The following is a 57,671-nucleotide window of genomic DNA, read 5'->3' on the forward strand; positions in this document are numbered from 1 at the left end:
CTCGTCTCGGAGCTCCGGGGGTACGCGCTCCGCGACCCGGAGTTCATGCCCGAGTTCGTCCGGCAGCGGCGCGGGCGCACGACCGCGTCGACCAGGCTCGCGATGACGTCGCCGGGGTTCACCCCGGGCAGGGCGGGACCGTCGAACACGATCCCGGTGTTCGCGCCGATGAGCAGCGTGGCGAAGTCCTCGAGCGGCATGCCCGGCTCGACCTCGGGGTGCGCCCCGAACCACGACCGGACCAGGTCGAGCACGCCGTCCTGCAGCTCGCGCCGCTGCCGGACGAACTCGGGCATGAACTCCGGGTCGCGGAGCGCGTACCCCCGGAGCTCCGAGACGAGGGCGAACTGCCGACCCTGGTCGTACCGCCCGAACGCCGCCCGGACGACCTCGGCGATGCTCGCGGCGGCGACGTCCTCGTGGACGACCTCCTGGAGCGCGGCGAGGATCCGGTTCGTCGAGCGCTGCATGACCTGGGCGACGAGGTCCTGCTTCGACGTGAAGTTCGAGTAGACGGCGCCCTTGCTGAAGCCGGCGCGAGCGGCCACGTCGTCGAGCCGGGCGCCGTGCACGCCGGACTCGGCGAAGACGTCGGCTCCGGCGACGAGCAGTCGTTCGCGCACCTCGGCGCGGGGTGTCCGGGGGTTGGGGGAGGAAGCGTCGTCGCGCATGGGTCCTGGTCCGTGATCGTCGTCGTGGACGGTGGTGCGCCGTCCTGTCGATCCCCGCGCGTCGGTGGCGCACGGGCCGTGCCGCACCCGGTCCGGTGCGACCCTCGGAGACCTGCCGCGCCGCGCGTCGTGATCACGCGCGGCACCAGCGAAGCCCCCGGCCCCGTCGCTCGGTGGACCGCCACGTTCGGGTCGTGTCGGTGCGTCGAGGACGGTGGTCACCGGGTCGGTACCCGGCGGGAGCGATCGTACCGCGGCAGGCCGCTGCAGCGACGGGGTCGTGCGTCGTCCGGACGGTGGGCCACCGCCGTGCCCGGGTACCGACCGGAGCCCGGGCAGAGGCGCTGACCGAGGCGCCGACCGAGGCACCGGCCGGGGCGCTGACGGAACGCCGACCGCGGCTCGTCAGACGCCGTCGGGTGTGTCCCGGTCGCTGCGGACGGCCCCGTCGCCGGTTCGGCGTCCGGGTCGACGGAGCAGCCGGATCGCGTCGGGGCGCAGCCGTCGCCCGCGCTGCAGCAGTGCGCCGAGCGTCGACTTCGGCTGCCACTCGCGACCGTTCGGCAGCCCCCAGCCGCGCTTGACGGCCCCGTACCGGAGCCCGAGCGACAGCACGATCGCCGCGATGATGCCGATCGACGGCGATCCGAGGTACGAGGCGACCACCATCACCGCGGACGCGGCGACGGCCACGGTGGCGTAGAGCGCGTTCCCGCCGAACACCGCGGGCACGCGACGGAGCAGCAGGTCGCGCATCGCCCCGCCGCCGACCGCGGTGATGGTGCCCATGATGATCGCGGCGGGCCAGCCGAGACCGGCGTCGAAGGTCCGCTGGACCCCGACCACGGACCAGAAGCCGATGACGGCGGCGTCCAGCACGGTGAACAGTCGGTCCCAGGTGAGCTCCGAGAACGACACGAAGAACGCGACCAGTGCGCCGGCGATCGCCACGGGCAGGTAGAGCGGGTCGACGAGCGCGACGGGCGGCCCGTTCTGCAGCAGGGTGTCGCGGAGCATGCCGCCGCCGAGGCCGGAGACGAAGCCGACGACGAGGAAGCCGAACAGGTCGAAGTCCATCGTGCGTGCGAGCGAGCCGCCCAGCAGTGCCGAGGCGAACACGCCGGCGAGGTCGAGCACGTTGGTGACCGACGCCAGGGCCTCCGGGGTCAGCACGTTCATGAGAACAATCAAACCCCACGTCGCCGGAGTGGCGGGCCGAACGCTGGTTAGGTTAGCCTCACCTTCGCCATGATCGCCACCCTCGTCATCGGCCTCCGCGAAGGCCTCGAAGCGACGCTCATCGTCGGCATCATCGCCGCGTTCCTCCGTCGCAACCGCGCGCCCCTCGCCCCGATGTGGGCCGGCGTCGGGCTCGCCGTCGCGCTGAGCATCGCCGTCGGCTTCGGTCTGCAGCTCGTCGAGCAGGCACTGCCCCAGGCCCAGCAGGAGGGCATGGAGACGGTCATCGGAGCCGTCGCCGTGGTCTTCGTCACCGGGATGATCGTCTGGATGCGCACGAACGCGCGCACGCTGTCGCGGGACCTGCAGGCCAGTGCGTCGGCGGCGCTCGGACGGGGGACCGCCTGGGCGCTGGCGGGCATGGCGTTCCTCGCGGTCCTCAAGGAAGGGTTCGAGACCTCGGTCTTCCTCCTCGCGACCTTCCAGGCGTCGTCGGACACCGGCACGGCAGCCGTCGGTGCCGTGATCGGCATCGCGGTCGCGGTGGCGGTCGGGTACGGCATCTACACCGGCGGGGTCCGCCTCGACCTCGGCCGGTTCTTCACCGGTACCGGCGTCTTCCTCGTCTTCGTCGCCGGCGGCCTCGTGCTCACCGCACTGCGGCACGCGCACGAGGCCGGGTGGCTCGTCATCGGCCAGCAGCGCACGGTCGACCTCGGGTGGCTCGCCCCCAACGGGTCGCTCCGCGGCGCCCTCGTCACCGGCGTCCTCGGGATCCCCGCCGATCCGCGCGTCATCGAGGTGCTCGGCTGGTTCCTCTACGTCGTGCCCGTCCTCGCCGTCGCGGTCTGGCCGCGCCGCTGGCGTCCGTCGCCGGCCCGCGTCCCGGTGGTCCGCGCGGCGGTCGCCGCCGGGCTCGCGGCCACGGCCGTCGTCCTCGCCCTGGTCGTCCCGAGCACGGACGTCGACCTGCCGCGCACGACGGCGGTCACCGGTGACGCACGGTCCGTCACGGCGGACGTCGACGGTCCGGCAGCAGTCCTGCGCGTCTCCGGCACCGGCCGGGAGGCACGACGCACCCTCCCCGCGTCGGCCCACCGCCGCGTGACCCGCTCCGGCGTCGCCGCCGACCGCTGGCAGGTCACCGAGGACGTCCCGGTCGCCGGCCGCCCCACCTCGCTGACGGTCGACGACCTCGTCGGCCTCTTCGGCCGGGTCCCCGTCGGCATCTCGCCGAGCACGGACCCCGGGCCGTTCACGGCCCGCTGGTCCGTCCGCGAGACCGTCACCCTGACCACCGTCGGTGGGGGTGTCCTGGACGCGACCCGCTCGGAACGCGACGTGCTCACACTGCGCGGTGGGGGCCTCCCGGCCGCCCGGACCACCACGCTGGAACGCACGGTGTGGGCGGTGGCGACCGACCGCGTCGACCGCGCGGCCGCGGACCTGGCCGCGGCGCACACCCGCGCTGCCGAGCTGCGGCTCTGGAGCACCTGGCTGCCGATCGCGCTCGCCGTCGCCGCCGCCGCACAGGCGTTGCTCGCCCTCCGCGACCGTCGGCGCGCCGTCGCCCCACCGACCACCACCCCCGGAACCGACCCGTCGCGCGGACCGCCCGCCGACGTCCCTGCAAGGAGCCTCGACCATGCCGTTCGGTAGGACCGCCCGCCCTCGCGCCGCCCACCCCCTGGCCGCCCGCCCCCTGGCCGCCCGCCCCCTGATCGTCCTCGGTGCGCTCGGCACCGTCACCGCCCTCGCCCTGTCCGGCTGCTCGACGGGGTCGCCCGCCGACGACAGCTCGAGCAGCACCGGGAAGCTCTCCCGTGTCACCATCACCCTGACGAACGACGGCTCCGACGCCTGCGCCGTGTCGACCACGAAGGTCCCCGCGGGCCCCGTCACGTTCACGGTGCACAACGAGTCGTCCACCGCCATCACCGAGGTGGAGCTCCTGCAGGACCAGCGCATCCTCGGCGAGAAGGAGAACCTCGCCCCGGGGCTCGACGCCGTCCGCTTCACCGCCACGCTGAGCGGTGGGGAGTACCAGGTCTACTGCCCGGGTGCCGAGCACGAGCTCACCGACCTCACCGTCACCGGCAAGGCTGCGTCGACCGCGAACAGCAGCGCGGCCACCCTGCTCGCCGACGGCGCGAAGGGCTACGCGACCTACGTCGACGGCCAGGTCACCGACATGGTGGCGGCCGTGCAGCAGCTGCAGCACGACGTGGACGCCGGCGACCTCGACGCGGCGAAGCGCGACTACGCGGCGGCCCGTCCGTTCTACGAGCACGTCGAGAGCGACGTCGACGGCTTCGTCAAGAAGGGGTTCTCGGCCACCGACAACGCCGGCAACCTCGACTACCTGATCGACATGCGCGCGTCGAACCTCGACGACGCCGTCGGCTGGAGCGGCTTCCACGCCGTCGAGAAGGACCTGTTCCAGGCCGGCGCGATCACCGCGTCGACGAAGGAGACCGCGGCCGCACTGACCGCCGACGTCGAGCTGCTCGCGAAGCGCGTGCCGTCGATCGAGTACAAGCCCGAGGACCTGGCGAACGGCGCGGCCGGGCTGCTCGAGGAGGTCCAGTCGAACAAGATCACGGGCGAGGAGGAGGCGTACAGCCACATCGACCTCGTCGACCTCGCCGCGAACGTCGAGGGTGCCCGACAGGCCTTCGCGTACCTCAAGCCCGGCCTGACGAAGGTCGACCCGGCGCTGACGAAGCAGATCGCCACGCAGTTCGACACGACGAACACGCTGATGGACGGCTTCCGCGACGCGGACTCGCTCGGCGGCTTCGCCACGTGGGACGACGCCGCGAAGGCGAAGGACGCCAACCGCATCTCGCAGCAGGTCCAGGCGCTGCAGGACCCGCTCTCGCGTCTGGCCGAGAAGGTCGCGACGGCGTGAACGACTCCCGGTTCTCCCGCCGCGGGCTGATCGGTGCCGGGCTCGCGGCCGCCGGTGCGGGCGTGGGCGCCGTCGCGGGTGTCGCCGGGTCGGCCGCCGCCACCGGGGTCGACCCCTTCACCGCGGCCGCGAACGGCGACGAGTCCGTCGACCTGTCGCAGTCGGTCCCGTTCTACGCGACCGCCGCCCGGCAGCCGCAGGGCGGGATCCGCACGACGCCGCAGCGGCACTGTGTCTTCATGGTGTTCGACCTGACGGCGTCCACCGCGACCGAGCTCCAGGTCCTGCTCGCCCGCTGGTCGGCCGCGATCGCGCAGCTGCAGGCCGGCCGGACGATCGGCAGCGTCGAACCCGTCCACGGCGACGGTGTGGGAGCGGACACGGGCGAGGCGCTCGACCTCGGCCCGGCGTCACTGACCGTCACCGTCGGGCTCGGGCCCGGCGTCTTCGACGAGCGCTTCGGCCTCGCCGCGAAGCGTCCGGCGCACCTGGCCGCGATCCCGCCGCTGCCGAGCGACGACCTGGACGCGCAGCTGACCGGCGGCGACCTGTCGCTGCAGGCCTGCGCCGACGACCCGCAGGTGGCGTACCACGCGGTCCGCGACCTGGCCCGGATGGCCCGCGGCACCGCGACCGTGCGGTGGACCGTGATCGGGTTCGGCCGCGCCTCGGCCGGTCCGACGCAGTCGACGCCGCGCAACCTGATGGGGTTCAAGGACGGGACGCGGAACGTCACGACGGACGACGAGTACGACCGGTTCGTGTGGCTCGACCGCGGAGCCGACTGGATGGCCGGTGGCACGTACCAGGTGGTGCGGAAGATCCGGATGAACCTGGAGACCTGGGACGCCGACGTCGTCTCCGACCAGCAGCGGGTGTTCGGCCGGACGAAGGTCGAGGGCGCGCCGCTCTCCGGCGGGTCGGAGCACACGACGCCGGACTTCCACGCCCGGGCGCCGCACGGCACCGACGCGGACGGCGGGACCGCGATCGACCCGCGCTCCCACGTCGCCCTCGCGGCGCACGAGAACAACGGCGGCGTGAAGATCCTGCGCCGCGGGTACAACTACACCGACGGGCTGAACCAGTACGGGCAGCTCGACGCCGGCCTGCTCTTCGCGGCGTACGTGAACGACCCGGAGCACGTCACGCGGCTGCAGCGGAAGCTCGGTGCGTCCGACCGCCTGAACGAGTACGTGTCGCACATCGGGTCCGGGGTGTTCGCCGTGCCGCCGGCACCCCGCAAGGGCTCGTACATCGGGGAGCAGCTCTTCCACTGACCCCGGCGGGAGTCGAGGTGGGTGCCCTCCGTCGTTTCCCTGGAGACGGAGAGCACCCGCGCCGCGGAGTCCGGCGGACGGAACCACCGCCCGCCCCCTGGGGGGACGACCCGGCGCGACGCATCGCGATGCGACAGGGGGAGCGTACCTCGCGGGACTGCCCCTGAGCAGTCCCGTTCTGGGATCGGACAGCGGAACGGGCCGCCCCACCAGGTGGGACGGCCCGTCGCGTCGTCGGCCGGGAGGCGCGGTGTCAGTCCGTCAGGACCGGCCCGTCCTCGACGGCGCGCTTCCGGCGTGCGAGCACCAGCGCCACGGCGCCGGCGAGCAGCAGGACGCCGGCGGCGATGCCCGGGAACACCAGGTCGGCGCCGGTGAACGCCAGGTCGCCGCGAGCGGCGTCCGGTCGGTCGGCGTCCACGACACCGGTGCCCGCGCCGTCGGCACCGCCCGCGCTGCCGTCGCCGCTGCCCGGCTGGCCGGGACCGGGGGTACCCGGGTCGGTCGGCTCGCCGGTGCCCGGCTCCGGCTCGACGGCCGTCTCGACCGGGACCGTCACGGCGAGGGTCACGGTCTGCCCGTTCGGCAGGGTGAGGACGAGCGGCTGGTCGGTCGTCGCGGTCGGGGCGGCGGCGCGGGCAGCAGCGGTCGGAACGGCCGTCGGCTCCGTGTCCGCGGCAGGCGTGCCCGGCACGGTGAACGCGAGGGTCGCGCGACCCTGCTCGTCGGTGGTGTCGACGACCGTCGTGTCGACCTCGGCGGACGCGAGCTCCTGACCACCGGCGCTGACCGAGACGGTGCCGCCCTGGTCGGCCGCGTTGCTGAAGGTCAGGGACGACAGGTCGATGCGGACGTCGTCGCCGGGGCCGAAGCCGCCGGCAGGTGCCTCGGAGACCCGGACGCCGACGGCCCGCTGGTCCTCCTGGACCGCGACGGTCGGGTGTGCTCGGAAGTACTGGACCTGCGCCTCGAGGTCGACCGTGCCGCTGTCCTGCTTCGCGGCGGCGTCCTTGAAGGCGGCGAAGTTGTCTCCGCCGGTCGCGAGGAACGAGTTCACCGTGACCTTGTAGGTGCGGTCGGACGCGATCGGGTCACCGTCGAGGGTCATGCCCGTGATGCGCTCGCCGGCCGTGGCCAGCGGGTCGTAGGTGTAGCTGAAGCCCTCGGAGACGCCGAGCTTGAGGAAGGGGCGGCTCGCGGTCGACGGCTGCCACTGCTGCTCGAGCGCCCGCCGGATCTGGTCGCCGGTCAGGTCGAGCACGACGAGCGTGTTCGCGAAGGGCTGGACGACCGCCGCTTCCTTGTACGTCACCGCGCCGGAGGCGATGTCCGCGCGGAGACCGCCCGGGTTCATGAAGGCGATCTGCGAGCCCTGGCGCTGCGTCTGGTCACGCTGCACCTCGGCGACGAAGTTGCCGAGGGTGGACTCGCCGCCGCGGTTCTCCGACCCGTTCGACTGCACGGCGCGCTGCAGGTCGCGGTCCACCGTGCCCAGCTCGACGGCGCCGAGGCGGTCGGCTTCCTGCACGGCGGCGTCGACCGTGGTCTGCACGGCGGGGTCGGGCGTGTACGTGCCGTCGACCAGGCGCAGGTTCTCGGGCGTCGCCGCGGTCACCGTGCCGTCCGCGGCGACCGTGAGCTCGACGTGACCGAGGTTGAAGCCGTACGAGCCGGTCTGGATCACGGGGCGGGCGACGGTACCGCCGGTCGGGACGACCGAGTAGGCGTACGTCTGGTGCGTGTGGGCGGACAGGATCGCCGAGACCTTCGGCGTGACGCCGTGGACCGCGCGCGCGAAGTCGGAGTCGTCGCCGGGCGCGACCTCGGCGGGGGACTCGGCGCCGTCGTGCACGAGGAGGACGAGCACGTCGGCCTCGTCGTTCGCCGTGTCACCGTCGGTGAGCTGCGCCGCGACCTTGTTCACCTCGGTCGTGATGTCGCCCATCTCCAGTCCGGCGATGCCGTCCGGAGCGACGAGTCCCTGGCCGACGAGGTCGACCGTCGCACCGATGAACCCGACGCGCTTGCCGCTGATCTCCTGGATCGAGTACGGCTGGAACGCGGGTTCGCCCGTGGCCGAGTCGAGGATGTTCGCGGAGACGTAGTCCCACTGTGCCGCGCGGACGCCCTCGCCCTGGCCGCCGATCACGCGGTCGCGCAGGTCGTCCTGGCCCTTGTCGAGCTCGTGGTTGCCGATGGCGCTGACCGACAGGTCCATCTGGTTGAGGACGTCGATGGTGGGCTGGTCGTCCTGGATGAAGGACTCGAACGTCGAGCCGCCGATGTTGTCGCCGGAGCTGACGAAGGCGGACGTCGAGGGATCGGCACCCCGGAGCTGCTCGAGTGCACCGGCGAGGGTCGCGGCACCGGCGGCGTCGCCGTCCCGCGGTGCCGGAGCACCGGCGGAGTCCTTCGAGATCGACTGCGCGATGCGGCCGTGGAAGTCGTTGACGTTGTAGAGGTCGATCGTGGTGTCGCCCTCGGCGGCGAGGGCGGCGGACGGGACGGTCAGGGCGGTGAGGACGCCGGCGGCGACCAGGGCGGAGGCCCCGGCCAGGCGCCGGCGACGCGGGGGAGTGTGAGCGTTCATCACCGCAAGAACCTATGAACTCCCACAGCCGACGCGCCAGGGGTTGCCGCAACACGTCACGTGGTGTTCACACCACGGGGGACGTTCCTCCCGTTCGGGGGACAACCACGGCGGGATCGGCGTCAGTCCCGGCCCAGCGCGCCCTTCACCCGCTCGACGGCCTCGGCGGCCATGGCCTTCGCCGAGTCCTTGATGACGCCGATCTCCGCCGGGTCGCCCTTGAGCAGGCTCTTCGCGGTGTTCACCGCGTACTCGGCGGTGATGTGCGGCGGCAGCGGCGGCACGTTGCGGCTGACGTAGGCGTCGATGAGCGTGACCCCGGGGTTGGCGAACGCCCGCTCCACGGCTGCCTCGACCTCGTCGTCACCGTGCACCGCGATGCCCTCGAAGCCGAGCAGCCGGGCGTACCCGGCGTAGTCCATCGACTCGACGTCCTGCGACCCGGACCACATCGGGTTGCCGTCCTCGGTCCGCATCTCCCACGACACCTGGCCGAGGTCGTCGTTGTGCATGACCACGATCACGAGCTGCTGGTTCGGCCACTGGGCCATGTACTTCTTCACCGTGATGAGCTCGTTCATGCCGAGCATCTGGAAGGCCCCGTCGCCGATGGTGCACACCGCCGGGGCGTCCGGGAAGGCGAACTTCGCCGTGACGGCGTAGGGCATCGCCGCGAGCATCGTCGCGAGCCGTCCGGACATGTCGCCGTGCATGCCGCGGCGCAGCCGGATGTGGTGGCCGTACCAGTCGGCGGTGGTCCCGGCGTCGCAGGTGACCGTGACGCCCTCGGGCAGGCGCTCGTTCACGGCGCGGATGACGCGTCGTGGGTTGACGCCGTCGTCGTACGCGACCTCGGCCTGGCGGTGCATCTCCGCTTCCCACTCGCGCATCTCGCCGGCGAGCTTGTCCTGCCACGTGGTGTCCTGCTTGTCGCGCAGCAGCGGCATGACCGCCTGCAGTGTCGCACCGACGTCGCCCCACAGGTTGAGCTCGGTCGGGTACCGCAGGCCCATCTGCTCGGGCTTGATGTCGACCTGCACGCCGCGGGCCTGACCGGAGGCGGGCAGGTACTCGCCGTAGGGGTAGTTCGAGCCGAGGAGCACGATCGTGTCGCACTCCTTGACCTGGGTCAGGCTCGGGCGCGAGCCGAGGAGCCCGACCTGCTGCGTGTGGTACGGCACGTCGGAGGGGACGACGTCCTTCCCGCGCAGGGCGGTGATGATGCCGGCGCCGGTCTTCTGGGCGGCCTCGAGCACCAGGTCCGTGGCGCCGCGCGCGCCGGCACCCACCAGGAACGTCACGCGCTCCCCGGCGTTCAGGATCTCGGCGAAGCGGGCGATCTGGTCCTGCGGCGGCACGATCCGGGTCGACGGGGCGACGTCGCTCGACCGGGACACCCAGTGCTCGGCGGCCGGGGCCTCGTACGCCATCGCCTGCACGTCGTGGGGGAGCACGACGACCGCCGGCTGCTTCCGGAGCATCGCCGTCCGGAACGCCGTGTCGACCACGACGCCGACCGCGTCCGGCGTGGCGACGGTCTCCACGTAGCAGGCGACGTCGGCGAACACGCGCTCGAGGTTCGACTCCTGCTGCGTGAACGACCCGATCGACGCCAGGCCCTGCTGCCCGACGATCGCGACGACCGGCTGGTTGTCCATCTGCGCGTCGTACAGCCCGTTGAGCAGGTGGAACGCGCCGGGGCTCGAGGTCGCGACGCAGACCCCGACCTCGCCGGTGAACTTGGCGTGCGCGGTCGCCATCAGCGCGGCGATCTCCTCGTGCGTCGGGCGGACGTACTCGAGCTCGCGCTCGCTGCCGTCGGCCTTGCCGAGCGCCCCGTCGAACGCACCGATCCCGTCCCCGGGGTAGCCGAAGACGCGCGAGACGCCCCATGCCTTGATGCGGTCGATGACGAAGTCGCTCACGGTCGTGCTCATGCACCCACCGTGCTCGGCGGTTCCTGTACACGCTCAGGTCGCCCGGGGGACGTCAGGCGACGGGACGCCACGTCCCGTCGGCCGCGCTGGCGACGACGGCCTCGATGACCGACGCCGCACGAGCACCGTCGGCGAACGTGGGGAGCCCCTCGGGCCACGCCGAACGGTCGCCCTCCGCCCGGACCGCCGCGTAGGTGTCGGCGACGAACGCCGCGAAGGCGTCGAGGTACCCCTGCGGGTGCCCGGCCGGCACGACCGCCAGCCGACGCTGGTCGGGGAACCCGAGCGAGGGGTCGCGCACCACGATCTGGGCGCCGCGCTCGTTGCCGAACCACGCCGCCTCGGGCTGCTCCTGGTCGAAGGCCGCCGACCCGAGGGTGCCGTCGACCTCGAACCACAGCCGGTTCTTCCGCCCGGCCGCGACCTGCGAGACGACGACGTTGCCGATGCGCCCGGTGCCGGTGCGGAAGGTCGCGACGGCCGTGTCCTCCGTGGTGACCTCGGCCCGCTGCCCGGCGTCCGCCACCGGGTCGGGGTCCGGCGAGCCGGAGAACGACGGCCCGGAGGCAGCCGGACGGGTCGGGTAGACGATGTCGGTCGCGGCGCTCACCGCGGCGAACGGGTCGCCGGTCACGAACTCGACCAGGTCGCACCAGTGCGAGCCGATGTCCGCGAAGGCCCGGGACACCCCGCCGGCACCGGCGTCCACCCGCCAGCTCGAGGCGTCCTCGTCGAGCATCCAGTCCTGCAGGTAGTGGCCGTGCACGGCGAGCAACCGGCCGAGCTCACCGGCGGCGATGCGGGCGCGGATCTCCCGGACGACCGGGTGGTACCGGTAGACGAACGGCACGGTCGCGACGACGCCGGCCTCGTCGGCTGCGGCGACCAGCTCGGCGGCCTGCTCGGCGCTGATCGCGAGCGGCTTCTCGCACACGACGTTGATCCCGGCGCGGACGACCGCGAGCGACTGCGGGTGGTGCTGGTCGTTCGGCGTGCAGACGTGGACGACGTCGGGGGCGTCGGCGATCACCTCGTCGAGTGAGGCGTAGCCGCGGGGCACGTCGAGCTGTGCGGCGACCTGCTCCGACCGGGCCGGCGTCCGGCCGAGCACCCCGACGACCTCGGCGCCCGCGGCCCGTGCCGCACGGGCGTGCACCCCCGCGATCATCCCGGTGCCGACCACGGCGACGCGGATGCGTCGCCCTCCGTACCCACTGCTCATGGTGCTCCCTCGCGCCGGACTCGCCCCACCGTACCGACGCAACCCGGCCACGCGCCGGAACGCGTGAGTACGGTCGGGGGCATGTCGAGCCTCCAGACCAGCCTGCTCATCCTCGGAGCCAGCGGCGACCTGTCCAAGCGACTGCTGCTGCCCGGTCTCGCCACCCTCCTCGAGGTCAAGGACGACTGGGACGTCCAGCTCGTCGGGGCCGGCGTGGAGGACATCTCGGACGACGACTGGAAGGCGCAGGTGCGCACGTCCTTCGAGAACGCGCAGGCGTCGAAGAACGAGGAGGACGAGGGCGCGCACGACGGCGGCGAGAAGCTCAGCCGGCGGCTCGTCGAGGTCATCGAGGCCTCGACCTACCGCAAGGCCGACGTCACCGACGCCGACGACCTGGGGGCCCTGCTCGACGCGTGCCACCACGACCCGGCGATCTACTTCGCGCTGCCGCCGGCCGTGACCGAGAAGAGCTGCGCCGTCCTCAAGGACCTCGACCTGCCCGGTGGCACGCGGCTCGCGCTCGAGAAGCCGTTCGGCACCGACGCCGAGAGCGCCGAGCACCTCAACGACCTGCTGCACTCGTTCCTGCCCGAGGAGCGCATCCACCGCGTCGACCACTTCCTCGGCCGCTCCACGGTCCTCAACCTGCTCGGGCTGCGCTTCGCGAACCGCATCATCGAGCCGCTGCTGTCGTCGGCGCACGTCGACCGCGTCGACATCGTCTACGACGAGACCCTCGGGCTGGAGGGCCGCGCGCGCTACTACGACAAGGCCGGTGCCCTGGTCGACATGATCCAGAGCCACCTGCTGCAGGTGATGGCCGTCGTCGCGATGGAGGCGCCTGCATCCATCGACGCCGACGACCTCCGCACGCAGAAGGAGCTCGTCCTCCGCGCCGTCCGGCCGTGGGGCGAGGACGTCGTCGCCGCGGGCAAGCGTGCGCGCTACACCGCCGGCACGATCGGCGACCGTGAGCTGCCGTCCTACGTCGACGAGGACGGCGTCGACCCGTCGCTCGGCACCGAGACCCTCGCGCAGCTCACCCTCGAGGTCGCGAACTGGCGCTGGGCCGGCGTGCCCTTCACGCTGCGGTCCGGCAAGGCGCTGGAGCAGCAGCGTCGCGAGATCGTCATCACCTTCAAGGACTCGCCGCACGTGCCGAACGGGCTGAGCGGCGCCGAGCGTCCGGACAAGCTGCGGATCTGGATCGCCCCGGACGAGATGCAGCTCGAGCTCAACGTCAACGGTCCCGGCGACCCGTACACGATCGACCACACGGCGCTGTCCGTGAACTTCAACCCCGGTCGGCTCAGCGCCTACGGCGAGGTCCTGGCCGGCGTGCTCGAGGGCGACGCGACGCTGTCGGTGCGCGGTGACAGCGCGGTGCAGGGGTGGAAGGTGGTCGAGCCGTTCCTGCGTGCGTGGCGCGACGGGAAGGCGCCGCTCGACGAGTACGCGGCCGGGTCGGCCGGTCCCGACAGCTGGGACAACATCGACTGCTGACGTCGCGTCGGCGGGAGACGCGGTGCCGGACGGGAGGCGCGTGGCGGGGCCGCCACGCGCCTCCCGTCCGTCTGCCGGTCGCGCGGCGTAGCGTCCGGTGACGTGAAGACCACCGACGACGTCCTGTCCACCGTCCCCGTCCCCGCCGGCTCCGACGTCCGCGTCGAGCCCGTCCGCTACGACCACGAGGGCACCGCGCTCCTCGGTGTGCTGGCGAAGGACCACGCCGTGTCGGGGCCCCGCCCCGCCGTCCTCGTGATCCACGACTGGCACGGCGTCAACGAGCACGTCGAGGCCCGGGTGACGATGCTCGCCCGTCTCGGCTACGTCGCCTTCGGTGCGGACGTCTACGGCGAGGGCGTCCGTCCCGGCGACGACACCGCCGGCGAGGTCGCGGGCTCGTTCTACCAGGACCTGCCGCTGTTCCGCGCCCGGCTGACCGCGGGGCTCGACCGGCTGCGCGACGACCCCGACGTCGACCACTCCCGCATCGTCGTGATGGGGTACTGCTTCGGCGGCTCCGGCGCGATCGAACTCGCGCGCACCGGTGCGGACCTCGCCGGCGCAGTGTCCTTCCACGGTGGCCTGATCGTGCACGAGCCCTCGGATGCGTCCGCGATCCGGGCGAAGCTCCTCGTGCTCACCGGGGGAGCGGACCCGATGGTGCCGGACACGACGGTCGCCGAGTGGCAGGACGAGATGCGCGCGGTGCCGTCGGTCGACTGGCAGGTCACCACCTACGCCGGCGCGATGCACGCGTTCGCGGTGCCGGGCACCGATGCGCCGGACCACGGGGCGCAGTACCAGGAGCGCGCCGACCGCCGCTCGTGGCAGGCGTTGCAGGTGTTCCTCGCCGAGGTGTTCGACGAGGAGCCGACCGTGGTCTGAACGGCGCGACACGCCGAGGGCTCGGTGCGGCGCGGCTCGATTGGCGTTCCGCGCCGCACCTGTTGTAGAGTCTTCCACGGCCGCAAGGCCAGCATCGGTCGCAAGACCGGATGCGCTCGTAGCTCAATGGATAGAGCATCTGACTACGGATCAGAAGGTTGGGGGTTCGAGTCCCTTCGAGCGCACATCTGAGAAGGCCCCGTCGCACTGCGACGGGGCCTTCGTCGTTCCCGGGCCTTCGTCGTTCCCGGGGCCATGTCGTTCCCGGGCCTCCGTCGTGTTCGGGGTTCGGCGCCGGACAGCGCCAGCCGACGCTCCCAGGGACGGCGCTGTGCAGAGTGCACCGGTTCACCTGCCGGTAACGACATCGTGCACGTGTACCCGCTCCCGTCACGTCACTACGGTTGCCGCAACCCGGTCGCCCCGACCGGCTCCCCGTCCCCCAGGAGCACCCGATGGCCAGTGCAGCGTCAGCACCACCAGCCCCGTCCGTCGTCGTCGACGACCACTCCCTGTCCCGCGTCCCCGCCTCCGCCCGCTACGGCTGGTTCCAGGTCGCGGTGCAGCGGTTCGGGCAGATCTCCGCCCTGTCCCAGTTCCTGCTCGGCGCCACGCTCGGCTTCGGCATGGGCTTCTGGGAGGCGTTCTGGGCGATCACCCTCGGTGCCGTGATCCTGGAGATCGTGTCGGTCTTCGTCGGCATCATCGGCATGCGCGAGGGCCTCAACACCTCCGTGATCGCGCGGTGGACCGGGTTCGGCAAGGCCGGCTCCGCACTGGTGGGCCTGGCGATCGGCCTGAGCCTGATCGGGTGGTTCGGCATCCAGTCCGGCGTCTCCGCCGCCGGGCTCGTCGCGATCCTGCCGGTCCTGCCGGCGTGGGCGTGGTCGCTCGTGTTCGGCCTGCTCGTCACCGCGATCGTGCTCCGCGGCTTCCACTCCATGCAGTGGCTCGCCAACATCACGGTGCCGCTGTTCCTGGTCCTGGTGGGCTGGGCGGTCGTCGTCGAGCTGAGCCAGCACTCGATCGCCGAGCTCGCCGCGAAGGCCCCCGCGGGCCCGGAGCTGAGCTTCGTCGCGGGCACGACCCTCGTCGCCGGGGGCTTCATCGTCGGCGCGGTCATCACGCCGGACATGACGCGCTTCAACCGCTCGGTCGGCGACGTCGTCAAGCAGACCGCGCTCGGCGTCACGCTGGGGGAGTACGTCATCGGGCTCGCGGGCGTCCTGCTCGCCCACGCCGTCGGGTCGTCCGACATCACCCGCGTCATCACGTCGAGCGTCGGCTGGGTCGGCATCCTCGTGATCCTGCTCGGCACGTTCAAGATCAACGACTGGAACATCTACAGCTCGAGCCTCGGCGTCACGAACTTCATCGACGTGGTGTTCGGCAGGAAGGTGAACCGTGGTGTCGTCACCCTCGTGCTCGGCATCGTCGGGTCGGTGCTGGCCGCCGTCGGGTTCCTCGACGCCTTCACCCCGTTCCTCATCGTGCTCGGTGTCGTGTTCCCGCCGATCGCGGGGATCATGATCGCCGAGTACTTCGTCGTGCAGCGCTGGCGCCGTGAACTCAGCGAGAGCGAGGGCCTGCCGGCCACGAGCCCGACGTGGGTCCCCGCGACACTCGTCATCTGGGCGGTCGCGGCACTGGTCGGCTACTTCGTCGCGATCGGCATCCCGTCGATCAACTCCGTCGTCATCGCCTTCGTGCTCTACGTGATCGCCGGCAAGGCCGGATGGGTCCGCGGGGTCGGCGTGAGCCGCACCGAGGACGCCCCGGCAGCGGTCGGCGACGGCACGACGAGCGACGCCCCGACGGCGGCACCCGCGCCGGCACCGGCGCCCTGAAGCCGGCGGTCGGCGCCCCCCTGCCGACCGCCACCTCGTCGCCGGCCGTGCCGTGGCCCCCTGACCCGGACACGGCACGGTCGGCCCGACACTCCGTCAGCACCACCACCACCACGACAGCACCGCCGTCGTCAGCACCACCACCGGCACCACCACGACAGCACCACCACCGGCACCACGACAGCACCACCCCGAAGGGAACCCCATGCGCATCGGCATCGACGTCGGCGGCACGAACACGGACGCCGTCCTGATGGACGGCAGCACGGTCGCCGCGGCCGTGAAGCGGTCGACGACCCAGGACGTCACGTCCGGTATCGTCGCCGCCCTGGCCGGCCTGCGCGAGCAGCGCGACTTCACCTCGGCGGACATCGACGGCGTGATGATCGGTACGACGCACTTCATCAACGCGCTCGTCGAGGCCCGGGGGCTCGCCCCGACCGCGGCCGTCCGTCTCGGCCTGCCGGCGACCGCGTCCCTGCCGCCCTTCACCGACTGGCCCGCACACCTCGTCGGCGCCGTGCAGGGACGGGCGTTCCTGGCGCACGGCGGCCACGAGTTCGACGGCCGGGTCATCTCCGAGCTGGACCCGGACGAGCTGAAGCGGCACGCCGAGGCCATCGGTGCCGCCGGGATCCGCTCGATCGCGATCTCGTCGGTGTTCTCCCCGATCAACGACGAGTTCGAGCAGCGGGCGCAGGCGATCATGGCCGCCGAGCTCGGACCGGACGTCGCGTTCTCGCTGTCGAGCGAGATCGGTCGCATCGGGCTGCTCGAGCGCGAGAACGCCACCATCATCAACGCGGCGCTCCGCGAGCTCGCCGACCGCATCGTCGACGGTCTGTCCGGCTCCGTCGCCGGCAGCGGGATCGACGCGCCCCTGTTCCTCAGCCAGAACGACGGCACGCTCATGGACGTCGAGTACGCCCGGCGCTACCCGGTCGCGACGTTCGCCTCGGGCCCGACGAACTCGATGCGCGGTGCCGCGGTGCTCTCCGGCTTCGACACCTGCGCGGTCGTCGACGTCGGCGGCACCACGAGCGACGTCGGCGTGCTGACCGGTGGCTTCCCGCGCGAGGCCACCGGTGAGGTCGCGGTCGCGGGCATCCGCACGAACTTCCGGATGCCCGACGTGCTGTCGATCGGCATCGGGGGCGGCTCCCGCATCCGCGAGGACGGCGCCCTGGTCGGCCCGGACTCGGTCGGCTACCGGCTCACCCAGGAGGGCCTGGTCTTCGGCGGCGACACCCTCACCGCGACCGATGTGGCCGTCCGCGGTGGCCGTGGCGCCATCGGGGACGTCGCCCGTGTCGCCGGGGTGCCGGCCGAGGTCGCCGAACGGGCCCTCGCGGTGATCGCCGAGCGCGTCGCCGACGTCGTGGAGCGCATGCGCACCTCGTCGGACCCGCTGCCCGTGGTCGCCGTGGGCGGCGGGTCCGTCCTGCTGCCCGACACCCTGCCCGGGCTCGGCACGGTGCACCGGCCGGAGCACCACTCGGTCGCCAACGCGATCGGCGCCGCCATCGCGCAGGTGTCCGGCGAGGTCGACAAGGTCTACGCGATCAGCGACGGCAGGCGTTCCGCCGTGGTCGACGAGGCCCGCCAGGAGGCCGTCGACCGCGCCGTCGCCGCCGGAGCCGATCCGTCCAGTGTCGCGATCGTCGACTTCGACGAGGTCCCGATCCCGTACCTGCCCGGCAACGCCACGCGCATCCGCGCCAAGGCGGTCGGCGACCTCGCACTCGGGGCGCTGGTCCGATGACGACGACGGTGACGGCACCCGGCGCGGACACGCGTCCGTCGGCGACCACCGTCCGTCCCCTCACCGAGATCGGCGAGGACTGCTCCGCGCTCGCCCGCGGCGCCGCCGTCCTCGGTACCGGCGGTGGTGGCGACCCCTACATCGGCCGACTGCTGGCCGAGGCCGCGGTCCGCGAGCACGGCCCCGTGCCGGTCGTGCAGGTCGAGGACCTGCCCGACGACGCCGTCGTGCTCAACGTCGCGATGATCGGCGCACCGACCGTCATGGTCGAGAAGCTGCCGTCCGGCGCGCAGTTCGCCGAGGCGATCCGCAGCCTGGCCACCCACCTCGGCGTCACCCCGACGCACGTCGCGTGCATCGAGGTCGGCGGCGTCAACTCGACCAGCCCGATCGTCGCCGCGGCCGAGCTCGGCCTGCCGCTCGTCGACGGCGACGGCATGGGCCGCGCCTTCCCCGAGGTGCAGATGGTCCTGCCGACCCTGTCGGGGATCAGCGCCACGCCGATGGCACTCGCCGACGAGAAGGGCAACACCGCCGTCTTCGACACCGTCGACAACCGCTGGGCGGAACGGCTCGCCCGCACCGCGACGGTCGAGATGGGGTGCTCCGCGATCACCGCGCAGTACGCGATGTCCGGCGCCGAGCTCAAGCAGTCGTACGTCCGCGGCAGCCTCTCGCTCAGCGTCGCGATCGGCGAGGCACTCGTCGCCGCCCGCACCGCGAACGAGGACCCCGTGGACGCCGTCGCCGCGGTGCTCGGTGGGACCGTCGTGTTCGAGGGCAAGGTCGCCGACGTGGAGCGGAAGACCGTCACCGGCTTCGCCCGCGGGACCGCCCGCATCGCCGGCTCCGGCAGCGACACCGGCCTGGAGGCCGTGCTCCGGTTCCAGAACGAGCACCTGCTGGTCGAGGTGGCCGGATCGGTCCGCACCACCACCCCCGACCTGATCGTCACCCTGGACGCCGAGACCGGTGAACCGATCACCACCGAGGGGCTGCGCTTCGGCGCTCGCGTCCGGATCGTCACCGCACCGGCCGATCCGCGCTGGCACACCCCGGCGGGCCTCGCGCTCGCCGGACCCCGGTACTTCGGCTACGACACCCCGGCGGTCCGCCACGACGGCACCGTCAGCGAGGGAGAACACGCATGAGCTGGACCATCGACGTCGACGACCTGCCCGACCTCGCGCGCGGCGCCGCACTGCTCGGCACCGGGGGCGGGGGCGACCCGCTCATCGGCATGCTGCTCGTCAAGGCGGCCATCGAGGAGCACGGACCGGTGACGGTCCTCGACCCGTCCGAGGTGCCGGACGGCGCCCTCGTCATCCCCACCGCGCAGATGGGCGCCCCGACCGTGGTGCTCGAGCGGCTGCCCGCCGGCCCGGAGCCGCTCGGTGCCCTCCGCCGACTCGAGGCGCACCTCGGCCGGACCGCCACCGCCACGATGCCGATCGAGTGCGGCGGCATCAACTCGATGATCCCGCTGCTCGTCGGCGCGACCGGCGGCCTGCCCGTCGTCGACGCGGACGGCATGGGGCGCGCGTTCCCGGAGCTGCAGATGGAGACCTTCTCGGTGTACGGGGTGCCCGGGTCCCCGCTGGCGATCAGCGACGAGAACGGCCACGGCGTCGTCATCGACACCGGGCACGACAACCGGCAGATGGAGTGGCTCGCCCGCGGGGTCACGATCCGCCTCGGCGGGGTGGCGTACATCGCCGAGTACGCGATGAGCGGCCGCCAGGTCCGGGAGACCGCCGTCCCGCGGACGCTCTCGCTCGCGCTGGCGGTCGGTCGGGCGATCCGACGGGCACGCGAGGAGCACCGCGAGCCCGTCGAGGGGCTCGCCGAGGCGTTCGGGCAGACGATCTACACGCACCTGCGCGAGCTGTTCGACGGCAAGGTCGTCGACGTCGAGCGCCGGACGGTCGACGGGTTCGCGAAGGGCCGGGCCGTCGTCCAGGGCGCCGACGGGTCGGAACTCGAGATCGCCTTCCAGAACGAGAACCTCGTCGCCCGACGGGACGGCCGCCTCGTCGCGGTGGTGCCGGACCTGATCTGCGTGCTCGACGCCGAGACGGCGGAACCGATCACCACGGAGCGCCTGCGCTACGGCCAGCGCGTCCGGGTGATCGGGGTGTCGACGCCCGACCTCATGCGCACACCGGAGGCCCTCGCGGTGTTCGGGCCGTCGTGCTTCGGCCTGGACGACGACTTCGTCCCGGTCGAGCAGCTGCACGATCGCGCGCCGGTGGGGGCGCGCTGAGCGGCGCCGATGCGCGAGGATCGCAGGTGTGCACCAGGGCGAGCAGCGTGACGGGGTCGTGACGGGCCTCCGGGCCGACGACGTCGACGACTTCGCACGCGGCACCGCGCTCCTCGGGTGCGGCGGTGGCGGCCAGGTGGACCACATGGCCCACGCCCTGCGGCGGGCGCTCGGCGACGCCCGGGTGCCGGTCGTGCCGGTCGGCGGCGGTGTCCGCGCGGTGATGGCGGTGGGGCTCGTCGGGTCGACCACCGTGCTCGAGGAGAAGACGCCGAGCGGGCGAGAGCTGCCCGACGCGCTCGCCGCGGTGGAACGCTGGACCGGCCGTCGGGCGGACGCCGTCGTCGCAGCGCAGATCGGCGGCGTCACCGGACCGGCCGCGGCGCTCACGGCGCACGCGGTCGGCCTGCCGCTCGTCGACGCCGACCTGGTCGGTCGGGCGACGCCGCGCATCGACCAGCTCTCCCTGTTCGTCGGGTCGTCGCCCTCGGTCACCGCCGCTGCGGTGACGTCCAGCGGCCTGCGGATCGTGGTCGACTCGTCGGACCCACGGGACCTCGAGACGGTCTGGCGCGAGGCGGTCTCGCACAGCGGCGGGTGGGCGGCGTTCGCGGTCGGCCCCGTCGACGCCGAGGTGCTCGCCGCACGCTGCATCACGGGCAGTGTCGACCGGGCCCTGCGCACCGGACGCGTCGCTGCGGCCGCGGCCGGCGTCGAGGACCTCGTGGTCGGGCTCGACGGCGCTCGTGCCGTCGCCCGCGGCCGCGTGCTCGACGTGCAGCGCGGCGGGGACGCGGTCGCGTTCGTGCACGGGTCGATGGCGATCCGCGACGCGGCCACCGGCGCCGTCGTCCGGGTCGAGGCGGGCAGCGAGTGGGTGCACTGCCTGGTGGACGGTGAACCGGTCGCGAGCACCCCGAGCTGCATCGTCGTCGTCGACGCCAGGTCCCTGCGGCCCGTCAGCACCGAGCGAGCCCGGGTCGGGGACGATCTCGCGGTGCTCGTGCTGCCCGGTGCGCCGTGGTGGTGGGCGTCGCCGGAGCGCACGGCACGCGTGGCGCCCCGCGCGTTCGGGATCGACGCCGACGCCGTGCCGGAGGCCGCAGCGTGATCCCCGTCTCGGACTTCCTGCCCCTGCTGCCCGAGGGCACGACGTTGCTCGTCGGACCGGCGACGGGCACGGTCACCACCGTGCGCGGACTCGTCGGCCCGCCCGAGCACGTCGGTCGGCAGCTCGGGACGGACGACTCCGCGGTCGTCCTGCTCACCCCGGTCGAGCGCTTCGACGCCCGGTTCGACGTGCTGCTCCGCCGGGCGGCGACCGCCGGCGTCGCGGTGCTCGTCGTCGGGCTCGCCGACGGGGCACCGCTGCCCGGCGCCGGGACCGCCGCGCTCGCCGATCGACTCGGCGTCGCGGTGGTCGTGACCCCGGACCCGTGGGCCGCCTCCGTGCGGGTGCACGAGCTCATCGGGTCCGGGGACGCTCCCGCTGCCCGTGCCGCCGTCGTCGCGGCGCGGGTCGGACTCGACGCCGGACCCGCCCTGGACGAGCTGTTCACCCGGCTCGAGCACGAGCTCGGACACGCGATCCGGTTCCTCGACGCGTCGGGACGTCCCCTGCGCGGTGCGGGGGTCGCGCCGGCGACCGCGGCACTGCTCGCGCGCACGGTCGGGACGAGCGAGCCGGTCTGGGCGACCGACGACCGGGAGACGGTCGTGGCCGTGCCCGTCCCGACCGGCATCGGACCGCGGGCCTGGCTCGCGGTCGGCACCACCACGCCCGTGCGTGCCGAGCGGGTCGTGCTCGCGACCGCGCTGCGGGTCGCGGCGGTCGCGGCCGGACACCGGCTCGTGCTCACCCGGCTCGACGACGAGCGCGACGCCCGGTACCGGATGACGATGCTCGACGACGTCCGGAGCGCCGACGGGGCACCGGCGCCACCCCTGGTGCAGCGGACCATCGCCGCCGGCTGGGAGCTCGACGCCTGGCACGTCGGCGTCCGGCTCGTCGCGCGGGAGCCGGTCGACGCGGTGGCCCTGCGACGCGAGGTCGAGACGGCGTTCGACGCGCACGGGCTCGACGTGGTCGTGGTCGAGCAGACCGACGGGTGGGCGCTCTGGTGCTCGTCGTCCGACGAACCCGACCGTGCCGCGGTCGCCGCGCTCGCCGCCTCGGTGCGCGCCGCCCAGAACGCCCTGCGCACCGCGGTCGACACGAACGCCGGCGTGGGCAGCGTGCACGCCGGTCCGGCGGGGCTCGTGCGGACGCTCGGCGAAGCGGGTGACGCCGTCCGCCTCGCCGCCGCGCGACCGGAGTCGGGCTTCTTCGTGCACGTCGACCGGCTCGGCCTCGCGCAGCTGCTGCTCGCGTGGACGCAGACCGACACGTTCCTGCCGGCGGCGGAGCAGCTCCTCGCGCCCCTGGAGCGCGGGGGCGGGGCGCTCCGCTCGACCCTGGCGGCGTACCTCGACGCGGAGTCCTCGGTGGCGGAGACGGCCGCGGTGCTCGGGGTGCACCGCAACACCGTGGCCGATCGCATCGACCGGGTGCAGCGGCTGCTCGGCGTGGACCTCGGCGACCCGGAGACCCGGCTCGCGCTGCACCTGGCGACGCGGGCGCTCGGCGGGGCGTAGCGCGGGGGCGACCGTGCGTCGTGCAGCGGATCGGTCGCCGCGTCGCGCGCTCCGGCGTCCCCGGGCTGTACGCGCCGCACGGCGTTCGGCACGATGGGTGCATGAGGACCCGCACCGTCGCGGCCACGGCCGTCGTGGTCGTGCTCGTCGCGCTCACCGGCTGCACGCAGCAGCAGACCTCCTTCGACGGGGTTGCGCGCGCGGCGTGCGAGACGAGGGTCGGGCCGGCGATCGTCGCCTGGTGGCGTGACCAGTACGGGACGACCCCGTGGAAGGTCGTCGACACCCGGTCGACGGGCGTCGAGCAGCGATCGTCCGGTCCGAGCGGGGTGACGGTGGCCGCCGTCACCGGGGAGTCGTCCGTGCGGCGCGAGGAGCACGGAACGGCGACGGAACCGGTCGAGTGGTCGTGCTCCGCGCAGACCACGGCCGACGATCCGTCGACGGTGTCGGCGACGATCCGGGAGATCACGCTCGGCTGAGCCCCACAGCCGATCGGTCGCACGTGCGCCGCTACGGACGCTCGGTGTCGTCGAGCGCGCCACCGGTGAGCGCCGACAGGCGCTCCAGCCCTGCCTCGGCGACGAGCTGGCGGGCGAGGGGGCGGGCGCGGTCCACCGCCTCGCGCACGTCGACCTTCGTGACGTCGCCGTCGGCGAGGCTCAGCTCGCCGTCGACCCAGACGTCGCGGACCTCACGGCTGCCCGCGACGAAGACGACCGCCTGGTAGGGGTCGTGCACGTTCGCCAGCGTGGGGGAGTCGCCGTCGAACACCACCAGGTCAGCGCGCTTGCCGGGCTCGAGCGACCCGATCTCCTGCTCCATCCGCAGGGCCCGGGCGCCGCCGATCGTGCCCATCTCGAGGGCTTCGCGTGCACTCATCGCGGTTGCCTGCAGGTCGCGGACGCGGGCGAGCAGGGCCGCGGTCTTCATCGCCTGCAGGAAGTCCTGCGAGTCGTTCGACGCCGGACCGTCGACCCCGATCCCGACAGGGACGCCGAGCGCTCGCAGTTCGGCGACCGGCGCGATGCCGCTCGCCAGGATGCCGTTCGCGACGGGGTTGTGCGCGACCCCGACGCCGTGCGTGGCGTAGCGCTCGCGGTCCTCGCGGTCGACCCAGACGCTGTGCGCGGCGATCACCGGGACCTGGAACATGCCCGTCGCCTCGGCGTGGCCGATCGCCGTCCGACCGGTGCGCTGCCGGGCGGCGGTGACCTCCTCGCGCACCTCGTGGAAGTGCACGTGCACCCCGTGGCCGCCCGCGACCGCGTAGTCGACGTGCTCCTGCCAGGTGTCGTCGGTGTACCGGCCGATCGACGAGACGCCCACGCGGAAGGTGCTGTAGCGGCTGGCGTCGGCGGCCTCGCGCAGGGCCTCGAACTCGTCGAGGATCGGGGTCGCGCCGAAGTCGCGGTCGACGTCGCCGGAGCCGAACGACACGACACCGCGGAGCCCGAGGTCCTCGAGTGCCTGCACGACACCCGGGGTCGCCGGCTCGTCGGGCACCGGGTCGGCGCAGAACATGTCGTTCGCGGTCGTCACACCGCTCCGGAGGAGCTGGATGCCCTGGAGCACCGTGCCGGCGTACGCCTTCTCGCGGGTCATCACCGGGTTGACGCGGCCGATCAGTGCGGTGAGCCACTCCCACAGCGTGTACTGCGAGCCGATGCCCGTGATGAGCCCCTCGCTGAAGTGGCCGTGTGTGTTCACGAAGCCCGGGGTCACGATGTCGTACGCGCCGCCGCGGACGGGTGCGTCGGGATGCGCAGCGGACAGCTCGGCGAAGGTGCCGACGGCGGCGATGCGGTCCCCGTCGAGCAGGACGGCGCCGTCGCGGATCGCTGCGGGTGTGGAGGAGCCGTCCGGTGCGGCGGTGAGCACCCAGCCGGCGCGGATCAGGGTCTGCGTCATGGGGCGAACCTAGGGTGCCCGTGTTTCGCGGGTGTCACCGCCGGGTTTCCCGGACCGCGCGGCGCGGTCGACCGGAACGGGCGGGGTCGGCGAGACCGTGCGACCCGTCGTCACGCCCCGGAAACAGGCGGCTGCTAGAACCGTCGCATGCTGACCGTCACCGGTGCACACCGTGTCCTCGTCGACCCCCGGACCGAACGGGACGGCGACGTCGTGATCGACGACGGCAGCGAGGTCGTGACCACCCTCGACGTGTCCGGCTGTGTGGTCACACCCGGTCTCGTGAACGCGCACCACCACCTGCTCCAGACCGCCTTCCGCACCCTGCCCGGCACCCGCGGTGTGCCGATGGCCGACTGGTTGCCGACCATGGCGGCGGCGTACGGCCGGGCCGGGCACGATCCCGAGCTGTACGGACTGGCGGCGGCTGCCGGAGCCGCGGAGGGCCTCCTGTCCGGCGTCACGACGATCGCCGACCACCACCTGAACTGGCCGTCCGGCGTGAGCACGGACGACACCGTGGCGCTCGCCGCGGCGACGGTCGACGGGGTGCGTGGTCTCGGCGGACGGCTCGTGTTCGTGCGCGGGTCGGCGCGGGACGCCCCGGAGCGCGCAGCGGCCTCGGCAGACGCGATCGCGACCGGTCTGCTGCACGAGCGTGCGGTGGGCGGCGTCGACCCGGACGGCGGTCTCCAGTTCGCCGTCGGTCCGGCCGGCGTGCACTCCGACGGCGAGGCCACGTTCCGCGCGCTCGGCGAGGTCGCGGAACGGCACGGTCTCCGGCGCCGGACCCAGGCGAACGAGCAGGTCGACACCGCGATCGCGCTCGAGCGGTACGGCCGTCGGCCCCTCGACCTGCTCGACGAGTGGGGCTGGCTCGCGCCCGACGTCACGATCGCGCACCTCTGCGACGTCACCGACGACGAGATCGCACGACTAGCGACCACAGGCGTCACGGCGACGCACGCGCCGGGATGCGATGTTCCGATGGGGTGGGGGGTCGCTCCCGTCGCGAAGCTCGCGGCGGCCGGGATCCCGGTCGGCCTCGGCACGAGCGGTGGGGGCAGCAACGACGCCGGACACCTGCTCGCGGACGGGCGTCTGGCGATGCAGGTGTCCGCGCTCGTCGGGCCGCAGCTGCCCGCGCGCCAGGTGCTCGGGATGATGACGGAGGGGTCGGCGGCGGGACTGGGGCGGCCGGAGCTCGGGCACCTCGGCGAGGGCACCGCGGGCGACCTGTGCGTGTGGGACGTCTCGGGTGTCGCCGATGCCGGCGTCGCGGACCCGGTCGCGGGGCTCCTCTGGGCGTCCCCGGGTCGTCGGCCGCGGCACGTGGTCGTCGGAGGGCGGGTGGTCGTCCGGGACTTCCGACTCGTGACGGGCGACGAGCGCGAGATCACCGCCCGGCTCGGCGAGCGCCTCGCCCGGACCCCCGCCGCGGTCTGAACGCGAGCCACCGAGCTGGGGAGGGGCGCGCCGTCCCGGTCTGGTCCCTCCTCGGCCCGCACGCCGGCCGAGGAGGAGGACCGCGACGCACACGACGCGCCCGTGCACACCGCGACGGGCGATCGTGCGTCAGGGGACCCGCGCGGGGACGCGGTGGATCGGGCCGGACCCGCCGGTCAGCGCCCCTCCCGAGGAGCCCGTCCGCACGGCGACGACCTCGGCCATGATCGCGACGGCCGTCTCGGCCGGGGTCCGCGCGCCGATGTCGAGACCGATCGGGGAGCGGAGCCGATCGAGGTCCGGCGTGCCGAGCGCGTGCAGTTCCGCGAGCCGCCGCTCGTGGGTCGATCGGGAGCCCATCGCGCCGACGTACCCGGCTCCGCGGCGGAGCGCCTGGTCGATCACCTCGGCGTCGAACCGGTCGTCGTGTGCGAGCACCACGACGGCGGTCGTCCGGTCCACGGGCAACCCCTCGAGCACGCGCGTCGGCCAGCCCACGATCCGCTCGTCCGCGGCCGGGAAGCGCTCGTCCGTCAGGAACACCGGCCGCGGGTCGACCACGGTCACGGCGTAGCCGAGCACCGCGGCGGCGTTCGTCACGGCGACGGCGGTCTCGACGGCGCCGACGACGACGCAGCGGGGGCGGTGGTCACTGCGCTCGACGAAGACCCGGTCGCGGCACCCGTCCGGAGCGGTGACGACCACCCCGAGCGTCCCCGGCTCCAGCGAGACGGCGAGCGAGGTCGGCAGACCGGCCGCGGCGTCACGCAGCGCGCTCACGAGCAGGGCGTCGTCGGACGTGACCCGGTGGACGAGCACCTCCACGCGACCACCGCACCGGAGCGCGGGGGCCCACACGGCGTCGGGGTCGTCGTCGAAGCCGAACCGCTCGAACACCGCCTCGCCGGTCTCGAGCACCTGCTCGGCGGTGAGGAACAGCGAGCCCTCGACGCAGCCTCCGGAGATGGTGCCGACGACCTGTCCGCCCGGCAGCACCGCCATCGAGGTCCCGACGCCGCTCGGCGCGCTGCCGGTCATCGAGACCGCCGTCGCGACGACGACCGGTGCACCCGTGTCGAGGACGGCCAGGAGGCGCGGTGCCAGTTCGAACATCACGCACCTCCGGCGTCGGTCGCGTCGCCCTGCAGCAGCGCCCATACACGGTCGCGCGTCATCGGCAGGCGGTACGGACGCACGCCGATCGCGTCGCGGACGGCGTTCGCCACCGCCGGGGCGACGGGGTTGTACGGGGCCTCGCTCATCGACTTCGCCCCGAGCGGTCCGAGCGGGTCGTGCGTGTCGGCGAAGCGGACCTCGGTGCGGGGCACGTCGGAGATCTTCGGCACCCGGTACGACCGGAAGGCGTCGGTGGTCACGCGACCGGTGTCGTCGAGCACGACCTCCTCGTACAGGGTCGATCCCATCGCCTGTGCTGCGCCGCCCTCGACCTGTCCGCGCAGCTGCTCGGGGTTCAGGACGGTGCCGGCGTCGACGGCCTGCACGCTGTGGAGCACCCGGACCTCGCCGGTCGGTCGGTGCACCGCGACACGGGCACCGTGCACCGTGAACGCGAGCGACCGCGGGGTGCCGTCGTGGCTGCCGTGCGCGACCAGCGGTCCCTCGGCGAGGAGCTCGGCGTGTCCGACGACCTCGTCACCGACGCGGACGCCGCCGGGCAGGACCTCGACGGCGGGGCCGAGCGGCCCGGAGGCGGCACGGGGTGTGCGCGCGGCGACGATCCGGAGCGCGCGGGCGGTCAGCTGCTCGCGGAGGTCCTCGGCCGCCGCGAACAGCGCCTTGCCCGCCACGACCACCCCGGCGGAGCCGAACGCACCGGTGTCGTACTGCGCGGCGTCGGTGTCGGACTGGTGCACGTCGACCCGGTCCGGCGTGGTGCCGAGGGCGGTCGCGACGAGCTGGGTGTGCACGGTCGTCGTGCCGTTGCCGAACTCCGCCGTGCCGACCCCGATCCGGTAGCGGCCGTCCGTGGTGGCCTCGACGGTCGCGTGCGCGTGGTGGCCACGGGGCGGCATCGTCGCGATGGCCGCCAGCGCGATGCCGGTGCCGTACGCCCAGTCCCCGGAACCGTCCGCCGTGGGCGGGTCGAGCTCCGGGCCGTCCATCGGCGGGACCTCGGGCAGCGGCGCGCGCAGCGCGTCCTCCACCAGGTCGAGGCACTGGTCGAGGCCGTAGCTGCCCTCCCAGCGCAGGTCGTCCTCCTCGTCGGGATCGGTCACGACGAGGGGGTCGCCCGGCACGACGACGTTGCGCCGCCGGAGCTCGAACGGGTCGAGGTCGAGCCGACGCGCGAGCTCGTCCATCGCCGACTCGATCGCGAACACCACCTGGCCCAGGCCGTACCCGCGGAACGCCCCCGACGGCAGGTTGTTCGTGTAGACGGACTCGGCGTCGACCCGCTTCGCCGGGCAGCGGTAGACGGCGACCGACTCGCTGACCGAGTGGAACATGACGCCGACGCCGTGGTTCCCGTAGGCGCCCGTGTCCATCACCTGGTCGACGTGCATCGCGGTCAGGCGGCCGGACGCGTCCGCACCGAGCCGGACACGCACCCGCATCGGGTGCCGCGTGGGCGCGATCGTGAACTCGTCACGGCGGCTGAACTCGTACTGCACGCTCCGACCCGTGCGCAGCACGGCGAGGGTGACGAGGTCCTCGGTGAGCATCTCCTGCTTCCCGCCGAACCCACCGCCGACGCGCTTGGCGACCACCCGCACACGCGACGGGTCGAGGCCGAAGACGTGCGCGATCTCGTCGCGGACCAGGAACGGGACCTGCGTGGCGGTCCGCAGCACGAGCCTCCCGTCCCGGTCCAGCGAACCGCGGGTCGCGTGCGTCTCGAGTGCCGCGTGGGAGACACGACCGGTGCTCCAGGTGCCGTCGACCGACGCGACGGCGGACGCCAGCGCGGCCTCGACGTCGCCGGTCTCGCCGTGCAGGGCCGCGACCACGTTGCGGCCGGGCTCGGCGATGCGGTGCTCGGCGGTCGTCTTGTCGCCGTGCAGCAGGGGAGCGCCCGGGCCGCGCGCGGCGTCGACGTCGTGCACGCTCGGCAGCAGCTCGTACTCGACCCGAAGCACGGCGCACGCCTGCTCCGCGATCCGGACGCTGTCGGCGACGACGGCCGCCACGCGCTGCCCACGGAACCGCAGCACCCGGTCGAACACGCGGGTGTCGTCGGGGTCGTCGAGCCGCGAGTCGTGCCGCCCGGTCGAGAAGAGCACGCCGGGGTCGTCGTGGTGGCTGAGCACGAGGTGCACACCGGGCAGGGCCTCGGCCGCGCTCGCGTCGATCGACACGACGCGGGCGTGCGGGTGGGGGCTGCCGAGGACCGCCACGTGCAGGAGCGCCTCGGTCGGGCGGACGTCGAGCGTGTACTCCTCGCCCCCGGTCACGATCCGCATCGCCGCCGGGGCCGCGACGGACGTGCCGACGGCGGCCCCGGCACCCGGGCACGCCGTGTTGCGCACGCCGTCGAGGGCGTCCTCGATCGCGCGGTACCCCGTGCACCGGCAGAGGTTGCCCTTGAGCGCCCGGTGTCGGTCGGCGAGCTGGTCGTCGTCGAGGGCGGACGCGGTGACGACGTACCCGGCGGTGCAGAACCCGCACTGGAACCCGGGGGCCTCGGCGAACGCCCGCTGCACGGGGTGGGGCTGCTCCGGCGTGCCGAGGCCCGCGGCCGTCGTCACCACGCGACCCTCGAGCCGGTGCGCCGGTGTGATGCAGGAGTGCACGGGCACCCCGTCGAGCAGGACCGAGCAGGCACCGCAGTCGCCGGCGTCACAGCCCTTCTTGACGCTGGTGCCACCGTGCTCGCGGAGCAGGGTGCGGAGGACCTGGCCCGGCTGCGGGGCGGCGTCCACGGTCGTCCCGTCGACCTCGAACCTCATCGGGCGTCCCCCTCCGCAGCAGCGAGACCCGAGCCGCCGGCCTCGGCGACGAGTTCGGCGGCGAAGCGGCGAGACACCGCCCGGCGCCAGTCGGGGGAGCCGTGCGGGTCGTCGTACCAGTCGTCGTGGGCGGCGAGCAGCGTGTCGACCTCGGCAGCCGTGGGCACCGCGTCCCACCGCAGCACGACCGGTCGCGGGGTCCCGCCGGTGACGACGAGGACGAAGCCGTCGGCGTCCCAGCGCGCGGTCACGAGCGCGCCGGTCCGACCGTGCGGGCTGAGCGACACACGGCGGTACCCGGTGGTGCTCCTGAGCGCCGACTCCGGCACGTCGAACGCGCGGACCACCTCGCCGGACGCCAGTGCCGTGGCGCGGACCCCGGTGACGAGGTCGGCGACGGGCAGGCGGCGATCCCCGCCGTCCGGCGTCCAGACGACCGCCGTCGCGTCCAGGGTCACCAGCAACGCCGTGATCGCTCCCGCGGGCAGCGCGGTCGCCACGTTCCCGCCGACCGTCGCCGCGTTCCACACCTTGAACGACGCGAGCAGGGCGTTCGCGCACCGCTCGACGAGGGGCCACGCACGCCACCCCGGCTCGGGGTCGAGCCGCAGCAGCGCCGCGATGGTGCACGTCGCACCGAGCCGCAGGCCCTCCGGCGTGTGCTCGGCGTCCGGCCAGCCGAGGCCGGTCAGGTCGACGAGGCCGGTGGTTCCCGGTTGCTCCTCGGAGTACAGCCAGGTGCCGCCGGCGAGCGGCTGCTCACCGGGTGCGAGCGCGAGGTCGTCGCGGTGCGACGGTGTCCGCAGGGTGCGGACGGTGACGAGGTCCATGCAGGGGTCCGATCGGGGTGGCGGGACGGGTGACGACGGTGTCGCCCGGTCGTCGGCCGTGCGCGATCATCCCGCGGTTCCACGCCGAGGACGCTCGGGGTGCGGTGCTGCGCGCCACGGTGCCTCCTCGGTCGGATCGGTTCGTGGCGGCAACGCTAGGGAACGGGTGTTTCGGCACCGTTACGGGGGAACGACGGCCGCGTCACGACCGGGCCGGCTCGGCGGACGGAGCTCGTGACCTGATCGACGCACCACCGAAACACGCGGCTGTCATCGTCGCCGCATGGACACCACCGCCACCGCAGCCCCCGTCAGCACGTCCGTCCGCCTCGGTGCGAACCAGTACGGCAAGGCCGAGGTCCGCCTCGTCCGGGTCACCCGCGACACCGACCGCCACGAGATCGAGGACCTGACGGTCACGACCCAGCTGCGCGGTGCGGCGCTCGCCGAGTCCTACACCCAGGGCGACAACGCGAAGGTCGTCGCGACGGACACGCAGAAGAACACCGTCTACGCGTTCGCGAAGGAGCACGGTGTGGGCGCCCCGGAGGAGTTCCTCCTCCGCCTCGGCCGGCACTTCGCGACGGCGTTCGACTGGTACGACGGGTCGACGCTGTCCGCCGAGCAGCACGCCTGGGAGCGGATCGCGGTCGACGGTCGGGCGCACGACCACGCGTTCGTCCGGTCCGGCCGCGGCACCCGCACCGCCGTGGTGCAGGTCGACGGCGACGACGTCCACGTGCTCGCCGGCGTGACCGACCTGACGGTCCTGAAGTCGACGGGCAGCGAGTTCCACGGCTTCCCGCGTGACGCGTACACGACGCTCGCCGAGACCGACGACCGGATCCTCGCGACGTCGGTCACCGCGCGGTGGCGCTACACACCCGAGGCGGTCGCCGACGGCATCGACTACGACCGGGTGTGGACCGGCGTGCTCGACCGGATGCTCGCGACCTTCGCGGACCTGCACTCGCTCGCCCTGCAGCAGACCCTGTTCGCGATGGGGCGCGCGGCGATCGAGTCGTTCCCCGAGATCGCCGAAGTGCGCTTCTCGATGCCGAACAAGCACCACTTCCTGGTCGACCTGTCCCCGTTCGGGCTCGAGAACCCGGGCGAGGTGTTCTTCGCCGCCGACCGTCCCTACGGACTCATCTCGGGCACGGTCGTGCGTGACGGGGTCGAGGACGCCCCGGCAGCCTGGACGTCCGTCCCGGCGTTCGTCTGAGCGGCGGCCCGCGCATGCCGCGACCGGACGACCCGCTGCCGGTCGCCCCGCACGTCCCGCTGCCGGTGACCGGGGTCCTGCTCGCCGCCGGTGCCGGGACGCGCATGGGCATGCCGAAGGCGCTGGTGCGGACGACGGACGGGACGCCGTGGCTCGGGTCCGTGAGCCGGGCACTGCTCGACGGCGGCTGCGCCTCGGTGGTCGTGGTCCTCGGCGCCGCGGCCGGGGACGCCCGAGTGCTCGTGCCGGACCTGCCGTCCGTCCGCACGGTGGTCGCCGAGCACTGGGCCGAGGGACCCGGTGCGTCGCTCGCGGCGGGGCTGCGGGTGCTCGACGACGGGGTCGTCGCGTGCGTCGCGCTCGTCGACCTGCCGACGATGCCACCGACGGTCGTGCGCCGCGTCATCGGGGCGTCTGCGGGTGCGGACGTCCTGCGGCGTGCCGCGTTCGACGGCCGACCGGGTCACCCGGTGCTGGTCGGTCCGGCGCACCGCGGGGCGCTCGTCGCGGCGGTCACGGCCGACCCGGGGGACCGGGTCGCCGGTGCCTGGCTCCGGCGGGCGGGGGCCTCCGCGGTCGACTGCGCGGACCTGTGGAACGGCGAGGACCGGGACCGCCCGACGCCCGGACCGCCCGTCGAGCAGGCCGCTGACGGCTCAGTCGCCCCAGTCGCCGAGTGCGAACCGGTACGACTGGTAGGTCGCGTCCACGATCCCGATGCCGAGCACCACCCAGAAGACCCACCGTGAGCGACGACGGCCGGCCAGCGTGGAGGCCACGAGCACCATGAGCGGGAACTGCACCGAGCTCTCGCGGGCCATCGAGGTCCACGCGTAGCTCGTCCCCATGGACACCACCATGAGGCCCGTGTACACCAGCTCGGGCCACCACCGCTTCGCGATGAGGAAGCCGACCGCGACCAGGTAGACCGCGACCATCACGATGTCCGACCACTCCTGGAACTGCCCCGACCCGGTCGTCCCGGTCGCGATCCGGAGCGTCGTGCGGAACGTCTCCCACGGCCACTGCGTCTCGCGGTGCCACCCGAGCTTCTGGACGAGGAACCAGTGCGTCGGGTTTCCGGTCTGGTGCCAGAGCCAGGCGAGGTAGTAGCCCAGGCCGAGCGACCCCACCGCACCGAAGGCGGCGGCTCGCCACAGGCGCGACCAGAACGGCCGGATCCGCGGGCCGAGCAGCTGCGCGACGACCAGGGCCGCCACGAGGTAGACCGTCTCCACACGGATCAGTCCCGCCGGGATGCAGAGCAGCGCCCCGGTGAGCCAGCGGCCGCGCTGGACGAGCAGCCAGGCGGCGATCGCGAAGGCCAGGTAGGGCGACCCGGCGTACGGCGCGACCATGAAGTGGGCGTAGGGCCCCGCGACCAGGAGCGCGACGGCGCCGGCCGCGACGCGCGCGTCGAAGCGGTCGCGGACGACCTTCCACAGCAGCACCGCGGCGACGGCGGCGGAGAGGCCGGTCACGAGCCACATGGCCGCGGCGACCTGGGTCGGGTTCGGGGTGACGGTGAAGAACACACCCTCGGCGACGAAGCGGGAGAGGAAGGGGTACCCGGGCAGGAACGCCTCGTCGAACGGCACGACGCCGAAGGTCGGGTAGCCGGCCAGGGCGACGTGCAGGTAGTTCTCCGCGTCCCAGTGGTTCAGGACGGTCGGCAGCGTCCGCAGGCCGAGCTGTCCCGGTCGCTCGACGAGCCAGGCGACGAGGGCGGCTCCCTCGAGCAGCACCCGGGCCGCCGCCCAGATCGCCAGCGCCGCGAGCGTCCCGCGAAGCGCCCGTCGACCGCGGTCGTGCAGCGCTCCGGAGGGGTCGTGCGTCGACTCGCCGACGAGGTGGTCGGGGCGGTCGAGGGGCGTCGGCGGCGCGGTCGCGGTGCTCACCGGAAGATCCTAGGTGGGCCGGGAGCCTCCGACCCGGCACCGGTGCGACACGGACGACGGACGGACGGGAGGCGCGGTGCCGGCCGGCACCGCGCCTCCCGTCCGTCGCTGGTCGCGTCGACTACGCGACGGGCTCGCGCACCTGGTCGAGCGTCGGGTAGTCGGTGTAGCCCTCGGCGCTCGCACCGTAGAAGAGCTCGGGACGCGGCTCGTTGAGCGGCGCGTCCTGCTCCCAGCGCTCGGCGAGGTCCGGGTTCGCGATGGCGGCCCGGCCCACAGCGACGGCGTCGGCGAGGTCGCCGTCGAGCAGCGTGATCGCCTCGTCGCGGGTGGTCATCGAGGAGAAGCCCGAGTTCGCGATGAACGGGGCACCTGCGGTGCGGCGCACGTGCTGCACGAGCTCGCTGGCCGGCTCGGCGTGCAGGACGTCGACGAAGGCCAGCCCGAGCGGCGCGAGGCCCTCGGCGACGGCGGTGTAGGTCGCACGGACGTCGGCGTCGTCCTCCTCGAGCACGCCCTGGATGTTGTGCTGCGGCGAGAGACGGATGCCCACGCGGTCGGCGCCGACGGCCTCTGCGATCGCCGTGGTGACCTCGACGGCGAAGCGCGCGCGGTTCTCGGGCGAGCCGCCGTACTCGTCGGTGCGGGTGTTCGACACGGGGGAGAGGAACTCGTGCACGAGGTACCCGTTCGCACCGTGCACCTCGACGCCGTCGAGCCCGGCCGCGATCGCGTTGCGAGCGGCGCGGACGAAGCCCTGGACGGCCTCGCGGACCTCGTCGGTGGTGAGCTCGTGCGGCACGGGCATGTCGGCCTTCGAGCCGTCGGCCAGGTGCGTCTGCCCCGGAGCGGCGATCGCCGAGGGGCCCACGATGCGCGGGGTCTGCGAGATGTCGGTGTGCGACACGCGACCGCCGTGCATGAGCTGCATGACGATCGTGCCGCCGCGCTCGTGCACGGCGTCCGTCACGCGGCGCCACCCGGCGACCTGCTCGTCGGTCTCGATGCCGGGCTGGCCGGGGTAGGAGCGGCCCTCCTGCACGGGCCAGGTGCCCTCGGTGATGATCATGCCGAGGCCGGCGCGCTGCGCGTAGTGCTCGACGAGGAGGTCGTTGGGGATGCCCTGCTCACCGGCGCGCGTCCGGGTGAGGGGTGCCATGACGATGCGGTTGCGGAGGTGGAGTGCGCCGAGGTCGGCGGCTTCGAAGAGCTTCACGTGTCCGTTCAACCACGTGTTGCGCGGGGCAATTCCCCCGGCACGGCGGATCCTCAGCGACCGGGGCACACCAGCGTGCTCGAGCGGACCTGGCCCTCGGGGCGGATCACGGTGTGCTGCGAGAGTGGCTGGTGGCAGATCGGGCAGGGACGGTCGACGGTACGGTCGTCGACGCCCTCGACGCGTCCGGCACCGATCTGCGACGGACCCATCTTCTCGATGAGCGTGCGGTTCCAGCGGTCGTACCAGCTGCCGAAGCGACCCATGGTCCGTCCTTTCGTTCGTACACGAATCATTCTGCCACGAAGTACCTGCTCAGTCGAGTGCGTCGACGCGTCCGAGCAGCTCCGTCAGGTCGTCCTTCAGTCGCTCGAGCCGGTCGAGCGGCCAGCCGAGCCGGTCGGCCACCGCGACCGGGACGGTGCTCGCCCGCTCGCGGAGTGCCCGACCGGCGGTGGTGAGCGACACCTCGAGCTGGCGTTCGTCGGCCGCGCTGCGCTGGCGTCGGACGTAGCCGGATGCCTCGAGGCGCTTGAGCAGGGGGCTCAGCGTGGCGGAGTCGAGGCGGAGTTCCGCGGCGATCTCGCGCACCGATCGCGGGTCGTGCTCCCACAGGGCGAGCATGACGAGGTACTGCGGGTGCGTCAGGCCCAGCGGGTCGAGCAGGTCGCGGTACAGGCCGACGACGCTGCGGCTCGTGGCGGCCAGGGCGAAGCAGAGCTGCCGGTCGAGGGCGAGGGGGTCGACGTCGGGCGCGGTCATGCGTCCACGGTACTTCGTCCACGAACGGTCAGGGTGCCCCGTGCTGCGGTCGTGCACGGCACACGGACGGGAGGCCCGGTGCCGGTCTCGTGGACCGGCACCGGGCCTCCCGGCGGTGCAGTGGGGCTGGCGCCCCCGCGGACGCTCGACGCCTAGGCGCGGTGCGTCGGCGTGTGCCCCTCGTGCGGGTTCGCATCGGGCTCCACGTCGGCGGCGTGCGACCCGCGGTGTGCTCCGGCTCCGGCCCCGGCGGTGGCACCGGCGACGGCGGGCTCGGCGCCGTGGCCGCGGTCGTCGCCGGGGTGCGAGCGCTCGAGCTTGGCGCCCTCGACGTCGACGTCCGGCAGGATCCGGTCGAGCCACTTCGGGATCCACCAGGCGCTCTTCCCGAGCAGGTGCATGACCGCCGGGATGAGCAGCATCCGGACGACGAAGGCGTCGACCAGCACACCGAACGCCAGGCCGAAGCCGATCGGCTTGATGGTCGAGGACTCGGAGAAGATGAAGCCCGAGAACACCGAGATCATGATGATCGCGGCAGCCGTGACCACCGCGCGACCGGCGTGCAGACCACGCTGCACCGCGACCTTGGCCGAGGCGCCGTGCGCGTACGCCTCACGCATGCCGGACACCAGGAAGAGCTGGTAGTCCATCGCGAGCCCGAACAGGATGCCGATCTCGATGATGGGCAGGAAGCTCAGGATCGGCGCAGGGTCGTGCACGCCGAACACGGAGCCCAGCCAGCCGAACTGGTAGATGGCCGTCAGACCACCGAAGGACGCGAGCACGGACAGGATGAACCCGGCCGTCGCGGTGATCGGCACGAGGAACGACCGGAACACGACGATGAGGATGATCAGCGACAGGCCGACGACCACGACGAGGTAGAGCGGCAGCACGTTCGCGAGCTTCTCCGACACGTCGATGTTCGCGCTGGCGTTGCCCGCGACCCCGAGCGTCACCGTGCCGTCGTCGGTCTGCACGGTCTGCTCGCGCAGGTCCTTGACCAGGGTCTCGGTCGAGACGCTGTCCGGGCCGCCCGCGGGCTTGACCTGGAAGGCGATGATGTCGCGGTCGGACGACGCGCCGATCGGCAGGACGGCCTCGACGTCGTCGTTCTTCGCGAGCGCCTGGCCGATGGTGACCTCGGTCGCGGTGACGTCGTCCTTCGCGATCGCCTCCGGCAGGTCGGCCACGACGAGCAGCGGACCGTTCTGGCCGGCGCCGAACTCGTCCTCGAGCGCCTTGTACGCCTTGTACTGCGACGAGTCGGTGGCCTCGGAGGCACCGGTCGGCAGGCCGAGGCGCATCTGCGTGGCGGGGAGGGCGATCGTGCCGAGCACCGCGACGCCGGCGACGAGCGTGACGACCGCGCGCCAGGTCGACATCGGCTTGTTCGGCACCCGGACGGACCCGGTGTGCCCGATCTGCTGCCGCTCCTTCTTCCGGAGGATGCGCATGCCGAGCAGGGACAGCAGCGCCGGGGTGAACGACGTCGCGATGAGGATCGCGAACAGCACGGCGACGGCGCCGACGGTGCCCATCAGGCCGAGGAACGGGATCCCGGTGATGTTGAGCGCGAGCAGGGCCACGATGACGGTCGTGCCCGCGAAGACCACCGCGTTGCCGGAGGTGCCGTTGGCGAGACCGATGGACTCGTGGACGCCCATGCCGGCCTTCAGCTGCGTCCGGTGTCGGTTGAGGATGAACAGCGAGTAGTCGATGCCGACCGCCAGGCCGAGCATCACCCCCAGCACCGGCGTGACCGAGATGAACTCGACCAGGCTCGAGAACGAGAGCGACGCGAGGGTGGCGACGCCGACGCCGAGCACGGCGGACAGCAGCGGGATGGCGGCGCCGATGACCGTGCGGAGCATCAGGAAGAGCACGAGCGCGGCGATGATGACACCGACGATCTCGCCGGGGCCGAGGATCGACGGGACACCCTGCGCGATGTCGTTCGAGACGTACACCTCGAGGCCGTCGATCTTCGCGCTCTCGGCCCGGTCGGAGATCTCCTGCTTGGTCTCCTGCGGCACCTCGAAGGTCGACTTCGTGAACTGCACGGTGCCGATCGAGGCAGCGCCGTTCGACGACACGAAGCGGATGTCCTTCGACAGGTCGAGCAGGTCGGACCCCTGCTCCAGCTCGCGCTCGTTGTCCTCGAGCTTCTTCGTGTTGTCGTCGATCTCCTGCTGGGCGTCGGCGATCTGCTGCTCGCCCGCGGTGATCTGCTGCTGCTGGGCGTCGATCTGCGCCTGGGCCTGCTCGAGCTGCTGCTGACCGGCCTGCGCGGCCGCACTGTTCGCGGCGGCGGCCCCGGCGGCCTGGGCCTGCGCCTCGGCCTGGGCCTTCTGCTGGTCGAGCTGCGCCTGCGCCTGCTCGATCTGCTGCTTGCCCGACTCCAGCTGGTCCTTCTGCTGGTCGAGCTGGGCCTGGCCGTCCTCGATCTGCTTGCGACCGTCCTCGATCTGCTGGCGCCCGTCGACGATCTTCTGCCGCTGCTCGTCGAGCTGGTCCTGCGTGGTGAAGCCGTCACGGACCTCCTTCACCCCGTCGAGGTCGTCGATCCCGTCCAGGAAGTCCTTGACGTCGGCCTGCTGCGTCGCGGTGAACGCCTTGCCGTCGGTCGTCTCGAAGACCAGCGTGCCGTTGCCACCGTTCGCCGACGGGAACTTGTCCGCCAGCTCGTCCTGCACCTGGCTCGTCTTGGTGTTCGGGATCGTGATGGACGAGGAGATCGTGCCCGCGAACAGGCTGTAGGTGAGCCCCGCGATGCCCATGATGACGATCCAGGCGATGATCACCAGCCAGTGGCGTCGTGCGGAGAACCGTCCGAGACGGTAGAGGAGACCGGCCATGCGGTTGCCCCGTCCTTTCGTGTCAGGTGCTGTGGTGGTGCGGGGTGCGCCGGTGGACCCCGGGGGGAGTGGTCAGGAGGCCGGCATGTAGCCGGAGCGGACGCTGTGCACGAGTCTGCTCAGCAGGGCGTCCCAGGCGGTCAGTGACGCCGGGGTGAGCTCGGGGCCGTCGTTGGTGAGCCAGTGGTCGGCGATGACGACGATCCCGCTCATGAGCGAGTCGACGAGCAGCGCGGTGTCGAGCGGGTCGGCACCCGGGTGTCGCCGGGCGACCTCGTCGCGCAGCCGGTCGGTGACCCGCGAGAACGCGGTCTGGGTGAGGACCGCGGCCTTCGGGTCCTCCTTCCCCGGTTCACCGATGATCCGGTACATCCCGGAGATCGCCGGCGCCAGGTCGGCCCCGCGTGCGGCCGACTCGAGCTCCTCGAACATCGACGCGCGGCTGCCGTCGCCGATCGGGGTCCGGGCCATGTCGGCCAGGAACCGGTCGATGATCACCGAGAGCTCCTGCTCGCACACCGCGAGCAGGACCTCGTCGAGCGACGCGAAGTGGTTGAAGACGGTCCGTCGCGCGATGTCGGCACGCGACGCCAGGTCGTCGACGCCGAATCCGCGTCCGCCGCGTTCGTCGACCAGGTCCCGCGCTGCCTGCAGGATCGCGGCACGGTGCTTCGCCTTGAGCGCGGCACGACGGTCGGTGGTGGTCACGTGTGCCAACACTAGGTGCATCGATGCACTCGGTGCACCTTCTCCGAGCGCTCCCTCAGGTTCGTCCCCCGGGCACCGAGGGTCGCGGGTCGATCCGGGTGCGTCGGAGCAGAACACCGGTTCCGCACACCGGTTCCGGCTGCCAGACTGGGGGCTCGCGACCGCCGTACGAAGGAGTACCCATGACCGTCCGCCTGAGCCCGGAGACCCTGGACCGGATCGCCGCGAGCGGCGTCGCCGTGCCGAGCTACGACCGCGACGGGATCACCCCGGGGATCGTGCACTTCGGCGTCGGCGGCTTCCACCGTGCGCACCAGGCGATGGTGGTGGACCGGCTCCTGCAGCAGGGCGAGGCCCGCGAGTACGGCATCTGCGGTGTCGGTGTGCTCGAGCAGGACCGTCGCATGGCCGCCGCGATGGCGGAGCAGGGCGGCCTCTACACGCTCGTGCTCAAGCACCCGGACGGCACGCGGGAGTCGCGGGTCGTGGGCAGCATCGTCGAGTACCTGCTCGCGGTGGACGACCCGGACGCGGTCGTCGAGAAGATGGCGCACCCGGACACCAGGATCGTCAGCCTGACCATCACCGAGGGCGGCTACAACTTCGACCACGTCACGGGGGAGTTCGTCGCGGACGAACCGGGTGTCGCAGCGGACCTGCGCGGGGACGCCCCGCCGCGGACGGTCTTCGGCCTCGTGGTCGAGGCGCTCCGGCGTCGTCGCGACCGGGGTCTCGAGCCGTTCACGGTGATGTCGTGCGACAACATCCAGGGCAACGGACACGTCGCTCGGCAGATGTTCACCGCCTACGCCCGCCTGCAGGACCCGGCCTTCGCGGCGTGGATGGGCGAGCACGTGTCGTTCCCGAACTCGATGGTCGACCGGATCACCCCGGTCACGACCGACGAGGACCGGGCCTGGGTCCGTGACGAGCTCGGCATCGAGGACGCCTGGCCGGTCGTCGCCGAGCCGTTCTTCCAGTGGGTGCTCGAGGACGACCACCCCGCCGGCCGCCCCCGGTACGAGGACGCCGACGTGCAGCTCGTCGACGACGTCGAGCCGTACGAGCTGATGAAGCTCCGGCTCCTCAACGCCAGCCACCAGGGGCTCTGCTACTTCGGGTACCTGTCCGGGTACCGCTACGCCCACGAGGCCACGCAGGACGAGGCGATCGCGACCTTCCTCCGCCGCTACATGGCCGAGGAGGCGACCCCGACGCTCCACGCGGTCCCCGGGATCGACCTCGACGACTACACGGCGACGCTCATCGAGCGCTTCCGGAACCCCGAGGTCCGCGACACCCTCGCCCGGCTCTGCGCCGAGTCGAGCGACCGCATCCCGAAGTGGCTGCTCCCGGTGGTCCGCGAGAACCTCGCATCCGGAGGTCCCGTCGCGCTCTCGGCCGGCATCGTCGCCTCGTGGGCGCGCTACGCGGAGGGCACCGACGAGGACGGGCAGCCGATCCAGGTCGTGGACCGCCTCGCCGACCGGCTGACGGCGGCCGCGCGGCGGCAGGACGAGGACCGGCTCGCCTTCCTGCAGGACCGCCAGGTGTTCGGCGACCTGGTCGACGACGACCGGTTCGTCGCGGCGTACCGCGACGCGCTCGACGGGCTCCTGCAGGACGGCGCACACGCGACGGTCACGCGACTGTCGCGCTCCTGACACGTCGCCCGCCGGACGGGAGGCGCGTGCGGACCCCGACCACGCGTGTCGGGTCCGCCACCACCGGACGGGAGGCGCGTGGTGGCACCGCCACGTGCCTCCCGTCCGACCGTGGCCGCGTGGCTCGCACGGCGGGACGCGACGTGCAGGTGGATCGCGGGCGGGGTCGGCATGCTCGTCCGCGTGCGGACGACGAGGACGACCCTGGCCACGATCGCGGCGGTGGCCGCGCTGACGCTCGCCGGGTGCAGCGGCAGTGGTGGTGGCGACCCCTCGGGCACGGCGGGCGGTGCTCCGACGGCGACCACGACGCCGGTACCGGTACCGGTACCGACACCGACCGCGACCGCGGACGCGGCGACGTCCCGCGCGTTCGCCGCGCTCGAGGAGCGGGACGACGCCCGGATCGGTGTCGTCGCGATCGACACGGCGGACGGCAGCAGCGTCGGGTACCGGGCCGACGAACGGTTCGCCTTCGCCTCGACGAACAAGGCGTTCATCGCCGCGGCGGTCCTCGACGCGTCGAGCGGCGAGGACCTCGACGAGGTCGTGCACTACGGACGGGGCGACCTGCTCGAGTACGCACCCGTCACGAGCCGGTACGTCGACGAGGGCATGACGGTCCGGGCGCTCGTCGACGCGGCGGTGCGCGAGAGTGACAACACGGCTGCGAACCTGCTCGTGGAGCGGCTCGGCGGGGTGGGCGGTGTGTCGCGGTGGCTGCGGGGGATCGGGGACGACGTGACCCGGGTGGACCGCGTCGAGCCCGACCTCAACACGGCGGTCCCGGGTGACCCGCGGGACACGACGACCCCGGCGCAGTCGGCGAGCGACCTGCGGGCGGTGCTCGTGGGCGACGCGCTGGACGCCGGGGACCGCGAGCTGTTGCGGTCGTCGATGGCGGGGACGACGACCGGCGACGGCACGATCCGGGCGGGCGTCCCCGCGGGCTGGACGGTCGCGGACAAGACCGGGACCGCCTCGTACGGGGTGCGCAACGACATCGCCGTCGTCCGGCCGCCGGGCCGGGACCCCGTCGTGCTCGTCGTCTTCACGGCGCACGAGCGGGCGGACGCGGAGCCGTCGGACGCCCTGGTGGCCGCGGCGACCCGATTGGCGGTCCAGCGGATCGGCTGAGGGACACCCCCGGGCGGTGCTCAGCGCGGGAGCGTCGTGGCCCAGCGCCCGAGCACGTCCCACACCTGGTCGCGGACCTCGGGCGCGGAGAGCACCACGTCGTGCAGGGCCCCGTGCAGGCGCCGGACGGTCACCTCGGAGCCGAGCGACAGGGCCCGGTGCGCGACCACGTCCACGTTGAGCGCGACGTCGGCGCGCGTCATCGCGTCGTCCCACCGCGGCTGCAGCATGCTCTTGTCGCTGAGCAGCACGAGGGTCGGCACCGCGATGCCGAGCCCCTGCGCGACCCGTTCCTGCCCGGCGAACACCGCGGCGAGCCACCCGGGGTGCAGGGCGAAGCCCCGTTCGGGCCGCCAGCGCTGGTCGTAGGTCCACGACCCCTCGCCCGTGGCGGACACCGTGCGGGTGGAGAAGCCCGGGTCGACCGCGGGCATCGGCGCGAGCGGGTTCCGCCGTGCCCCGAGCTTGATCACCGGCGTGACGATCGCCCGGCCGAGTGCACTCGCCTGGAACTCGAGCCACGGGCTGTTCAGCACGAGGCCGTCGACGAGGTCGGGGTGCCGCGCGGCCCAGAGCGCCAGGGTCAGCCCGCCGGTGGAGTGCCCCATCGGGACGAGTCGTCGGCGCGGACCGCCGTGGTGCTCGGCGGCGATCGCGTCGAGGGCGGCGCCGATGTCCTCGTCGTACACGGACAGGTCGTCGACGAACCCGGGCGTCTGGTGCGGGCGGAGGCTCCGGCCGTACTTCCGCAGGTCGAGGGCGTGGAATTGCGCGCCGAGCCGCTCGAGGCGCTCTGCCAGCTCCACCTGGAAGAAGTAGTCGGACCAGCCGTGCACGTACAGCACGTCCACGCCGTGCAGGGGGCCGCGGGCGTGCAGCAGCAGGTCGTTCGGTGACCGCCGGCGCCGGACCAGGGTCGCGACGACCGGTCCCTCACCGTCCTCGCCGAGCGGGAGCTCGAGGCGTTCGAACGCGGCCCCCAGCACGTCCTCGTGCCACCGTCCGGTCCCCATCCCCCGAGCGTACCGACGAGCACACGGTCACGACGCGGTCACGGTCGGGTCACGGGACGGTGACGGCGGGAGCCCCTGCGGTAACGATCCGTACCGACTCGGTCCTTTCCCAGCGGTCGTGCCGGTTCTGCCCGGGGAACCCCGGGCAGACGTCCGAACAGCGTTGGGAGGGTCACCCGACGCCTCCGGACGACGGGGGCGGGACGACGAGGGGGACACATGACGATGCGACGTGCGACCGGGGCAGCCCTGGGCTTCGTCGGCGGCAGCGTGCTGGCGGGGTTGCTGGTCGGGGTCGGTGTGACACCGGTGCTCGCGGTGGCCGGCGTGGGGACGACCTCGGCGATCGACCTGTTCGACTCGATGCCGGAGTACATCGAGATCGGTGACCTGCCCGAGCGCAACGAGATCTGGGCGTACCAGGGCGGACAGCCCGTGCACCTGGTCGACGTGTGGGACCAGAACCGCCAGGAGCTGTCGCTCGACCAGATCAGCGACACCCTCGAGCACGCCGCGATCGACGGCGAGGACAAGCGCTTCCGCGAGACGGGCGGCGTCGACCCGACGAGCCTGGTGCGGTCGGTCGCGAGCGTCATCGCCTCCGGCGGGCAGGGCGGGTCCGGTGGCTCCACCATCACGATGCAGCTCGTGCGGAACATCAAGATCCAGCAGGCGAGCGAACTGCCGACCGCCGAGGAGCGCGAGGCCGGCTACCGCGAGGCGACGAAGAAGAGCCCGGAGCGCAAGCTCGCCGAGGTGAAGCTGGCGATCGGACTCGCGAAGGAGTACTCGAAGGACGAGATCCTCGCCGCCTACCTGAACATCGCGTACTTCGGCGACCAGACCTACGGTGTGCAGGCAGCCGCGCAGCGGTACTACGGCAAGGACGCCTCCGACCTGACCCCGGCCGAGGCCGCGTCGCTGATCGCCATCGTGCAGTGGCCCGAGCGCCGCGACCTGTCGACGCCCGAGCACCACGCCGACAACCAGGCGCGGCGGGACGTCATCCTCCGCTCGATGCACGAGCAGGGGCACCTGGGCGACGCGGACCTCGCGACGGCGCTCGCGTCCCGTCCCGCCGACTACGTCCGCCTCACGGCGCCGCAGCAGGGGTGCGAGTCGGCGGTGCGCGGCGCGGAGTTCTTCTGCGCGTACGCCGAACAGGTGGCGAAGGAGCTGCCGCAGCTCGGCGCCGACCCCGGTGCCCGCGCCGCCGCGTGGCGCACGGGCGGGTACCGGGTGCAGACCACCCTCGACCTCGACCTCAACACCCAGCAGAAGGACCTGCTCGCCCTGCACGACCCGGCGACCGAGAGCCGGCTCGCCCTCGGTGCGACGCTCGACACCGTCGAGGCGGGCACCGGTCGCGTGCTGACGATGGCGCAGAACAAGGACTTCGACCGGTCGGCCGACGCACCGGCGACGGCGACCTCGCTCAGCTACGCCACCGACGAGTCGAACGGCGGCTCGAAGGGGTTCCAGGTCGGCTCGACCTACAAGATGTTCACGCTGCTGCAGTGGCTCGAGTCCGGCCGGAGCCCCGACACGGTGGTGGACGGGACGCGGAAGGCTCGCGCCACGTGGACGCAGTGCGGGCAGCGGGTCACGCTGGACACCCCGTACGACCCGAAGAACGACTCGCCGGGGCAGACCGGGCCGTACTCGGTCCGCGCGGCGACGGCCCAGTCGGTGAACGCGGCCTACGCGGACATGGCGTCGCAGCTCGATCTCTGCGACATCCGCGACACCGCCGCGCGACTGGGCGTCCACCCGGCGACGGGTGGGGAGCTGCCGGCGAACCCGGCGGCGATCCTCGGGACGACGAGCATCGCCCCGCTGACGATGGCGGCCGCCTACGCCGGGATCGCGAACGGCGGCGTGTACTGCGCCCCGGTCGTCGTCGACCAGGTCACCGGGCCGGACGGGACGGCCCTCGGTGGGCAGCCGCGGTCCTGCACGCAGGCGGTGTCGGCGTCGGTCGCGGCCGAGGCGTTCGCGGTGATGCAGGGTGCGTTCCGCGGCGGCACGGCGTCGGGTGGGCAGACCCTCGACGGGGCGACGCTGTTCGGCAAGACGGGCACGACCGACGCAGCGGACCAGATCTGGCTCGTCGGCGGGACCTCGCGGGCGGTGACCGCGTACTGGCAGGGCAACACCGACGGCGGGAAGACGAACCTGCGGTACGTGGGGAGCGGCCAGGGCGGCACCTACGCCGGGTCCCGGGCGGACGTGTGGCGGCAGGCACAGACGGCGGTGAACGCGGCGCTGCCCGCCGGCTGATCGTCCGCTGCGGAGCGACCCCGTGACGGACGGGAGGCGCGGTGCCAGCCGGCACCGCGCCTCCCGTCCGCACGTGGGCCGCTACGAGACCTTCTTGCTGTCCTCGAGCCAGCCCGCGAGCTTCGTCATGTAGTCCGCCTGCGATGCGTAGTCGAGCGCCGGGAAGGTCCAGCTGTGGACCTGGCCCGCCTCGAGCGCGGCGTTGTCGGCGAAGGTCGGCTGCTTCTCGAGGTCCGCGACCTGGTAGCCCTGCTGCGACAGCAGGAGCACGTCACCGGTGATCTGCCCCGCGTTCTCCCACGAGTAGACGCCCCAGTAGAAGCCCTTCGGCTTCGGGTCCACGAAGTCGACACCGAACGACGAGTACATCTGCAGGCTCGGCTCGTCGCTCGGGCGGGTGACGTACGCGCCGGAGCCGTCGGCGAACATCGACACGACGGAGACGTCGCTCGACTTCGCGGCCTGCTCGAGCTCGTCCTCGGCCGCGTCGAAGCGGTCCTCGGCGGCCTGCACCTTCGCCTCGGGGGCACCGAGCGACTCGGCCAGGTCGGCGATGGTCTCGATGACGTCCTCGCCCTTGCCGCCCCACTTCACCTGGACGACGGGTGCGATCGCCTCGACCTGCTGCTGCTGCTCCTTGTCCTTGAAGCCGTAGCCGGGCTGGGTCGTGTCGAGCGTGCCCTGCTCGTCCTTCGGGTACACCGACGTGACGACGAGGTCGGGCTTCAGGGCCGCGAGCTCCTCGAGGTCGATGTCGCCGTACGCCTCGCCGAGCTGGGTGATGCCGTCGGTGTCGAGGTCGGCGAACCGCTTGTCCTTCGCCATCGTCAGCTGGCCGAAGGTGCCGACCGGGCGCAGCCCGTACTCGATGAACGAGATGGCGACGTCGTTGAGGACGACGACGCGCTTCGGCGTGCTGTCGGTCTTGACGGTCGTGCCGGTGGCGTCCTCGTACGACCAGGGGCCCGAGGCGGCCGAACCTGTGCCGGCGGTGTCGCCGGAGCCGGCTTCGTCGTTCGCACCGGAGCAGCCGGTGAGGAGGAGGGCCGAGACGGCCACGGAGGTCACGAGGGCGGCGCGCAGGGAGCCGCGGCGGGGGATCTTCACGTTAGGAGAGCCTAACCTAACTCTGAGAGGCCCGCCAGCATCGGACGCGAACACGGACCCGGACCGGCGGCGGTCAGGCGCGTGGTGCCTCGTGCTCGTCCGCCTCGTGCTCGTCCGCTTCGTGCTCGTCCGCTTCGGGCACGATCATCGGCGCGCCGGTGACCGGGTCCGGCACGACGCGGGCGTGCAGCCCGAAGGCGGTCTGCAGCACGGTGGGTGTCAGGACGTCCTGCGGCGTGCCGTCGGCGACGACACCGCCGTCGTGCAGCACGACGAGCCGGTCCGAGTACCGCGCCGCGAGCGTCAGGTCGTGCAGCACCATCACGACGGTCGACCCCTGCTCGCGGTTCAGGCGCCGCACGAGCCGGAGCACGTCGAGCTGGTGCGCGAGGTCGAGGTACGTCGTCGGTTCGTCGAGCAGCAGGGTCTCCGCCTGCTGCGCCACCACGAGCGCGATCCAGGCGCGCTGCCGCTGGCCGCCGGACAGGCTCGCGACGTCGCGGTGCGCGACCTCGGTCAGCCCGGTCGCCGCGATGGCCTGCTCGGCGACGTCGGCGTCGTCGGCCGTCCACGGCTTCGCCCACGACTGGTGCGGGTTCCGTCCGCGCATCACGAGGTCGAGGACACTCGTGCCGGCGGGAGCCACCGGCGTCTGCGGCAGGATCGCGAGCCGCCGGGCGACGGCGCGGTTCGGCTCCCGGCGGATCGGGGAGCCGTCCAGCAGCACCTCGCCCGACTGTGGCTTCAGCACGCGACCGAACGCCTTGAGGAGCGTCGACTTCCCGCACCCGTTCGCGCCGAGGAACGTCGTCACCGTCCCGCGCTCGATCCGCAGGTCCAGGTCGCGGAGGACGGGGTCGCGGTCGTAGCCGACGGAGAGTCTGCGGGCCTCGAGGACGGGAGGCACGGTGCCGGTCGAGGCGCCGCCCGCGCTCCGGTGGGTGGTCGCGTCCGGTGCGCCCGTGGTCCGGGTGTCGGTCGTGGTGGCGGTCATCGGGACATCTCCTTGCGGTGGCGGACGAGGAGCCAGATCAGGTACGGGGCCCCGACGACGGTGGTCACGATGCCGACGGGCACCTGCCACGGGAAGGCGGAGCGCGCGAGCAGGTCGGCGCCGAGGACGAGGACCGTCCCGAGCGCCCCCGCGAGCAGCAGTGGCGGACGGTTCGTCCCGGCCAGCCGCAGGGCCACCTGGGGGACGACGAACGCGACGAAGCCGATCGGCCCGGCGGCGGCGACGGCGGCGGCGGTGAGGACGACCGCCAGGGCGAGGACGAGCAGCCGGTGGCGCTGCACGCCGAGTCCGACGCCGGTCGCGACCTCGTCGCCGAGCTGCCCGATGCCGAGCGCGGCGCTGGTGGCGAGGGCGATCGGGACGCAGACCGCTGCGACGAGCAGGAGCGGCCAGACCGTCGTCCACGAGGTGCTCGACAGGCTGCCGACGAGCCACTGCGACGCCGCCGTGGCGACGGTGATCTTCGCGCGGACGAGCAGGTAGCTGGTCACGGCGTCGAGCGTCGCGCTCACCCCGATGCCGACGAGCACCAACCGGTAGCTCTGCACGCCGCCCCGCCAGCCGAGGCCGTACACGGCGGCCGCGGCGACGAGCGCCCCGATCGTCGCCGCCACCGGGATGCCGCCGCTCAGGACGACCGCCGACACCGAGTAGGTGCCACCACCGAGCACGATCGCGGCGACCGCGCCGACGCTCGCTCCCGAGGTCACGCCGATGATGTCCGGCGTGCCGAGCGGGTTCCGGGTCACCGTCTGGGTCAGCGCGCCGGCCGTCCCGAGCACCAGGCCGACCAGGGCGCCGGTGAGCACGCGGGGGAGCCGGAGCGTGGTGACGATGAAGCCCTCGGGGCCGTCCTCGGCGCCGAGCAGTGCGCGGACGACGGTGCCCGGCGCGATGAACGTGCTGCCGACCGCGACGCCGAGCACCACCAGGGCCAGGGCGACGGCGAGCGAACCGACCGTCCAGCCGAGCACCCGCGGACGCCAGGCGAGTCCGACCGGGCCGATCCGGACACCACGGCGACCGGCGGGCGGACGGCCCGTGCCGGACGGTACCGCGCGCTCGGCCTCGAGCCGTCCGTCCGTGGCGGCGCTCACAGGGACACCAGCGATCGGCGACGGGCGACGGCGACGAAGACCGGACCGCCGAGCACGGCGAGCACGATGCCGACCTCGACCTCGGAGAACCCGCCGACCAGTCGGCCCACCACGTCGGCGACGAGCACGAGTGCAGCGCCGACGAGTGCCGACACGGGGAGCGTCCAGCGGTGCCCCGTCCCGACCAGGGCGCGGGCGACGTGCGGCACCGTGAGGCCGACGAAGCCGATCGGTCCGGCGGCGGCGGTGGCACCGGCCGCCAGGAGCGTGATGCCGCCGAGCCCGACGAGCCGGGCGACGAGCACGTTCTCGCCGAGGCCCTTCGCCAGCTCGGCGCCGAGCCCCAGGGCGTCGAGGGCGCGGGTGTTCCAGACCGCGAGCACGGCGCCGACGAGCAGGAACGGTGCCGCGGCCACGAGCACGTCGAGCTGCCGGGAGGCGAGCGACCCGACCACCCACAGGCGGTAGGCGTCGAGGGAGTCCTGGTCGGTCAGGACGATGAACGACGTGATCGCCCCGAGCAGGGCGGAGACGGCGGCCCCGGCCAGGGCGAGGGGCACGGGGCTCGCGGTGCCGCTGCCGGCGACGGTCACCGAGAACACGACGACGCTCGCGACGACGGCCCCGACGAGGGCGAACCAGACGGTGGCCCCGGTGCTCGTCACCCCGAAGACGTACACGCCGAGCACGACCGCGAGCCCGGCGCCGGAGGAGACGCCGAACAGCCCGGGGTCGGCGAGCGGGTTCCGGGTGTGGCCCTGCATGAGGAGCCCGGCGATGCCGAGCGCTGCGCCGACGGCGGCCCCGATCAGGGTGCGCGGGATGCGGGAACCCCAGACGACGGCCTCGGCGGTGCTCGACCCGCTGCGCGTCAGCCCCGCGAGCACCTGGTCGACGCCGAGCCGGTTGCTCCCGAGGAGCATGCTCGCGACCGCGGCGACGACGAGCGCGACGACCAGGGCCACGACCACCAGCAGCCGACGACGGACGGCCCGGCGGTGCACGCCGTCGGCACGCGGCGGGGCCTCGCTCCGGGCAGCCCGGTCGGGCGTCAGGACGGTTTCGGGGGATGGCACGCAGGCCAGCTTAGGGTAGCCTTCCCTTCATGGCGAAGATCCCGCGGCTCATGCCCGAGGCACCCCGGCTCTTCCGTGCTCGGGTGCTCCGCTCCGTCCGGCACACCCCGTCGGTGCAGCGGGTCACCGTGACGGGCGACGACCTGCACGAGTTCCCGTTCCTCGGGTTCGACCACTGGTTCCGCCTGTTCGTGCCGCGCCCCGACCAGGACGCCTTCCGGATGCCCGACCTGGACGGTCGCCGCTGGTGGCCGTCGTTCCTCGCCATCCCCGAGGACGTCCGTCCCCACTGCGCGAACTACACGGTCGCGGCCTTCCGTCCCGAGGTCGGCGAGCTCGACGTCGACTTCGTCGTGCACTGCGACGCCGACGGCGAGCCCGAGGGCCGCGCGGCGATCTGGGCCTGCGGTGCCCGTCCCGGCGACGAGCTCGCGATGCTCGACCAGGGCTGCATCTTCGACTGCCCGGACGACGCCGGCGAGGTCGTCGTCGCCGCCGAGGAGACCGGCCTGCCCGCCGTCGTCGGCATCGCGGCGTCGCTGCCGCGCGACGCCGTCGGCCGCATCATCCAGGAGGTCCCGACCGCCGCCGACGTCCGCGTGCTCGACGCCCCGGTCGGTGTCACGGTGACGTGGATCGTCCGGGCGGACACCGAGCACGACGTCCCCGGACGCGCGGCGCTCGCCGAACTGCAGCGGTACGTGCCCGCCGACGACCGTGGGTACGCCTTCGTGGTCGGGGAGTCGCGGCTCGCGACCGAGGGCCGGCGACACCTGCACCGTGCCGGTCTGCCGAAGACCCGGATCACCTTCTCCGGGTTCTGGAAGCACGACGCGCGCCAGGTCGTCCCCGCCTGAACGTCCCCGCGTAGCGTGCGGGCATGAGCAGTCGACTGAGCGAACTCGTGCTGAACTGCCGCGACCCCGAGGCGTTGTCGCGCTTCTGGTGCGCGGTCCTGGACTACGTCGAACTCGGGAAGGACGACGACGGCATCGAGATCGGGCCCGCATCGGGCTTCGGCGGCGCGACCCCGACGATCATCCTCAACCGGGTCGAGCACGCGCCGACCCAGACCCTGCGGCTCCACCTCGACCTCTCGCCGGTCGATCGCGACCAGGAGGCCGAACTCGAGCGGCTGCTCGCGCTCGGTGCCCGACCCGCAGACGTCGGACAGACCGGCGAGGAGTCCTGGCACGTGCTGCAGGACCCCGAGGGGAACGAGTTCTGCCTGCTGCGGACGCGGCTCGACCCGCTCTGACCTGCCCCCTCGCGCCGCCCGTTCCTTCCCAAGACAGGCGCGATGCAATGCGATCTCGGGCGTACCTGGTCGTTCAGGAGCACCAGGCACGCCCGCTTCGACCAGGGACGCCCGCTTCGACCAGGCACGCCCGCGTCCACCAGGGACGCACGGTCCGACCACGCGCACGACGGACGGGAGGCACGGTGCCAGCTGGCACCGTGCCTCCCGTCCGTCGACGCGGAGCGTCTAGCCCTTGAGGCCCGAGCCCGTCACGCCCTCCACGATCTGCCGCTGGAAGACCAGGTAGAGGATGATCAGCGGCAGTGCCGCGAGGATCGCGCCCGCCTGGATGTCGGCGTAGCGCTGCCCGAAGCTGCCCTGCACCGTGGCGAGCCCGACCGGGATCGTCATGAGGTCCGGGTTGGACAGGACGAACAGCGGCAGGAGCAGGTTGTTCCACACCCCGACGAAGGTCAGGATCGCGACCGCGGCGATCACCGGACGGGACAGCGGCATGATCACCGACCAGTAGATCTTCCACATGCCCGCACCGTCGATGCGCGCCGCCTCCTCGAGCTCCTTCGGGATGCCGTCGAAGAACTGCTTGAAGATGAAGACCGCGATCACGGCCGGCACCTGCGGGAAGATCACCGACCAGTACGTGTTGAGCAGGTTGACCGCGTTGAGCTCCTGGAAGATCGGGATGATCAGGACCTGCGTCGGGATCATGATGCCCAGGATGATGAGCAGGAACGCGACGTTCCGGCCGCGGAACGCCAGACGGGACAGCGCGAAGGCCGCCATCGAGGCGAACAGCACCGTCAGTGCCGTGGTGACGAGGCTCGTCACGCCGCTGGCGAGGTACCAGTTCCAGATGTCGCCGGACCGGAACAGCGACGCGTAGGAGTGCAGCGTCGGGTTCCAGTTCGACAGGATCGCGTTCGCGCCCAGGGCCGCGACCCCGTTGTCGGACAGTGACGTCTTCAGGGCGAACAGGCTCGGGATGAGCCAGATGATCGCGAACACCGTCAGGATGATCGCCGCGGCGGTGTTGAAGCCCTTGCCGGAGACGCCGATCTTCGCCGCGTTGGCGGGAGCGGCTGCCGAGACGCCGGAGCGCAGCTTCCGCGGACGCGACGTGGTGATGCTCTCGGTGGCGGTCATGTCAGGCCCCGATCTCTCGCTTGGCGGCAGCGCGCTCGACGAGCTGCCGGATGACCGCGATCGCGACGATCACGATGAACAGGAGCACCGACGCGGCGGACGCGGCGCCGAGACGGTTGTCGGTGAAGCCGACGCCGGTGATGAGCTGCAGCGAGACCTGGGTCGAGATGCCCGGGCCGCCGTTCGTCATCAGGTACACCTGGTCGAAGATCTTCAGGCTCGCGATGATCTGCAGCAGGATGACCAGCGTCGTCGTGCGGCCGAGCAGCGGCAGCGTGATCGACTTGATCTGCTGCCAGCTGGACGCACCGTCGACCGCGGCGGCCTCGTACAGCTCGCGGGGGATCTCCTGCAGGCCGGCCAGGTACAGCACGAAGTTGAAGCCGAGGGTCCACCACACGGTGGCGATCGCGACGCCGATCATGGCCGTGTTCGGGCTCGCGAGCACACCCGCACCCGGGGTCAGGCCGATCGCCTGCTGGATCGAGGCGAAGAGGCCCGTCGCCGGGGTGAAGATGAACACCCAGATGAGCGAGATCGTCGCCGACGGCAGGATGAACGGCAGGAAGAACGCCAGGCGGAAGAACCACTGCCCGCGGTTCATCCGGTTCGTCAGCACGGCGAAGACGAAAGCCAGGATCACCAGCGGCGGCGTCGTGTAGAGCGTGAACTGCAGGGTGTGCCAGAGCGACGACCAGAAGTCGGCGCGACCGAGCATCTCGGCGTAGTTCGCGAAGCCCGCGAAGCTGCCGAGCCCGGTGCGGACGGTCGAGGTGTTGAAGAAGCTCGTGACGATCATCCAGACCGTCGGACCGAGCAGGAAGGCCAGGTAGAACAGGCCGAAGGGCGCGAGGAAGAGCCAGCCGGTGCGGCCCTGTCCCCGGTTGGTGGAGTTCACGCGGGGGCGCGTGCCACGGGTGACCGCGGCGGCGTCCGTGGGTCGGGTGAGAACTGGTGCAGCGGTCACGTCATCGTGCCTTTCGCGCGGTGTTCACGTCGGTCGTCGGGGAGGCGTGCCCGGTCACAGCGGGCTCGGGGTGTTGAGGTAGGTGGCGAGCTGGTCCTTGATGGCCGCGAGCGCCTGGGCGGGCGAGCTGCTGCCCTGCTGCACCAGTGCGAGCTGGGCGCCGACGGTGTTCTCGAAGGTCGAGCCCGATCCGCCGTACCAGGCGGGGTCGTCGAAGACGGCGGACTCGGCTGCCGAGGCGTAGTTGGACTGCGGCTTGAGGTCCTTGAACGCGGTGCTGTCGAACGTGGGCATGTACGCGGGGACGTGCCCGCCCTCGGCCCAGGTCAGGCTCTGCTCGAGCATCTGCTTGATGAAGAGCATGTGCGCCTTGCGCTGCTCGGGCGTCCGGTCCTTCCGCGGCAGGATGAACGTGTGCGAGTCGGCCTGCGTCGCCGGCTTGTCGAACAGCTGCGGGACGGGGACCATGCCGAACTTCAGCCCCTTGATGGACTGCGCGGTGCTGATCTCCCACTCGCCCTGCATGAAGAAGCCCGCCTTGCCGGTGAACATCAGCGTCTGGGCGGTGGCGTAGTCGAGCCCCTTGTTCAGCCAGCCCTCCTTCACCCACTTCTGGGTCATGTCGGTGACCTTCGTGTACGCGTCCTCGTTGACGGTGAGCTTCGCGCCCCCGTCGCTGATGAACGGCGTCGCACCGTCGATCTGGTTGTACATCGACCAGAAGAAGCGCCACGGGGTCGCGACCTCGCTGACGTTCGCGACGTTGAGCGCGGTGCCGCCGGTGACCTTCGCGACGGCGGCCAGCGCGGCCTCGAAGTTCTCGAGCCCGTTGAGGTCCTTCAGGTTGCCGTCGGAGTCGATGAGCCCGGCCTTCTGGCACACGTCAACGTTGTAGAAGAGCACGAAGGGGTGCGTGTCGAGCGGCACGCAGATGTTCTTGCCGTCGGTCTTCTGCGCGGTCCAGGCCTTCTGGTTGAAGTCGCTGGCGCTCAGGCCGACGCTCGCCAGGTCGTCCTCGGTGATCGGGTCGAGCAGCCCGCCGTCCCAGAGCGGCTTCGCACGGGTCAGGTGGGCGATCGCGACGTCCGGCGGCTTGTTCCCGACGGTGGCCAGTGTGACCTTCGAGTAGTACGGGTTGCCCCAGGCGAACGTCGTCGCCTGCAGCGAGGACGGCCCGCCGTGCTGCTTCGCGTAGCCGGCCTCCATCGTCTGCATACGGACACCGTCGCCACCGCCGAAGAGGTTCCAGAAGACGAGGGTCTCGGGGTTCAGCGGGGCACCGGCGACGCCGGCGGCGAGCGGGCTCGAGCACGCGGCGAGGGGGAGGACCGCGGCGCCGGCGGCTGCACCGGCGAGCAGGGTCCTGCGGGTGAAGGCACCGCCGCGGGACTGCGGGGTGGGTACGGCTGGTCGGATCGGCATGGCATCACTCCATCGGGACGGGCCGAGCGGAGCGGTCGTTGCTCCGTGAGCGCTCACAGTAGCGGCAGGTCCGGGGGTGCGCCACCCCTTTCGTGAAGGTCACGACCGGGGCGCGTCCCCGCTTCCCCATCCGCCCGGAACCCGCTAGCGTTCATGGGGACGTGAGCGCTCACTTTCGTTCCGGGCCGATCACGTCGCACCACGAGCCCCCACGCTGATCAAAGGAGATCCATGCCTCGCACACACCTCGTCCTCGACGCCGCGTTCACCGTGGGGCCGGTGCGCCGTCGCCTGTTCGGTGGGTTCGTCGAGCACCTCGGGCGCCACGTCTACGACGGCATCCACGAGCCGGCACACGAGACCGCCGACGAGCACGGCTTCCGCAAGGACGTCATCGACCTCGTCAAGGAGCTGAACGTCTCCGCGATCCGCTACCCCGGTGGCAACTTCGTCTCCGGCTACAAGTGGGAGGACGGCGTCGGGCCCGTCGAGCAGCGCCCCCGTCGCCTCGACCTCGCCTGGCACTCGACCGAGACCAACGAGGTCGGCCTGCACGAGTTCCAGCACTGGCTCGACGCGGTCGACTCCGAGCTCATGCTCGCCGTGAACCTCGGCACCCGCGGCACGCAGGAGGCCATCGAGCTCCTCGAGTACGCGAACATCGACGCCGGCACCGCGCTCAGCGAGTACCGCCGCTCGAACGGCCGCCAGGAGCCCTTCGCCATCAAGATGTGGTGCCTCGGCAACGAGATGGACGGCCCGTGGCAGCTCGGCCACAAGAACGCCGAGGACTACGGCAAGCTCGCCGCCATGACCGCGAAGGCCATGCGACAGATCCAGCCCGACCTCGAGCTGGTCGCCTGCGGTTCGTCCGGCGCCTCGATGCCGACGTTCGGCGAGTGGGAGCGCACGGTCCTCGAGCACACCTACGACGACGTCGACTACATCTCGGCGCACGCCTACTACGAGGAGGACGGCGACATGTCGACGTTCCTCGCCTCGGGCGTCAACATGGACCACTTCATCGACACCGTCACCACCGCGGCGGACCACGTCAAGGCGCACAAGAAGTCGGACAAGCGCATCGACATCTCGTTCGACGAGTGGAACGTCTGGTCGATCAGCAAGTGGAACGAGCAGCAGAAGACCTTCGAGCTGCAGGACTGGCCGGTCGCGCCGCGCCTGCTCGAGGACGTCTACACCGTCGCGGACGCCGTCGTCGTCGGTGGGCTCCTCATCTCGCTGCTCCGGCACGCCGACCGCGTCGCGTCGGCGAGCCTCGCGCAGCTCGTCAACGTCATCGGCCCGATCATGACCGAGCCCGGCGGCCCGGCCTGGCGCCAGACGACGTTCTTCCCGTTCTCGCTCACCTCGAAGCTCGCGAACGGCACGTCGCTGCAGGTCAAGGCCTCGGGCGACACGGTCGACGGCGGCAAGTACGGCGAGGTCCCCGTGGTCGACTCCGCCGCGACGGTCGAGGACGGCAGGGCAGCGGTCTTCCTGGTGAACCGTCACCAGACCGAGTCGACGACCGTCACGATCGACCTGGCCGGCATCGGCGCCGACGGTGACGTCCGCGCCGAGGGCATCTGGGACGACGACGTGCACGCCGTCAACGACCTCGAGGGCCGCGAGCGCGTCGGACTCCGCACGAACGAGACCGTCCGTCGCGAGGGCGACACGATCACGATCGAGCTGCCCCCGGTCTCCTGGACCGCGGTGTCGATCGGCTGACCCGACCGCCGACCACGGTCGGCGCACGAACGCCTCGGCGAGCGCTCCGGTGAGCGTCGAGTGAGCACGGAGGGCACCGGCCCGCGCGAGCGGACCGGTGCCCTTCGCTCGTGCCGGAGCGGGCCGGAGCGGGCCGGAGCCTGCCGGAGCCTGCCGGAGCGTGCCGGCGCGGGCCGGACGGGAGGCGCGGTGCGGTACCGCCACGGACCTCCCGACCCGGGACGTGCCGGACGGCAGGCGCGGTGCGGTCCGGCCGCGAGCCTCCCGTCCGCCGCTCGGTCAGTCCGCGGACGGCCGCATGTCGTAGGTGACCCACGGGGTCGCCGCGGCGACGCGGTCGTAGACCGCCCGCGCGGTCGCGTTGTCCTCGGCGGTGATCCAGCGGACGACGCTCGCGCCCTCGGCAGCGGCGGTGGCCGCCGCCTCGTGCAGCAGTGCCGTCGCGACGCCGCGCCCCCGGGCGTCGGGAGCCGTGAACAGGTCGTCGAGGTACAGGCCGGTCGTCGCCGACGACGGGCGGGCGAACCGTCGGAGGTCGGCGAGCCCGAGCAGGTGGCCGTCGGCGTCCTCGGCGACCAGGCCGGTCAGCCCGTGTGCACCCGTCGACACCCACTGCCAGGTGGTCCGGACGGCCTCGGTGTCCTCCGGCAGTCGGTAGAACGCGCGGTAGCCGGCGTACAGGGCCTGCCACGCAGCGGCGTCCGTCGACCGCACCGGACGGATGCGCACGACCGCGGCGCGCGCTCGGGACCGGATGTCCGTGATCACGGCGGTCTTCGCGTCGGCGTAGGCGTTCGTGTCGTCCCACGACCGCTCCATCAGCGCACGCTTGGTGTCCTCGTACCGCTGCCGGTCGGTGTCGTCGCGGCGGAGCTGGTCGCGGAGCAGCAGGTAGTCGTCGAGCTCGGCAGCGCCGTGCTCGTACACGTGCACGTGCGCGTCGCGCTCGGGCGTGCGGACGAGGCGGTGCCCGGGCTCGCGTACCCGGAGCTCGTAGCCGGCGCCGAGCAGCGGGGTGAGGTACGCGGCCTCGTCGGTGACGTCCGGCACGGCGACCGCGACGTCGACGATCGGCTTCGCGGCGAGTCCCGGCACGGACGTCGAGCCGATGTGCTCGATCGTGACGTGCTGGCCGTCCAGGGCGTGGGCGATCCGTGCACGGTGCTCCTCGTAGCGGGCGGACCAGGCGGGATCGTGGTCCTGGAGCCCGACGGTCAGCGGTTCGGGGCCGCCGACGATGTCCACCTCGGTGACGTCGGGGTGCGCGTGCGCACCGGTGCGGATCCAGTGGTGGAGCAGG

At 72.7% G+C, this 57,671-nt stretch carries 45 protein-coding genes and 1 tRNA gene (1 of these 46 running past the window's edge); 22 read left to right on the top strand and 24 right to left on the bottom strand.

Annotated elements, in window-relative coordinates; translation table 11 throughout:
• Together ACH0A8_RS08725 and ACH0A8_RS08730 are read right to left on the bottom strand one after the other, a co-directional pair.
• Positions 1 to 671: TetR/AcrR family transcriptional regulator (locus ACH0A8_RS08725; protein WP_406906996.1), on the bottom strand; the 671-nt coding region annotated here is incomplete at its 3' end.
• A gap of 405 nt (positions 672 to 1,076) precedes the next feature.
• Positions 1,077 to 1,850, bottom strand: a complete 774-nt coding sequence (locus ACH0A8_RS08730) for a trimeric intracellular cation channel family protein (RefSeq protein ID WP_066655795.1) — start codon at positions 1,848 to 1,850, stop codon at positions 1,077 to 1,079.
• Between the two features lie 69 nt (positions 1,851 to 1,919).
• On the opposite strand from ACH0A8_RS08730, the gene efeU reads away from it, so the two are divergent.
• Genes efeU through ACH0A8_RS08745 form a run of 3 tightly spaced genes read left to right on the top strand, consistent with a single transcriptional unit; the run spans position 1,920 to position 6,041 of the window.
• Positions 1,920 to 3,509 (top strand): iron uptake transporter permease EfeU, encoded by a 1,590-nt coding sequence (gene efeU, locus ACH0A8_RS08735; RefSeq protein WP_406906997.1) that lies wholly within the window; start codon positions 1,920 to 1,922, stop codon positions 3,507 to 3,509.
• Positions 3,496 to 4,761 carry an iron uptake system protein EfeO gene (gene efeO, locus ACH0A8_RS08740; protein ID WP_406906998.1) on the top strand — a complete coding sequence of 422 codons (1,266 nt, stop codon included), beginning with the start codon at positions 3,496 to 3,498 and terminating at the stop codon, positions 4,759 to 4,761. The genes efeU and efeO overlap by 14 nt, the downstream gene beginning before the upstream one ends.
• Positions 4,758 to 6,041, top strand: a complete 1,284-nt coding sequence (locus ACH0A8_RS08745) for a Dyp-type peroxidase (RefSeq protein WP_209685628.1) — start codon at positions 4,758 to 4,760, stop codon at positions 6,039 to 6,041. Before efeO ends, ACH0A8_RS08745 begins: the two co-directional genes overlap by 4 nt.
• Before the next feature lie 253 nt (positions 6,042 to 6,294).
• On the opposite strand, the gene ACH0A8_RS08750 is transcribed toward ACH0A8_RS08745, so the two are convergent.
• The 3 genes from ACH0A8_RS08750 to ACH0A8_RS08760 form a co-directional block, all read right to left on the bottom strand.
• The gene (locus ACH0A8_RS08750) at positions 6,295 to 8,631 is read right to left on the bottom strand and encodes a bifunctional metallophosphatase/5'-nucleotidase (protein ID WP_406906999.1); all 2,337 of its coding nucleotides are present in this window, start codon (positions 8,629 to 8,631) and stop codon (positions 6,295 to 6,297) included.
• 122 nt (positions 8,632 to 8,753) lie between these two features.
• The gene (locus ACH0A8_RS08755) at positions 8,754 to 10,568 is read right to left on the bottom strand and encodes a thiamine pyrophosphate-requiring protein (RefSeq protein WP_251160371.1); all 1,815 of its coding nucleotides are present in this window, start codon (positions 10,566 to 10,568) and stop codon (positions 8,754 to 8,756) included.
• Between the two features lie 52 nt (positions 10,569 to 10,620).
• Positions 10,621 to 11,790: a Gfo/Idh/MocA family protein gene (locus tag ACH0A8_RS08760; protein WP_066655782.1), complete on the bottom strand. Its 1,170-nt coding sequence runs from the start codon at positions 11,788 to 11,790 to the stop codon at positions 10,621 to 10,623.
• Between the two features lie 81 nt (positions 11,791 to 11,871).
• Here ACH0A8_RS08760 and ACH0A8_RS08765 point away from each other — a divergent pair, with 81 nt between their 5' ends.
• The 10 genes from ACH0A8_RS08765 (at position 11,872) to ACH0A8_RS08810 (ending at position 23,172) form a co-directional block, all read left to right on the top strand.
• Positions 11,872 to 13,296 (top strand): glucose-6-phosphate dehydrogenase, encoded by a 1,425-nt coding sequence (locus ACH0A8_RS08765; protein WP_209685634.1) that lies wholly within the window; start codon positions 11,872 to 11,874, stop codon positions 13,294 to 13,296.
• Between the two features lie 102 nt (positions 13,297 to 13,398).
• Positions 13,399 to 14,184: a dienelactone hydrolase family protein gene (locus ACH0A8_RS08770; protein WP_406907000.1), complete on the top strand. Its 786-nt coding sequence runs from the start codon at positions 13,399 to 13,401 to the stop codon at positions 14,182 to 14,184.
• A gap of 112 nt (positions 14,185 to 14,296) precedes the next feature.
• Positions 14,297 to 14,369 (top strand) — tRNA-Arg (locus ACH0A8_RS08775).
• A gap of 270 nt (positions 14,370 to 14,639) precedes the next feature.
• Entirely contained in the window at positions 14,640 to 16,031 is a 1,392-nt protein-coding gene (locus ACH0A8_RS08780) for a purine-cytosine permease family protein (RefSeq protein ID WP_400429863.1), read from the top strand.
• A 205-nt stretch (positions 16,032 to 16,236) separates the two neighbouring features.
• Positions 16,237 to 17,793, top strand: coding sequence for a hydantoinase/oxoprolinase N-terminal domain-containing protein (locus ACH0A8_RS08785; protein WP_406907001.1), 1,557 nt, complete (start codon positions 16,237 to 16,239; stop codon positions 17,791 to 17,793).
• Positions 17,790 to 18,944, top strand: a complete 1,155-nt coding sequence (locus ACH0A8_RS08790) for a DUF917 domain-containing protein (RefSeq protein ID WP_406907002.1) — start codon at positions 17,790 to 17,792, stop codon at positions 18,942 to 18,944. Before ACH0A8_RS08785 ends, ACH0A8_RS08790 begins: the two co-directional genes overlap by 4 nt.
• Entirely contained in the window at positions 18,941 to 20,056 is a 1,116-nt protein-coding gene (locus tag ACH0A8_RS08795; RefSeq protein WP_406907003.1) for a DUF917 domain-containing protein, read from the top strand. The genes ACH0A8_RS08790 and ACH0A8_RS08795 overlap by 4 nt, the downstream gene beginning before the upstream one ends.
• Positions 20,057 to 20,084: 28 nt before the next feature.
• Positions 20,085 to 21,167, top strand: a complete 1,083-nt coding sequence (locus ACH0A8_RS08800; RefSeq protein ID WP_406907004.1) for a DUF917 domain-containing protein — start codon at positions 20,085 to 20,087, stop codon at positions 21,165 to 21,167.
• The gene (locus ACH0A8_RS08805) at positions 21,164 to 22,690 is read left to right on the top strand and encodes a PucR family transcriptional regulator (protein WP_406907005.1); all 1,527 of its coding nucleotides are present in this window, start codon (positions 21,164 to 21,166) and stop codon (positions 22,688 to 22,690) included. The genes ACH0A8_RS08800 and ACH0A8_RS08805 overlap by 4 nt, the downstream gene beginning before the upstream one ends.
• Before the next feature lie 101 nt (positions 22,691 to 22,791).
• Positions 22,792 to 23,172, top strand: coding sequence for a hypothetical protein (locus ACH0A8_RS08810; RefSeq protein WP_251160298.1), 381 nt, complete (start codon positions 22,792 to 22,794; stop codon positions 23,170 to 23,172).
• A 31-nt stretch (positions 23,173 to 23,203) separates the two neighbouring features.
• Here the strand turns inward: ACH0A8_RS08810 and ACH0A8_RS08815 are convergent, their stop codons facing one another.
• Complete coding sequence (locus ACH0A8_RS08815; protein ID WP_311206019.1) at positions 23,204 to 24,601, bottom strand: amidohydrolase family protein; 1,398 nt, start codon at positions 24,599 to 24,601, stop codon at positions 23,204 to 23,206.
• Positions 24,602 to 24,748: 147 nt separating this feature from the next.
• On the opposite strand from ACH0A8_RS08815, the gene ACH0A8_RS08820 reads away from it, so the two are divergent.
• Positions 24,749 to 26,047 carry an amidohydrolase family protein gene (locus ACH0A8_RS08820; protein WP_311206020.1) on the top strand — a complete coding sequence of 433 codons (1,299 nt, stop codon included), beginning with the start codon at positions 24,749 to 24,751 and terminating at the stop codon, positions 26,045 to 26,047.
• Between the two features lie 129 nt (positions 26,048 to 26,176).
• Here the strand turns inward: ACH0A8_RS08820 and ACH0A8_RS08825 are convergent, their stop codons facing one another.
• The 3 genes from ACH0A8_RS08825 to ACH0A8_RS08835 are packed head-to-tail and all read right to left on the bottom strand — an operon-like array spanning position 26,177 to position 30,785.
• Positions 26,177 to 27,160: an XdhC family protein gene (locus ACH0A8_RS08825; RefSeq protein ID WP_406907006.1), complete on the bottom strand. Its 984-nt coding sequence runs from the start codon at positions 27,158 to 27,160 to the stop codon at positions 26,177 to 26,179.
• Positions 27,160 to 29,955 (bottom strand): molybdopterin-dependent oxidoreductase, encoded by a 2,796-nt coding sequence (locus ACH0A8_RS08830; protein WP_406907007.1) that lies wholly within the window; start codon positions 29,953 to 29,955, stop codon positions 27,160 to 27,162. Before ACH0A8_RS08830 ends, ACH0A8_RS08825 begins: the two co-directional genes overlap by 1 nt.
• Positions 29,952 to 30,785 carry an FAD binding domain-containing protein gene (locus ACH0A8_RS08835; protein ID WP_406907008.1) on the bottom strand — a complete coding sequence of 278 codons (834 nt, stop codon included), beginning with the start codon at positions 30,783 to 30,785 and terminating at the stop codon, positions 29,952 to 29,954. The genes ACH0A8_RS08830 and ACH0A8_RS08835 overlap by 4 nt, the downstream gene beginning before the upstream one ends.
• A 283-nt stretch (positions 30,786 to 31,068) precedes the next feature.
• Here ACH0A8_RS08835 and pucL point away from each other — a divergent pair, with 283 nt between their 5' ends.
• Both pucL and ACH0A8_RS08845 read left to right on the top strand, forming a co-directional pair.
• Positions 31,069 to 32,010: a factor-independent urate hydroxylase gene (pucL, locus tag ACH0A8_RS08840; protein WP_406907009.1), complete on the top strand. Its 942-nt coding sequence runs from the start codon at positions 31,069 to 31,071 to the stop codon at positions 32,008 to 32,010.
• Between the two features lie 14 nt (positions 32,011 to 32,024).
• Positions 32,025 to 32,759, top strand: coding sequence for an NTP transferase domain-containing protein (locus ACH0A8_RS08845; protein WP_251160293.1), 735 nt, complete (start codon positions 32,025 to 32,027; stop codon positions 32,757 to 32,759).
• Here ACH0A8_RS08845 and ACH0A8_RS08850 read toward each other — a convergent pair.
• The 6 genes from ACH0A8_RS08850 to ACH0A8_RS08875 form a co-directional block, all read right to left on the bottom strand.
• On the bottom strand, positions 32,667 to 33,908 hold the full coding sequence (locus tag ACH0A8_RS08850) for a mannosyltransferase family protein (RefSeq protein ID WP_066655735.1): 1,242 nt from the start codon (positions 33,906 to 33,908) through the stop codon (positions 32,667 to 32,669). The two genes, ACH0A8_RS08845 and ACH0A8_RS08850, sit on opposite strands and share 93 nt — an antisense overlap.
• A 121-nt stretch (positions 33,909 to 34,029) precedes the next feature.
• Positions 34,030 to 35,124 (bottom strand): alkene reductase, encoded by a 1,095-nt coding sequence (locus ACH0A8_RS08855; RefSeq protein ID WP_209685658.1) that lies wholly within the window; start codon positions 35,122 to 35,124, stop codon positions 34,030 to 34,032.
• 53 nt (positions 35,125 to 35,177) lie between these two features.
• A complete protein-coding gene (locus tag ACH0A8_RS08860; RefSeq protein WP_251154519.1) occupies positions 35,178 to 35,390 on the bottom strand; it encodes a hypothetical protein in 213 nt (70 codons plus the stop codon).
• Positions 35,391 to 35,439: 49 nt separating this feature from the next.
• Entirely contained in the window at positions 35,440 to 35,886 is a 447-nt protein-coding gene (locus ACH0A8_RS08865) for a MarR family winged helix-turn-helix transcriptional regulator (protein WP_406907010.1), read from the bottom strand.
• Between the two features lie 152 nt (positions 35,887 to 36,038).
• Entirely contained in the window at positions 36,039 to 38,747 is a 2,709-nt protein-coding gene (locus ACH0A8_RS08870) for an MMPL family transporter (RefSeq protein ID WP_406907011.1), read from the bottom strand.
• 72 nt (positions 38,748 to 38,819) lie between these two features.
• Positions 38,820 to 39,455, bottom strand: a complete 636-nt coding sequence (locus ACH0A8_RS08875; protein ID WP_158407762.1) for a TetR/AcrR family transcriptional regulator — start codon at positions 39,453 to 39,455, stop codon at positions 38,820 to 38,822.
• 182 nt (positions 39,456 to 39,637) lie between these two features.
• Here ACH0A8_RS08875 and ACH0A8_RS08880 point away from each other — a divergent pair, with 182 nt between their 5' ends.
• Both ACH0A8_RS08880 and bla read left to right on the top strand, forming a co-directional pair.
• A complete protein-coding gene (locus tag ACH0A8_RS08880) occupies positions 39,638 to 41,119 on the top strand; it encodes a mannitol dehydrogenase family protein (RefSeq protein WP_066655718.1) in 1,482 nt (493 codons plus the stop codon).
• A gap of 171 nt (positions 41,120 to 41,290) precedes the next feature.
• Positions 41,291 to 42,256 (top strand): class A beta-lactamase, encoded by a 966-nt coding sequence (bla, locus tag ACH0A8_RS08885; protein WP_406907046.1) that lies wholly within the window; start codon positions 41,291 to 41,293, stop codon positions 42,254 to 42,256.
• A 20-nt stretch (positions 42,257 to 42,276) separates the two neighbouring features.
• Here the strand turns inward: bla and ACH0A8_RS08890 are convergent, their stop codons facing one another.
• A complete protein-coding gene (locus ACH0A8_RS08890; RefSeq protein ID WP_406907012.1) occupies positions 42,277 to 43,269 on the bottom strand; it encodes an alpha/beta hydrolase in 993 nt (330 codons plus the stop codon).
• A gap of 219 nt (positions 43,270 to 43,488) precedes the next feature.
• Here ACH0A8_RS08890 and ACH0A8_RS08895 point away from each other — a divergent pair, with 219 nt between their 5' ends.
• Positions 43,489 to 45,549, top strand: a complete 2,061-nt coding sequence (locus tag ACH0A8_RS08895; protein WP_406907013.1) for a transglycosylase domain-containing protein — start codon at positions 43,489 to 43,491, stop codon at positions 45,547 to 45,549.
• A gap of 81 nt (positions 45,550 to 45,630) precedes the next feature.
• On the opposite strand, the gene ACH0A8_RS08900 is transcribed toward ACH0A8_RS08895, so the two are convergent.
• The 4 genes from ACH0A8_RS08900 to ACH0A8_RS08915 form a co-directional block, all read right to left on the bottom strand.
• Positions 45,631 to 46,656: an ABC transporter substrate-binding protein gene (locus ACH0A8_RS08900; RefSeq protein WP_406907014.1), complete on the bottom strand. Its 1,026-nt coding sequence runs from the start codon at positions 46,654 to 46,656 to the stop codon at positions 45,631 to 45,633.
• Between the two features lie 73 nt (positions 46,657 to 46,729).
• Positions 46,730 to 47,650, bottom strand: a complete 921-nt coding sequence (locus tag ACH0A8_RS08905) for an ABC transporter ATP-binding protein (RefSeq protein WP_406907015.1) — start codon at positions 47,648 to 47,650, stop codon at positions 46,730 to 46,732.
• The gene (locus ACH0A8_RS08910) at positions 47,647 to 48,768 is read right to left on the bottom strand and encodes an iron chelate uptake ABC transporter family permease subunit (RefSeq protein ID WP_081985013.1); all 1,122 of its coding nucleotides are present in this window, start codon (positions 48,766 to 48,768) and stop codon (positions 47,647 to 47,649) included. Before ACH0A8_RS08910 ends, ACH0A8_RS08905 begins: the two co-directional genes overlap by 4 nt.
• Complete coding sequence (locus tag ACH0A8_RS08915; protein ID WP_235426357.1) at positions 48,765 to 49,844, bottom strand: iron ABC transporter permease; 1,080 nt, start codon at positions 49,842 to 49,844, stop codon at positions 48,765 to 48,767. The genes ACH0A8_RS08910 and ACH0A8_RS08915 overlap by 4 nt, the downstream gene beginning before the upstream one ends.
• A gap of 29 nt (positions 49,845 to 49,873) precedes the next feature.
• On the opposite strand from ACH0A8_RS08915, the gene ACH0A8_RS08920 reads away from it, so the two are divergent.
• Together ACH0A8_RS08920 and ACH0A8_RS08925 are read left to right on the top strand one after the other, a co-directional pair.
• On the top strand, positions 49,874 to 50,701 hold the full coding sequence (locus tag ACH0A8_RS08920; RefSeq protein WP_066655700.1) for a siderophore-interacting protein: 828 nt from the start codon (positions 49,874 to 49,876) through the stop codon (positions 50,699 to 50,701).
• Positions 50,702 to 50,724: 23 nt separating this feature from the next.
• On the top strand, positions 50,725 to 51,102 hold the full coding sequence (locus ACH0A8_RS08925; RefSeq protein WP_066655697.1) for a VOC family protein: 378 nt from the start codon (positions 50,725 to 50,727) through the stop codon (positions 51,100 to 51,102).
• Positions 51,103 to 51,330: 228 nt separating this feature from the next.
• Here ACH0A8_RS08925 and ACH0A8_RS08930 read toward each other — a convergent pair whose 3' ends face one another.
• The 3 genes from ACH0A8_RS08930 to ACH0A8_RS08940 form a co-directional block, all read right to left on the bottom strand.
• On the bottom strand, positions 51,331 to 52,248 hold the full coding sequence (locus ACH0A8_RS08930) for a carbohydrate ABC transporter permease (protein WP_066655694.1): 918 nt from the start codon (positions 52,246 to 52,248) through the stop codon (positions 51,331 to 51,333).
• Between the two features lies 1 nt (position 52,249).
• Positions 52,250 to 53,146, bottom strand: a complete 897-nt coding sequence (locus tag ACH0A8_RS08935; protein ID WP_066655692.1) for a carbohydrate ABC transporter permease — start codon at positions 53,144 to 53,146, stop codon at positions 52,250 to 52,252.
• A gap of 123 nt (positions 53,147 to 53,269) precedes the next feature.
• The gene (locus ACH0A8_RS08940; RefSeq protein WP_209685680.1) at positions 53,270 to 54,637 is read right to left on the bottom strand and encodes an extracellular solute-binding protein; all 1,368 of its coding nucleotides are present in this window, start codon (positions 54,635 to 54,637) and stop codon (positions 53,270 to 53,272) included.
• Positions 54,638 to 54,868: 231 nt separating this feature from the next.
• On the opposite strand from ACH0A8_RS08940, the gene ACH0A8_RS08945 reads away from it, so the two are divergent.
• Positions 54,869 to 56,371, top strand: a complete 1,503-nt coding sequence (locus tag ACH0A8_RS08945) for an alpha-N-arabinofuranosidase (RefSeq protein ID WP_209685681.1) — start codon at positions 54,869 to 54,871, stop codon at positions 56,369 to 56,371.
• Between the two features lie 279 nt (positions 56,372 to 56,650).
• Here ACH0A8_RS08945 and ACH0A8_RS08950 read toward each other — a convergent pair whose 3' ends face one another.
• Positions 56,651 to 57,671, bottom strand: the 3' portion of a protein-coding gene (locus ACH0A8_RS08950) for a GNAT family N-acetyltransferase (protein WP_209685684.1). 488 nt of this gene lie beyond the right edge of the window; only the last 1,021 of its 1,509 coding nucleotides appear in the window; the start codon falls outside the window, past its right edge; its stop codon occupies positions 56,651 to 56,653.

The organism is Curtobacterium sp. 179-B 9B NHS, assembly GCF_045370965.1.
Lineage (GTDB): Bacteria > Actinomycetota > Actinomycetes > Actinomycetales > Microbacteriaceae > Curtobacterium.

Excerpts from the sequence above, each read along its gene's own strand:
- ACH0A8_RS08890 (WP_406907012.1), bottom strand. The coding sequence starts at position 43,269 with ATGGGGACCGGACGGTGGCACGAGGACGTGCTGGGGGCCGCGTTCGAA.
- ACH0A8_RS08825 (WP_406907006.1), bottom strand. The coding sequence starts at position 27,160 with ATGTTCGAACTGGCACCGCGCCTCCTGGCCGTCCTCGACACGGGTGCA.
- ACH0A8_RS08815 (WP_311206019.1), bottom strand. The coding sequence starts at position 24,601 with ATGACGCAGACCCTGATCCGCGCCGGCTGGGTGCTCACCGCCGCACCG.
- ACH0A8_RS08760 (WP_066655782.1), bottom strand. The coding sequence starts at position 11,790 with ATGAGCAGTGGGTACGGAGGGCGACGCATCCGCGTCGCCGTGGTCGGC.
- ACH0A8_RS08925 (WP_066655697.1), top strand. The coding sequence starts at position 50,725 with ATGAGCAGTCGACTGAGCGAACTCGTGCTGAACTGCCGCGACCCCGAG.
- ACH0A8_RS08820 (WP_311206020.1), top strand. The coding sequence starts at position 24,749 with ATGCTGACCGTCACCGGTGCACACCGTGTCCTCGTCGACCCCCGGACC.
- ACH0A8_RS08920 (WP_066655700.1), top strand. The coding sequence starts at position 49,874 with ATGGCGAAGATCCCGCGGCTCATGCCCGAGGCACCCCGGCTCTTCCGT.
- bla (WP_406907046.1), top strand. The coding sequence starts at position 41,291 with ATGCTCGTCCGCGTGCGGACGACGAGGACGACCCTGGCCACGATCGCG.
- ACH0A8_RS08790 (WP_406907002.1), top strand. The coding sequence starts at position 17,790 with ATGACGACGACGGTGACGGCACCCGGCGCGGACACGCGTCCGTCGGCG.
- ACH0A8_RS08765 (WP_209685634.1), top strand. The coding sequence starts at position 11,872 with ATGTCGAGCCTCCAGACCAGCCTGCTCATCCTCGGAGCCAGCGGCGAC.
- ACH0A8_RS08930 (WP_066655694.1), bottom strand. The coding sequence starts at position 52,248 with ATGACCGCCACCGAGAGCATCACCACGTCGCGTCCGCGGAAGCTGCGC.
- ACH0A8_RS08945 (WP_209685681.1), top strand. The coding sequence starts at position 54,869 with ATGCCTCGCACACACCTCGTCCTCGACGCCGCGTTCACCGTGGGGCCG.
- ACH0A8_RS08780 (WP_400429863.1), top strand. The coding sequence starts at position 14,640 with ATGGCCAGTGCAGCGTCAGCACCACCAGCCCCGTCCGTCGTCGTCGAC.
- ACH0A8_RS08785 (WP_406907001.1), top strand. The coding sequence starts at position 16,237 with ATGCGCATCGGCATCGACGTCGGCGGCACGAACACGGACGCCGTCCTG.
- ACH0A8_RS08830 (WP_406907007.1), bottom strand. The coding sequence starts at position 29,955 with ATGAGGTTCGAGGTCGACGGGACGACCGTGGACGCCGCCCCGCAGCCG.
- ACH0A8_RS08835 (WP_406907008.1), bottom strand. The coding sequence starts at position 30,785 with ATGGACCTCGTCACCGTCCGCACCCTGCGGACACCGTCGCACCGCGAC.
- ACH0A8_RS08880 (WP_066655718.1), top strand. The coding sequence starts at position 39,638 with ATGACCGTCCGCCTGAGCCCGGAGACCCTGGACCGGATCGCCGCGAGC.
- pucL (WP_406907009.1), top strand. The coding sequence starts at position 31,069 with ATGGACACCACCGCCACCGCAGCCCCCGTCAGCACGTCCGTCCGCCTC.
- ACH0A8_RS08865 (WP_406907010.1), bottom strand. The coding sequence starts at position 35,886 with ATGACCGCGCCCGACGTCGACCCCCTCGCCCTCGACCGGCAGCTCTGC.
- ACH0A8_RS08845 (WP_251160293.1), top strand. The coding sequence starts at position 32,025 with ATGCCGCGACCGGACGACCCGCTGCCGGTCGCCCCGCACGTCCCGCTG.
- efeO (WP_406906998.1), top strand. The coding sequence starts at position 3,496 with ATGCCGTTCGGTAGGACCGCCCGCCCTCGCGCCGCCCACCCCCTGGCC.
- ACH0A8_RS08795 (WP_406907003.1), top strand. The coding sequence starts at position 18,941 with ATGAGCTGGACCATCGACGTCGACGACCTGCCCGACCTCGCGCGCGGC.
- ACH0A8_RS08860 (WP_251154519.1), bottom strand. The coding sequence starts at position 35,390 with ATGGGTCGCTTCGGCAGCTGGTACGACCGCTGGAACCGCACGCTCATC.
- ACH0A8_RS08810 (WP_251160298.1), top strand. The coding sequence starts at position 22,792 with ATGAGGACCCGCACCGTCGCGGCCACGGCCGTCGTGGTCGTGCTCGTC.
- ACH0A8_RS08750 (WP_406906999.1), bottom strand. The coding sequence starts at position 8,631 with ATGAACGCTCACACTCCCCCGCGTCGCCGGCGCCTGGCCGGGGCCTCC.
- efeU (WP_406906997.1), top strand. The coding sequence starts at position 1,920 with ATGATCGCCACCCTCGTCATCGGCCTCCGCGAAGGCCTCGAAGCGACG.
- ACH0A8_RS08730 (WP_066655795.1), bottom strand. The coding sequence starts at position 1,850 with ATGAACGTGCTGACCCCGGAGGCCCTGGCGTCGGTCACCAACGTGCTC.
- ACH0A8_RS08755 (WP_251160371.1), bottom strand. The coding sequence starts at position 10,568 with ATGAGCACGACCGTGAGCGACTTCGTCATCGACCGCATCAAGGCATGG.
- ACH0A8_RS08870 (WP_406907011.1), bottom strand. The coding sequence starts at position 38,747 with ATGGCCGGTCTCCTCTACCGTCTCGGACGGTTCTCCGCACGACGCCAC.
- ACH0A8_RS08940 (WP_209685680.1), bottom strand. The coding sequence starts at position 54,637 with ATGCCGATCCGACCAGCCGTACCCACCCCGCAGTCCCGCGGCGGTGCC.
- ACH0A8_RS08905 (WP_406907015.1), bottom strand. The coding sequence starts at position 47,650 with ATGACCGCCACCACGACCGACACCCGGACCACGGGCGCACCGGACGCG.
- ACH0A8_RS08895 (WP_406907013.1), top strand. The coding sequence starts at position 43,489 with ATGACGATGCGACGTGCGACCGGGGCAGCCCTGGGCTTCGTCGGCGGC.